This is a genomic window from Clostridium sp. DFI.5.61 (assembly GCF_024462915.1).
GTDB classification, from domain to species: domain Bacteria; phylum Bacillota; class Clostridia; order Oscillospirales; family Oscillospiraceae; genus Lawsonibacter; species Lawsonibacter asaccharolyticus.
In genome coordinates this window covers 1-57,358 of record NZ_JANGBZ010000018.1, presented here as the reverse complement: position 1 = coordinate 57,358, position 57,358 = coordinate 1, and the positions used below count along the sequence as shown (strand labels likewise).

52 protein-coding genes, 1 tRNA gene and 1 pseudogene are annotated in these 57,358 nt (G+C 60.8%); 16 read left to right on the top strand and 38 right to left on the bottom strand.

The window, feature by feature from the left end; all coding sequences use genetic code 11:
• The 6 genes from NE584_RS10520 to NE584_RS10495 all read right to left on the bottom strand — a co-directional run.
• Positions 1-1,530, bottom strand: a 1,530-nt coding sequence (locus tag NE584_RS10520; protein ID WP_256182748.1) for a putative manganese-dependent inorganic diphosphatase, incomplete at its 3' end; no start/stop codon positions are given.
• A 215-nt stretch (positions 1,531-1,745) separates the two neighbouring features.
• Positions 1,746-3,524 (bottom strand): NADH-dependent [FeFe] hydrogenase, group A6, encoded by a 1,779-nt coding sequence (locus tag NE584_RS10515; protein WP_256182747.1) that lies wholly within the window; start codon positions 3,522-3,524, stop codon positions 1,746-1,748.
• 14 nt (positions 3,525-3,538) lie between these two features.
• Positions 3,539-5,335, bottom strand: a complete 1,797-nt coding sequence (gene nuoF, locus NE584_RS10510) for an NADH-quinone oxidoreductase subunit NuoF (protein ID WP_108980917.1) — start codon at positions 5,333-5,335, stop codon at positions 3,539-3,541.
• A 5-nt stretch (positions 5,336-5,340) separates the two neighbouring features.
• Positions 5,341-5,736 (bottom strand): ferredoxin, encoded by a 396-nt coding sequence (locus tag NE584_RS10505; RefSeq protein ID WP_256182746.1) that lies wholly within the window; start codon positions 5,734-5,736, stop codon positions 5,341-5,343.
• A gap of 13 nt (positions 5,737-5,749) precedes the next feature.
• A complete protein-coding gene (locus tag NE584_RS10500) occupies positions 5,750-6,241 on the bottom strand; it encodes an NAD(P)H-dependent oxidoreductase subunit E (RefSeq protein ID WP_050623957.1) in 492 nt (163 codons plus the stop codon).
• A 581-nt stretch (positions 6,242-6,822) separates the two neighbouring features.
• Positions 6,823-7,008: a hypothetical protein gene (locus NE584_RS10495; protein ID WP_256182745.1), complete on the bottom strand. Its 186-nt coding sequence runs from the start codon at positions 7,006-7,008 to the stop codon at positions 6,823-6,825.
• Between the two features lie 346 nt (positions 7,009-7,354).
• Here NE584_RS10495 and kdpF point away from each other — a divergent pair, with 346 nt between their 5' ends.
• The 6 genes from kdpF (at position 7,355) to NE584_RS10470 (ending at position 15,080) form a co-directional block, all read left to right on the top strand.
• Complete coding sequence (gene kdpF, locus NE584_RS19885; RefSeq protein ID WP_077138735.1) at positions 7,355-7,438, top strand: K(+)-transporting ATPase subunit F; 84 nt, start codon at positions 7,355-7,357, stop codon at positions 7,436-7,438.
• A 51-nt stretch (positions 7,439-7,489) separates the two neighbouring features.
• The gene (locus NE584_RS10490) at positions 7,490-9,274 is read left to right on the top strand and encodes a potassium-transporting ATPase subunit KdpA (RefSeq protein ID WP_050623955.1); all 1,785 of its coding nucleotides are present in this window, start codon (positions 7,490-7,492) and stop codon (positions 9,272-9,274) included.
• Between the two features lie 16 nt (positions 9,275-9,290).
• Positions 9,291-11,354: a potassium-transporting ATPase subunit KdpB gene (gene kdpB / locus NE584_RS10485; RefSeq protein WP_050623954.1), complete on the top strand. Its 2,064-nt coding sequence runs from the start codon at positions 9,291-9,293 to the stop codon at positions 11,352-11,354.
• 14 nt (positions 11,355-11,368) lie between these two features.
• Positions 11,369-12,037: a potassium-transporting ATPase subunit KdpC gene (gene kdpC / locus NE584_RS10480; RefSeq protein ID WP_256182744.1), complete on the top strand. Its 669-nt coding sequence runs from the start codon at positions 11,369-11,371 to the stop codon at positions 12,035-12,037.
• Positions 12,038-12,166: 129 nt separating this feature from the next.
• The gene (locus NE584_RS10475; protein WP_256182743.1) at positions 12,167-13,063 is read left to right on the top strand and encodes a hypothetical protein; all 897 of its coding nucleotides are present in this window, start codon (positions 12,167-12,169) and stop codon (positions 13,061-13,063) included.
• 7 nt (positions 13,064-13,070) lie between these two features.
• The gene (locus NE584_RS10470) at positions 13,071-15,080 is read left to right on the top strand and encodes a sensor histidine kinase KdpD (protein ID WP_256182742.1); all 2,010 of its coding nucleotides are present in this window, start codon (positions 13,071-13,073) and stop codon (positions 15,078-15,080) included.
• 241 nt (positions 15,081-15,321) lie between these two features.
• On the opposite strand, the gene NE584_RS10465 is transcribed toward NE584_RS10470, so the two are convergent.
• Positions 15,322-15,969: a TrkA family potassium uptake protein gene (locus NE584_RS10465; RefSeq protein ID WP_050623950.1), complete on the bottom strand. Its 648-nt coding sequence runs from the start codon at positions 15,967-15,969 to the stop codon at positions 15,322-15,324.
• A gap of 19 nt (positions 15,970-15,988) precedes the next feature.
• A complete protein-coding gene (locus tag NE584_RS10460) occupies positions 15,989-17,353 on the bottom strand; it encodes a TrkH family potassium uptake protein (RefSeq protein ID WP_256182741.1) in 1,365 nt (454 codons plus the stop codon).
• Positions 17,354-17,641: 288 nt separating this feature from the next.
• Here NE584_RS10460 and NE584_RS10455 point away from each other — a divergent pair, with 288 nt between their 5' ends.
• The 8 genes from NE584_RS10455 (at position 17,642) to NE584_RS10420 (ending at position 25,822) form a co-directional block, all read left to right on the top strand.
• On the top strand, positions 17,642-20,308 hold the full coding sequence (locus NE584_RS10455) for a sensor histidine kinase KdpD (RefSeq protein ID WP_256182740.1): 2,667 nt from the start codon (positions 17,642-17,644) through the stop codon (positions 20,306-20,308).
• Positions 20,301-21,017 (top strand): response regulator, encoded by a 717-nt coding sequence (locus NE584_RS10450; protein ID WP_050623947.1) that lies wholly within the window; start codon positions 20,301-20,303, stop codon positions 21,015-21,017. Before NE584_RS10455 ends, NE584_RS10450 begins: the two co-directional genes overlap by 8 nt.
• A 194-nt stretch (positions 21,018-21,211) precedes the next feature.
• Positions 21,212-22,375 carry a betaine/proline/choline family ABC transporter ATP-binding protein gene (locus tag NE584_RS10445; protein WP_256182739.1) on the top strand — a complete coding sequence of 388 codons (1,164 nt, stop codon included), beginning with the start codon at positions 21,212-21,214 and terminating at the stop codon, positions 22,373-22,375.
• The gene (locus NE584_RS10440; RefSeq protein WP_082203552.1) at positions 22,354-23,172 is read left to right on the top strand and encodes an ABC transporter permease; all 819 of its coding nucleotides are present in this window, start codon (positions 22,354-22,356) and stop codon (positions 23,170-23,172) included. The genes NE584_RS10445 and NE584_RS10440 overlap by 22 nt, the downstream gene beginning before the upstream one ends.
• 62 nt (positions 23,173-23,234) lie before the next feature.
• Positions 23,235-24,182 carry a glycine betaine ABC transporter substrate-binding protein gene (locus NE584_RS10435; protein WP_050623945.1) on the top strand — a complete coding sequence of 316 codons (948 nt, stop codon included), beginning with the start codon at positions 23,235-23,237 and terminating at the stop codon, positions 24,180-24,182.
• A 91-nt stretch (positions 24,183-24,273) separates the two neighbouring features.
• Positions 24,274-25,173: a YitT family protein gene (locus NE584_RS10430; protein WP_050623944.1), complete on the top strand. Its 900-nt coding sequence runs from the start codon at positions 24,274-24,276 to the stop codon at positions 25,171-25,173.
• 39 nt (positions 25,174-25,212) lie between these two features.
• Positions 25,213-25,566, top strand: a complete 354-nt coding sequence (locus NE584_RS10425) for a cyclic-di-AMP receptor (RefSeq protein ID WP_256182738.1) — start codon at positions 25,213-25,215, stop codon at positions 25,564-25,566.
• 82 nt (positions 25,567-25,648) lie between these two features.
• Positions 25,649-25,822, top strand: a complete 174-nt coding sequence (locus tag NE584_RS10420) for a hypothetical protein (protein ID WP_170116224.1) — start codon at positions 25,649-25,651, stop codon at positions 25,820-25,822.
• A 425-nt stretch (positions 25,823-26,247) separates the two neighbouring features.
• Here NE584_RS10420 and NE584_RS10415 read toward each other — a convergent pair.
• From NE584_RS10415 to NE584_RS10365, 12 genes and pseudogenes are all read right to left on the bottom strand, one after another.
• A tRNA-Arg gene (locus NE584_RS10415) sits at positions 26,248-26,324 on the bottom strand.
• Positions 26,325-26,587: 263 nt separating this feature from the next.
• Positions 26,588-27,745, bottom strand: a complete 1,158-nt coding sequence (locus NE584_RS10410; protein WP_108980910.1) for a sodium ion-translocating decarboxylase subunit beta — start codon at positions 27,743-27,745, stop codon at positions 26,588-26,590.
• 15 nt (positions 27,746-27,760) lie between these two features.
• The gene (locus tag NE584_RS19880; protein ID WP_337541538.1) at positions 27,761-28,123 is read right to left on the bottom strand and encodes a biotin/lipoyl-containing protein; all 363 of its coding nucleotides are present in this window, start codon (positions 28,121-28,123) and stop codon (positions 27,761-27,763) included.
• A 12-nt stretch (positions 28,124-28,135) separates the two neighbouring features.
• Positions 28,136-28,423, bottom strand: a pseudogene (locus tag NE584_RS19875) (OadG family protein); the annotation flags it as partial.
• 19 nt (positions 28,424-28,442) lie between these two features.
• On the bottom strand, positions 28,443-28,853 hold the full coding sequence (locus NE584_RS10400) for a biotin/lipoyl-containing protein (protein WP_256182736.1): 411 nt from the start codon (positions 28,851-28,853) through the stop codon (positions 28,443-28,445).
• A gap of 209 nt (positions 28,854-29,062) precedes the next feature.
• On the bottom strand, positions 29,063-30,199 hold the full coding sequence (gene hgdB / locus NE584_RS10395; protein ID WP_108980907.1) for a (R)-2-hydroxyglutaryl-CoA dehydratase subunit beta: 1,137 nt from the start codon (positions 30,197-30,199) through the stop codon (positions 29,063-29,065).
• Complete coding sequence (gene hgdA, locus NE584_RS10390; RefSeq protein ID WP_050623940.1) at positions 30,196-31,644, bottom strand: (R)-2-hydroxyglutaryl-CoA dehydratase subunit alpha; 1,449 nt, start codon at positions 31,642-31,644, stop codon at positions 30,196-30,198. Before hgdA ends, hgdB begins: the two co-directional genes overlap by 4 nt.
• Before the next feature lie 83 nt (positions 31,645-31,727).
• Positions 31,728-31,901: a hypothetical protein gene (locus tag NE584_RS10385; protein WP_187120338.1), complete on the bottom strand. Its 174-nt coding sequence runs from the start codon at positions 31,899-31,901 to the stop codon at positions 31,728-31,730.
• Positions 31,898-32,695, bottom strand: coding sequence for a (R)-2-hydroxyglutaryl-CoA dehydratase activase HgdC (gene hgdC, locus NE584_RS10380; RefSeq protein ID WP_050623939.1), 798 nt, complete (start codon positions 32,693-32,695; stop codon positions 31,898-31,900). Before hgdC ends, NE584_RS10385 begins: the two co-directional genes overlap by 4 nt.
• 157 nt (positions 32,696-32,852) lie before the next feature.
• Positions 32,853-34,601: a carboxyl transferase domain-containing protein gene (locus NE584_RS10375; RefSeq protein WP_336454718.1), complete on the bottom strand. Its 1,749-nt coding sequence runs from the start codon at positions 34,599-34,601 to the stop codon at positions 32,853-32,855.
• A gap of 63 nt (positions 34,602-34,664) precedes the next feature.
• Positions 34,665-35,468, bottom strand: coding sequence for a glutaconate CoA-transferase subunit B (gctB, locus tag NE584_RS10370; protein ID WP_050623937.1), 804 nt, complete (start codon positions 35,466-35,468; stop codon positions 34,665-34,667).
• A 20-nt stretch (positions 35,469-35,488) separates the two neighbouring features.
• Entirely contained in the window at positions 35,489-36,586 is a 1,098-nt protein-coding gene (locus NE584_RS10365; protein WP_108980906.1) for a CoA transferase subunit A, read from the bottom strand.
• A gap of 269 nt (positions 36,587-36,855) precedes the next feature.
• Between NE584_RS10365 and NE584_RS10360 the strand changes: the two genes are divergently transcribed.
• Entirely contained in the window at positions 36,856-37,704 is an 849-nt protein-coding gene (locus tag NE584_RS10360; RefSeq protein ID WP_050623936.1) for an AraC family transcriptional regulator, read from the top strand.
• A 165-nt stretch (positions 37,705-37,869) separates the two neighbouring features.
• Here NE584_RS10360 and pap read toward each other — a convergent pair whose 3' ends face one another.
• The 17 genes from pap to NE584_RS10275 all read right to left on the bottom strand — a co-directional run bounded on the left by pap (position 37,870) and on the right by NE584_RS10275 (position 55,221).
• The gene (pap, locus tag NE584_RS10355; protein ID WP_256182735.1) at positions 37,870-39,342 is read right to left on the bottom strand and encodes a polyphosphate:AMP phosphotransferase; all 1,473 of its coding nucleotides are present in this window, start codon (positions 39,340-39,342) and stop codon (positions 37,870-37,872) included.
• 303 nt (positions 39,343-39,645) lie between these two features.
• Complete coding sequence (pgsA, locus tag NE584_RS10350) at positions 39,646-40,173, bottom strand: CDP-diacylglycerol--glycerol-3-phosphate 3-phosphatidyltransferase (RefSeq protein ID WP_050623934.1); 528 nt, start codon at positions 40,171-40,173, stop codon at positions 39,646-39,648.
• Positions 40,170-40,406, bottom strand: coding sequence for a helix-turn-helix transcriptional regulator (locus NE584_RS10345; protein WP_256182734.1), 237 nt, complete (start codon positions 40,404-40,406; stop codon positions 40,170-40,172). Before NE584_RS10345 ends, pgsA begins: the two co-directional genes overlap by 4 nt.
• 57 nt (positions 40,407-40,463) lie before the next feature.
• On the bottom strand, positions 40,464-41,789 hold the full coding sequence (gene rimO, locus NE584_RS10340) for a 30S ribosomal protein S12 methylthiotransferase RimO (RefSeq protein WP_108980900.1): 1,326 nt from the start codon (positions 41,787-41,789) through the stop codon (positions 40,464-40,466).
• Positions 41,790-42,206: 417 nt separating this feature from the next.
• Positions 42,207-42,833 carry a RecX family transcriptional regulator gene (locus NE584_RS10335; protein ID WP_256182733.1) on the bottom strand — a complete coding sequence of 209 codons (627 nt, stop codon included), beginning with the start codon at positions 42,831-42,833 and terminating at the stop codon, positions 42,207-42,209.
• A gap of 3 nt (positions 42,834-42,836) precedes the next feature.
• Entirely contained in the window at positions 42,837-43,952 is a 1,116-nt protein-coding gene (gene recA / locus NE584_RS10330; RefSeq protein ID WP_050623930.1) for a recombinase RecA, read from the bottom strand.
• 66 nt (positions 43,953-44,018) lie between these two features.
• Positions 44,019-44,861: a metallophosphoesterase gene (locus NE584_RS10325; protein ID WP_256182732.1), complete on the bottom strand. Its 843-nt coding sequence runs from the start codon at positions 44,859-44,861 to the stop codon at positions 44,019-44,021.
• A complete protein-coding gene (gene prmC / locus NE584_RS10320; protein ID WP_256182731.1) occupies positions 44,861-45,724 on the bottom strand; it encodes a peptide chain release factor N(5)-glutamine methyltransferase in 864 nt (287 codons plus the stop codon). The genes NE584_RS10325 and prmC overlap by 1 nt, the downstream gene beginning before the upstream one ends.
• Positions 45,725-45,905: 181 nt before the next feature.
• On the bottom strand, positions 45,906-46,910 hold the full coding sequence (locus NE584_RS10315) for a DUF1385 domain-containing protein (RefSeq protein WP_242850307.1): 1,005 nt from the start codon (positions 46,908-46,910) through the stop codon (positions 45,906-45,908).
• A gap of 84 nt (positions 46,911-46,994) precedes the next feature.
• A complete protein-coding gene (locus NE584_RS10310; RefSeq protein ID WP_050623928.1) occupies positions 46,995-48,425 on the bottom strand; it encodes a cell wall metabolism sensor histidine kinase WalK in 1,431 nt (476 codons plus the stop codon).
• Positions 48,426-48,692: 267 nt separating this feature from the next.
• On the bottom strand, positions 48,693-49,382 hold the full coding sequence (locus NE584_RS10305) for a response regulator transcription factor (RefSeq protein ID WP_050623927.1): 690 nt from the start codon (positions 49,380-49,382) through the stop codon (positions 48,693-48,695).
• Positions 49,383-49,409: 27 nt separating this feature from the next.
• A complete protein-coding gene (locus tag NE584_RS10300) occupies positions 49,410-50,795 on the bottom strand; it encodes a hypothetical protein (RefSeq protein ID WP_050623926.1) in 1,386 nt (461 codons plus the stop codon).
• A gap of 265 nt (positions 50,796-51,060) precedes the next feature.
• Positions 51,061-52,206, bottom strand: coding sequence for an AI-2E family transporter (locus NE584_RS10295; RefSeq protein WP_256182730.1), 1,146 nt, complete (start codon positions 52,204-52,206; stop codon positions 51,061-51,063).
• A gap of 613 nt (positions 52,207-52,819) precedes the next feature.
• On the bottom strand, positions 52,820-53,491 hold the full coding sequence (gene rnc, locus NE584_RS10290; protein WP_050623925.1) for a ribonuclease III: 672 nt from the start codon (positions 53,489-53,491) through the stop codon (positions 52,820-52,822).
• A 108-nt stretch (positions 53,492-53,599) separates the two neighbouring features.
• Positions 53,600-53,833 carry an acyl carrier protein gene (acpP, locus tag NE584_RS10285; RefSeq protein ID WP_050623924.1) on the bottom strand — a complete coding sequence of 78 codons (234 nt, stop codon included), beginning with the start codon at positions 53,831-53,833 and terminating at the stop codon, positions 53,600-53,602.
• Positions 53,834-53,936: 103 nt separating this feature from the next.
• On the bottom strand, positions 53,937-54,968 hold the full coding sequence (gene plsX, locus NE584_RS10280) for a phosphate acyltransferase PlsX (protein ID WP_050623923.1): 1,032 nt from the start codon (positions 54,966-54,968) through the stop codon (positions 53,937-53,939).
• A 4-nt stretch (positions 54,969-54,972) separates the two neighbouring features.
• Positions 54,973-55,221, bottom strand: coding sequence for a helix-turn-helix domain-containing protein (locus tag NE584_RS10275; protein ID WP_050623922.1), 249 nt, complete (start codon positions 55,219-55,221; stop codon positions 54,973-54,975).
• A 69-nt stretch (positions 55,222-55,290) separates the two neighbouring features.
• On the opposite strand from NE584_RS10275, the gene NE584_RS10270 reads away from it, so the two are divergent.
• Positions 55,291-55,548, top strand: a complete 258-nt coding sequence (locus NE584_RS10270) for a hypothetical protein (protein ID WP_256182729.1) — start codon at positions 55,291-55,293, stop codon at positions 55,546-55,548.
• Between the two features lie 51 nt (positions 55,549-55,599).
• On the opposite strand, the gene trmFO is transcribed toward NE584_RS10270, so the two are convergent.
• Entirely contained in the window at positions 55,600-56,904 is a 1,305-nt protein-coding gene (gene trmFO / locus NE584_RS10265) for a methylenetetrahydrofolate--tRNA-(uracil(54)-C(5))-methyltransferase (FADH(2)-oxidizing) TrmFO (protein WP_256182728.1), read from the bottom strand.
• Between the last annotated feature and the right edge of the window lie 454 nt (positions 56,905-57,358).

The following is a 57,358-nucleotide window of genomic DNA, read 5'->3' as shown; positions in this document are numbered from 1 at the left end:
CGCCATCAGCAGCTCAGTACTGGAGTTGCGCACATCGGTGAACATGTAGAAAATGTAGTCCAGCCCCTGCTTTTCCAGTGCGGTCTGGAGGTAGGGACCGATCAGGGCCTCGCTGGCCTTCCGGTTCTTCTCGGTCAAGTAGCTGCCCTGGCCCACGCCGAAGCGGACCTCCCCGCTGTTGAAGATCTTGTAGTCGGTGTTGAATACCTCCTCTGCGGTCCGGCCGGTGACGTCGCCTCCCGCCTCAAACATAGCATTGGCGTACTGTTCCAGGTCCACCCCGGTCAGTTTGGCCAGCTCCCGGCCCGCCTGCTCATCCAGGGGGGTGCAGGTGGGACTACGGAACATGAGGGTGTCCGAAAGGATGGCGGAGAGCAGCAGCCCGGCAGTGGACCGGTCCAGCTCCACCCCGTTCTCCCGGTACATCTGATAGATGATGGTGCAGGTGCACCCAACCGGCACATTGCGGAAATAGACCGGGCCGTCTGTCTCCATGGAGCCGATGCGGTGGTGGTCGATGATCTCCAGGATCTCCGCCTGGTCGATCCCCTCCACCGCCTGGCCCTTCTCGTTGTGGTCCACCAGGATCAGCTGCTTTTTATGCAGGTTCATCATGTTTCTGCGGGAGACTACGCCGATGTAGTGCCCGTCGTCATCCAGCACCGGGAAGTAGCGGAATCGGACGGAGGCCATCACCTTGGTGGCGGACTCCACGGAGCTGTTCAGATTGAAGGTGAGCAGATCGTCCCGCACCATGTAGTGGCGGATGGGGGCGGCCTGGCTGATCATCTGTCCGGAGACATAGGTGCTGTTAGGGGTGCTGATGATCATACACCCCTGCTCCTCAGCCAGCATGCAGATGGTCCGGGACACCTTGCAACCCGCGCACACTACCACGCAGCCCGCCCCCATCTCGATGGCGGTGAGCTGGCTCTCACTGCGGTTGGCCACGATGACGATGTCCCCTTTGGAGATGGACCGCTCCATCTGTTCCGCGCTTCCCGAGCCGATGACGATGCGCCCCTCCACCTTCTTGCCGGTGATGTCTCCCACCAGCACCTTGGCGTCCAGGATGTCCACGATGTTCTGATAGCTGGTCTCTGACTCCGCCAGGATGTAGGTGTCCAACACGTCCATGTTCGCCGTGGCCACGTCCTTCACGGTGATCAGGCCCTTCAGGTTCCGCTCCTTGTCCACCACGCACAGGGTGTCGATCTGCTGGTCCCGCATGGTGATCCAAGCCCGGCGCAGGCTCATCTCCCCATCCACGCCCTCCATCCGCCGGATGTCCACATCCCGGATCTGAGGGCTCACGTCCGTGTAGAGCTGGGGGTCCGGGACCTGAAAATAGTTCAGCACAAACTCCGTCTCCCGGTTCAGCAGTCCCGCCCGGCAGGGCTTGCAGGGGTGCTCTGGGTCCAGGGTGTTCTTCAGGCGGCTGTATGCAATGGCGGAACAGACCGAGTCCGTGTCCGGGTTCCGGTGTCCGATGACCTTGATAAAATGGGTATTCAGCTCTTGGTTATCCACAACTTACCTCACTTTCCTCCGCTCCGCTCCTCACGGATGTGGGCGGCTCTTGTCGTCTCTGGTCCCCATTATACCATATCCTGTCTCTGGGTGACAGGGGAAATTGTGATTTTTCTGCCGCTCTCCCACCGGCATCTCCTGAATCTTCTAACAGCAAGGGCCGCGGAACCTCAGTTCCGCGGCCCTGCGCCTTTGTTATAGGGTGCCTCCTCCCCTCAGCGGTGCTGTCCGCTTCTGTCTGTGTAGCAGGTATGGAGCAGCTGGTGGGCCCGCTGACTGCCGGGCTGGTCCAGATAGTGCTCATAGACCTCCTGGATCAGCGGGCTCTTGTGGCTCTTCCGCAGGGGCATCTCCTGGTCCTCCTGGTACAGGGCGCCGGCCCTCATAGCGGACACACTGCGGAAATTGCGGATCACAGAGGGCTGGAGGGGCTGGCCGCCGCCGTTCACGCACCCGCCTGGGCAGGCCATGATCTCGATGAAGTCATAGGCCCGCTTTCCGCTTCGGATGTCCTCCAGCACCTGGCCCGCGTTGGCCGTTCCGCTGAGGACGCACACCCGGACAGTCCTGCCTGCGATCTCATAGGCCGCCTCCTTGATGCCGTGGGCGCCCCGCACCTCCTGGAACTCCACCTTCTCCAGCTCCTTGCCGGTGAGCAGCTCGCTGGCCGTGCGCAGTGCCGCTTCCATCACGCCGCCGGAGGCGCCGAAGATATGCCCCGCTCCGGTTGCGATGCCCAGGGTCGGGTCGAACTCCTCCTCCGGCAGCTCCGCGAACAGCAGTCCGGCCCGCTGGATCATCTGTCCCAGCTCCCGGGTGGTCAGGGCAACATCCACGTCCGGGATGCCCGCGCCGGCGCCGCACTCCCCCTCCCGGGTGATCTCGAACTTTTTCGCTGTGCAGGGCATCACCGACACCACAAAGATATCCTCCGGCCGCAGTCCCATCTTTTCGGCGTAATAGCTCTTGGCCATAGCGCCGAACATCTGCTGAGGGCTTTTGCAGGTGGACAGGTTGGGGATGAAGTCCGGGTGGAAGGTCTCACAGTACTTTACCCAGCCGGGGCAGCAGCTGGTGATCAGGGGCAGCGTACCCCCGGACTGGACCCTGCGCAGGAATTCGGTGGCCTCCTCCATGATGGTCAGGTCGGCCGCGAAATCAGTGTCAAACACGCCGTCGAAACCCAGCCGCCGGAGGGCCGCCGCCAGCTTCCCCTCCACATTGGTCCCGATGGGCAGGCTGAACATCTCTCCCAGCCCCGCCCGGACACTGGGGGCCGTCTGTACCACCACATGCTTCTGGGGGTCACCCAGGGCGTTCCACACCAGGCCCGTGTTGTCCTTCTCATAGAGGGCACCGGTGGGGCAGGCGATGATGCACTGTCCGCAGTGGATGCACGCGGTCTCGCTCAGCGGGCTGTCAAAGCTGGGGCCGATGTGGGTGGCGAAGCCCCGGCCCGATGTGCCGATGCAGGCCACCCCCTGAGCCAGGCTGCACACAGCCTCGCACCGGCGGCACATGATGCATTTGGAGTTGTCTCGGACCATATGCACCGCGCTCGTGTCCGGCTCGTAGCAGATTTTCTCCCCCTCGAAGGCCATCTGGTTGTCCACCCCGTATTCCCGGCACAGGCGCTGGAGCTCACAGAGTCCGCTTCGGCTGCACGTCAGGCAGGTCTGATTGTGGATGGACAGGATCAGCTTCAGGTTGGTCCGCCGTGCCGCCTGGACCCGCTCGGTATTGGTGTACACCTCCATCCCATCGGCAATGGGATAGACGCAGGCAGGCACCAGGTTCTTGGCCCCCTTCACCTCCACCACGCAGATCCGGCAGGCGCCGATGGCGTTCAGCTCCTTCAGATAACACAGCGTAGGGATGGCGATCCCCGCTCCGTGGGCCGCCTCCAGGACGGTGGCGCCGGCGGGGGCGCGGCAGGCGATCCCGTTGATCTTGAGGTTCACCACATCCACTGTATTCACACTCACATGTTCCATTTTCACACTCCCCCTCATCCCCGGATCACCGCGCCGAACCGGCATTTTTCATAGCAGCTGCCGCACTTGATGCACTTGCTGGTGTCAATCTTGTGGGGATTCTTCACGCTCCCCTTGATGGCGTCGGCCGGACAGTTCTGAGCACAGATGGTGCAGCCCCGGCACTTGACAGGATCAATGGAGTAGGTCAGCAGGTCCTTGCACACCCCGGCGGGGCAGCGCTTCTCCAGGATATGCTCCCGGTACTCCTCCCGGAAGTAGCGCAGGGTGGACAGCACTGGGTTGGGCGCCGTCTGCCCCAGGCCGCACAGGCTGTTGCTCTTAATGAAGGCCGCCAGCTCCTCGATCCGGTCCAGATCCTCCATGGTGCCCCGCCCCTCAGTGATCTTAGTCAGCAGCTCCAACAGGCGCTTGGTTCCCACCCGGCAGGGGGTGCACTTTCCGCAGCTCTCGTCCACCGTGAATTCCAGGAAGAATTTCGCGATGTCCACCATGCAGGTGTCCTCATCCATCACGATCAGGCCCCCGGAGCCCATCATGGTCCCGATGGCGGCCAGATTGTCGTAGTCGATAGGGGTGTCGATGTGCTCCGCGGGGATGCATCCGCCGGAGGGGCCGCCGGTCTGGGCGGCCTTGAATTTCTTCCCGTGGGGGATGCCGCCCCCGATCTCCTCCACGATAGTGCGCAGGGTGGTGCCCATGGGCACCTCCACCAGGCCGGTGTTCTGGATACGCCCGCCCAGGGCAAATACCTTGGTCCCCTTGCTCTTCTCGCTGCCGATGGAGGAGAACCACTCCGCCCCCCGCAGAATGATGGGGCAGATGTTGGCGTAGGTCTCCACGTTGTTTAGGATGGTGGGCCGCTGGAACAAGCCCTTCACCGCCGGGAAGGGCGGCCGGGGCCGGGGCTCTCCCCGTTTCCCTTCGATGGAGGTCATCAGGGCGGTCTCTTCCCCGCATACGAAAGCCCCCGCCCCCAGCTTGATCTCCAGGTCGAAGGAGAAGCCCGTCCCGAAGATATCCTCCCCCAGCAGTCCGTAGCTCCTGGCCTGCTCCAGAGCGATCTGGAGGTGCTTCACCGCGATGGGGTACTCCGCCCGGACGTAGATATAGCCCTGGCTGGCCCCGATGGCATAGCCCGCGATGGCCATGGCCTCGATGATACTGTGGGGGTCGCCCTCCAGCACGCTCCGGTCCATGAAGGCCCCGGGGTCGCCCTCGTCCGCGTTGCAGCAGACATATTTCTGTACCTGGCCCCGTTCCCCGCTGGCAAAGCGCCACTTCAGTCCGGTGGGGAAGCCTGCTCCGCCCCGGCCCCGCAGGCCGGAGTCCAGCACGATCTGGATCACCTCGTCCGGCGTCAGTTCGGTCAGGCACTTCTCCAGTGCCGCATAGCCGTCCCGGGCAATGTACTCGTCAATGTTCTGGGGGTCGATGACGCCGCAGTTGCGCAGGGCAATGCGCAGCTGCTTCTTGTAGAACTCTGTCTCCTCCAGGCTGCGGACTGTGCTGGTGGCCTCGTTCTCGTTGTAGAGCAGGCGGTCCACCCGGCCGCCCTTGAGCAGATGCTCACTGACGATCTCCGCCACGTCCTCCACATGGACATGGCTGTAGATCGTGCCCTCCGGGAACACTGCCACGTTGGGCCCGCTGGAGCACAGCCCCAGACAGCCGCCCCGCATCACCTGGACCTCTTTACGCAGACCGGCCAGCTTCAGCTGGACCTCGAATTCCTCCGCCAGCTTCTCCTGCCTGCCCGCCAGCAGGGTGCAGTTGGGCCCCCCGCATATCATCACATAGCTGCGATACATTCCCTTCACCTCCCGCTTCTCACGGCCCCGATGGTGTACTCCGCCAGCGGGTTGCCGCCCCGGATGTGCTGCTGCACCACCCGCACGCCCTGCTCCGGCGTCATGTGCACATAGGTGGTGCGCACGCCTCCGGGCTGGTACACCTCCACCACAGGCTCAAACTGACAGATCCCTACACAGCCTACCGGCTCCAGGGTCACGTCCTCCAGCCCCAGTCGGCGGATCTCCTCCGCCATGGCTTCATAGACCTGCCTGGCCCCCGCGGCTAGGCCGCAGGTGCCCATGCCCACCACGATCCGGGCTCCCCGCTCCACCTCCAGGAGGGGCCTGGTCCGTTCCCGGATGGCCTCCAGGTCCTTCCGGCTGCGGATCTTAATGTTTTTGTGTTCCGTCTGCCCCACGCTCAGTCCCTCCTTACTCATATTTCGCCAGAATGGCGTCCAGCTCGTCGCCGGTCAGGCTGCCGTACACGTCCTCGTTCACCATCATCACCGGCGCCATCCCGCAGCAGCCCAGGCAGCGGCAGGCATCCAGGCTGAAGCGGCCGTCCTCGGTGCATCCCCCGTCTCCAATGCCCAGTTTCTCCTGGAGCAGCTGATAGATCCGCCCGCCGCCTTTGATGTAGCACGCGGTCCCCAGACACACGCTGATCCGGTTGCGCCCCTTGGGTTCCAGATTGAACTGGGAGTAAAAGGTGGACACCCCATAGATCTCCGTCAGCGGCTTGTGCAGGGCGTCCGCGATCAGCTGCTGGACCTCCCGGGGGACATAGCCGTATATCTCCTGCGCCTTCTGGAGGGCAGGCAGCGCCGCCCCCGGCTTCTCCCCGTTCTCCTTCAGCCATGCCTTCAGCTGCCTGGCCTGCGCCGCCGTCCCGGGCAGCGCCCCCTGTTTTGTCTCCTTCATCCGTTTGCTCCTCCTGTCTTGTCCCGCGGCAGTCCGCGTTTTTGCAAGTTTCCCTGCTTTTTTGAAGTGACGCATTTCCTGCATCCTCTGTTAAAAAATCTACACTTCCCCAAATAACACAGAAAGCGGTCCTGGTCCCTTTTCTGAACCAGCCCGCTTTCTGTATTTTCACCAATCCAGGCGAAATACGACACAGTTTATATGTTGATATTACCATATTCCATTGTCGATTGCAATCTCTTTTTTGTCCACTCCCGGCCCCCCTTTTCCTCCAGGAAAAACAGCATCAGACTCAGGCAGAGCAGATCCGCGCACCCGCCCGGCTTCCGCGTGGCGGACATCTCATAGAGCAGGTCCTGCACCCCCAGGGCACCGCAAAGTGGGCGTTTAAGCTGCCCACACCGCTGCCAGTCAGCAACGGGGGCAGTGCGAATTGAAGCCGCTGGAGCGGCCCGGCCCATCTTCCGCGGAAAATCGATACAGCAAGGCCAGACTTTTTTGTTTCTGCGGTCGTAGACCTGTTTCGAATACAGGAGGGGCCCAGACTATGTAAAAACACAGTCTGGGCCCCTCCCCTTGTCTTACCTCTGTCCCTCCGCTTTTCCCGCGTTCCGGCACAGAACTTTTCTTTTTCTGCGGGTCTGCCCCTCCCGCTCCCTCCGGCAGGGAGCGTTTTTCTCCTTGAAAAAGCGGTCCAGCTGGCCCACCGCCCAGAATCCGACGGTCCAGACAAACAGCGTCCCGCCCACCAGTACCAGAGCTTCCACAAGATCACTTCCTTAAAAGTGATTCTACTACAAGCCCTGTTTGTGTGAGATTTGCAAATCATCCGCCGTATTAAAATTGTATTAGGAGCCAATTGTCCTTCTTTCTTTTTATCTTTTTTATTTCTTTTTCTTAATGCAAGTTTAATTCTCCTGTGAATACGTTAACCGCCTGCTAATCCCCTGCGTGCTATAATACGTCCGTTCCGGAAACAGAACTTTGGAAAGGATGGTTTCTATGAAAGACGTCATCATGATCGCGGTCTTATTGGTCTGCTTCGGATCAGTAAAGCTGCTGGCTGACTGGTGTGAGCATCAGTTCCACGAGGAATGAGAGAAGGTATTGAGTATGGGTATGATTTTATTAGGTGCGATCATCGTGCTGATGGGCGGCTATCTGGTTTACGCCCTGGTACACCCTGAACGTTTCTGACCCCAAATGTGTCATTTGTAAAGCGAGTTTCGCACAGGAGGAACAACACATATGTTACAGCTTGTCCTAACAGTGATCATCTTCATGATCATTGTCATCCCGATCGGGAACTATCTGTATCATATTGCTTCCGGCCAGCGCACCTTCGCCGATCCGGTGTTCGACCGGGTGGACGGCGGGATCTTCAAAGTGTGCGGCATTCATCCCGACAAGGGCATGAACTGGAAGCAGTATGCGCTGGCTCTTCTGCTGACCAACGCCGTGATGGTGTTTGTCGGCTATCTGGTCCTGAGAATTCAGTTTCTTCCCATCTTCAACCCCAACGGCATCGGCGCGATGGAGGAGACCCTGTCCTTCAACACGATCATCTCCTTCATGACCAACACCAACTTACAGCACTACTCCGGTGAGTCCGGCCTGTCCTATCTCAGCCAGATGCTGGTCATCACTTACATGATGTTCGTGTCCGCCGCCACTGGCTACGCCGCCTGCATCGCCTTTGTCCGCGGACTGGCTGGCAAGAGCAAGGACAACGTGGGCAACTTCTATGCTGATTTGGTCAAGGTGACCACCCGCGTTCTGATCCCTCTTTCCATCATCGGCGGCATGCTCCTGATCTGGCAGGGCGTCCCCCAGAATTTCGATCCCAACGTGACGGTGACCACCATTGAGGGGACTCAGCAGGATATCGCAATGGGCCCCGTGGCCGCGCTGGAGATCATCAAGCACATCGGCACCAACGGCGGCGGCTTCCTGGGTGCCAACTCCTCTACTCCCATTGAGAACCCCACCATCATCAGCGATCTGGTGGAGCTCTACTCCATGATGATCCTGCCCGGCGCCTGCGTGATCATGTTCGGCAAGATGGTCAAAGACCGCCGCCGTAAGACCGCCAGCTCCAGTGAGCACAGCGCCACCACCCAGGATCTGGTCAAGACCAGCGAACTGGTGAGCAAGCCCAGCTTCACCGCGAAGCTCTACGGCTCCGAGGGCCGCACCATCTTCTTCGCCATGGGCATCATCTTCCTCATCGGCCTGAGTGTCTGCTACTGGTCTGAGAGCCAGGGCAACCCGGCCTTGGCCAAACTGGGGCTGGATCAGTCCATGGGCAGCATGGAGGGCAAGGAAGTCCGCTTCGGTATTGCCCAGTCCGCCATGTTCACCACCACTACCACCTCTTTTACTACTGGCACGGTCAACAACATGCATGATACTCTGACTCCCCTGGGCGGCATGATTCCCCTGCTGCACATGATGCTCAATGTGGTGTTCGGCGGCAAGGGCGTGGGCCTGATGAACATGATCATGTATGCTATTCTCGGCGTGTTCATCTTTGGCCTGATGATCGGCCGTACCCCGGAGTACCTGGGCAAGAAGATCGAGGGCCGGGAGATGAAGCTCACCGCTCTGTGCATCATTATCCACCCCTTCCTGATCCTGGCCTTCTCTGCCTTGGCGGTCTCTACCGAAGGCGGTCTGGCCGGCATCACCAACCCCGGCTTCCATGGCCTGTCCCAGGTCCTGTATGAGTACGCCTCTTCCGCTGCCAACAACGGTTCCGGCTTCGAGGGTCTGGCGGACAACTCCTACTTCTGGAACATCACCGCCGGTCTGGCCATGTTCTTCGGCCGCTATCTGTCCATCGTGATCCAGCTGGCCATTGCCGGTTCCCTGATGCGCAAGCAGTTCGTCAACGATTCCATTGGCACTCTGCGGACCGACAGCGCCACCTTCACCATCGGCCTGGTGTGCGTTGTTTACATCTTCGCTGCGCTGACCTTCTTCCCGGCGCTGGCGCTGGGCCCCATTGCAGAGCATCTGACTCTGTGGGCTTAAGGAGGGCTTTTGAACCATGAGTAAAAAGCAGAATACAAAATTTATCACCCCTGATATCCTGAAGGGTGCGGTGAAGGGTGCGTTTATCAAGCTGAACCCCCGCTACATGATGAAAAACCCGGTCATGTTCGTAGTGGAGATCGGATTCTTCATCACCCTGCTGCTCTCCTTCGTACCAGGTTTGTTCGGCGATGCCAATGCCGAGCAGCTGCGGATCTATGATATCATTGTCTGTGCGATCCTATTTGTCACTGTTCTGTTTGCCAACTTCGCGGAGGCCGTGGCTGAAGGCCGGGGCAAGGCCCAGGCGGCCTCTCTGAAAAAGACCCAGAAGGATACCCAGGCACACCTGCTCCACGAGGATGGCACTCAGACCATCGTCTCCTCCAGCGAGCTGAAGAAGGGCGATGTGGTCCTGGTCAGCGCCGGCGAGATCATTCCCAACGACGGCGAGGTCATTGAGGGCATTGCCTCGGTGGATGAGTCCGCCATCACCGGCGAGTCCGCCCCCGTGGTCCGGGAGAGCGGCGGCGACTTCTGCTCCGTCACCGGCGGCACCACCGTTGTGTCTGACTGGCTGAAGATCCGCATCACCTCTGAGCCGGGCAACAGCTTTCTGGACCGCATGATCGCTCTGGTAGAGGGTGCCTCCCGGAAGAAAACCCCCAACGAGATCGCTCTGAACACCCTTCTGGTGTCCCTGACCATCATCTTCCTGATCGTGGTGGTCACCATGTATCCCTTTGCGGTGTACAACAATGTTCAGATCCCCATCTCCACTTTGATTGCCCTGCTGGTCTGCCTGATCCCTACTACCATCGGCGGCCTGCTGTCCGCCATCGGTATCGCCGGCATGGACCGTGTCACCCGCTTCAATGTCATCGCCATGTCCGGTAAGGCGGTGGAAGCCTGCGGCGACGTGGACACTATGATCCTGGACAAGACGGGCACGATCACTTACGGCAACCGCCTGGCTGCTGATTTTTACCCCGTGGGCGGCGCCAGCAAGGAGGAGCTGATCCGCTGCGCGGTCCTCACCTCCCTGCGGGACGGCACTCCCGAGGGCAAGTCCACTGTAGAGCTGGGCCGTAAGCTGGGCTGCCAGGTGGAGGACGATCCCAAGTCCAGCTTCATTGAGTTCTCGGCGCAGACCCGCATGAGCGGTGTGGATCTCCCCGACGGCACCATCATCCGCAAAGGCGCGGCCGACGCCATCGAGAAGTACGTCACCGCCCAGGGCGGCAAAATTCCTGCCGAACTGCGCAAACGGGTGGACGAAGTCTCCTCTCTGGGCGGCACCCCCCTGACTGTTTGTGAAGGCAGCCGCATTCTGGGTGTCATCTATCTGAAGGATACCGTAAAGCCCGGCATGGTGGAACGCTTTGAGCGCCTGCGCGCCATCGGGATCAAGACCATCATGTGCACCGGCGACAACCCCCTGACTGCTGCCACCATCGCCAAGGAGGCCGGCGTGGACGGCTTCATTGCGGAGTGTAAGCCTGAGGACAAGATCACCGTCATCAAGCAGGAACAGGCCGAGGGCAAGATCGTCGCTATGACCGGCGACGGCACCAACGACGCCCCCGCTCTGGCCCAGGCCAACGTAGGTCTGGCGATGAACTCCGGCACCACCGCCGCCAAGGAAGCTGCCAATATGGTGGATCTGGATTCCGACCCCACCAAGATCCTGGAGGTGGTGGAGATCGGCAAACAGCTGCTGATCACCCGCGGATCTCTGACCACATTCTCCATTGCCAACGACATCGCCAAGTACTTCGCCATCATCCCGGCCATGTTCATGCTGGCCATTCCTGAGATGGGCGTGTTGAACATCATGGGACTGGCCTCGCCCACCAGCGCGATCCTGTCCGCTCTGATCTTCAACGCCATCATCATCCCCTGCCTGATCCCTCTGGCCATGAAAGGCGTCAAGTACCGTCCCATGTCCTCCAGCAAAATGCTGGTCCGTAACCTGATGATCTACGGCGTCGGCGGTATCATCACTCCCTTTGTCGGCATCAAGATCATCGACCTGATCATCAGTCCTCTGCTGGAAATGATCGGCTTCATCGGCTTCTAAGGAGGTTCTTCAATATGAGTACAAGCAAAGGCTCTGCGGCGGGCAGCATCCGCCAGGCAGTAGTGACCACTCTGGTCCTGCTGCTGATCTGCGGATTCCTCTTTCCCGTCCTGATGACCGGCCTGGGCAGCCTTATCTTCCCCTCACAGGCAGGAGGCAACTTGATCTATGTGGACGGTCAGCCGGTAGGCTCCCGCTTTGTGGGTCAGGAGTTCACCGATCCCCGGTTTATGAGGGGACGTCCCTCCCAGTACCACTACAATACCTACTATGTGGGTGAGGATGGCGTGAGCTACTACAATGACGGCAGCGAGTACGCCGGCCTGAGCTCTGGCTCCGCTAACTATGCCAACAGCAATCCCGCCCTGGCGGAGCGCGTGGAGGGCGACATCAACAATTTCCTGTCCGGCCACCCCAGCCTGACCGTAGGGGACATCCCCGGCGATCTGCTGACCGCCTCCGGCTCCGGCCTGGACCCCCACATCAGCCCCGCCTCTGCGGCGGTCCAGATCCCCGCGCTCGCTGAGAATACCGGTCTGAGCGAGGATCGCCTGGAAGAGATCGTGGAAGCCAACACCACCCACAAGGTGCTGGGCATCTTCGGCGAGGAGGCTGTCAATGTTCTAGGCGTCAACCTGGCCATCGCCCAGGAGCTGGGCCTCATCGGTGAGGTCAGCAAATAACGAAGTACTCTGAGACAGGCGAGCTCTGCCGGCATCCACCCGGCCGGGGCTCGCCTGCCCGGGTATCAAAAGCTTGACAGCCTGCCTCTGCATACGCTGCAAATAGGAAGGAAAAAGGAGGAACATGACATGCTGTACCCCTATCAGACTGCGGAAGAACACCGCGCCCCGCTGCGGGAGCGCGCTCTGCTCCGTCAGCCGGCGGGACTTTTGGCACTGGAGCTGGTCTGCACCATCAACGATCTTTTTACTGCGGCCCCCTCTCTGCTGTATCAGGAGGGGACAAAAGGTCTCCTCCTGCTCTACCGGGACTCTGCATGTGATACCAGCTACCTGGAGGAGGAGTGCCGTGAGCTGATGGCCTGTCTCTCCTCCCATTGGGAGACCGCTCTGTATGGCACCGCCCCCGGCGGCGAGACCGGGGAGCTCACCTTCCATCTGGAGGAGGGGAACAGAATCCTCTGCCGTACCCGCTGTGTGTCGGGCAGGCCCTTTGACCAGCTCTCCGGCCTCTGTGTAAAGCTGGAGGCGGATTCGTCAGAACATGCAGCCCGCCTCAGAGATGTGCTCGGCCAGATCCGCTATAACGCCCGCTGCTGTGCTGTGGACCGCCGTGCCGGAGCTTTTCTGGACGAAAATGAGATTCTGGAGGATCAGGACGGCAGTCTGTACCGCTACCTCACCCTGGAGGGAGACCCCAGCCCCATCGACTATCTCCAGGCCCTCTCTTTAGAGCAGAAGCAGCATCTCTGGCGCATTTTTCTTCGGGACGGCGAACAGCCCATGGAGTTTGCCTGGCTCCACGAGTTTGCCCAGGAGGGAGCGGGATTCTGCATGATGGAGTGGGAGCTCACCCTTCAGCAGGTGCTGGATGAGCTGGAATTCCAAATCATCAACCAGCCGGGGCAGTTTTATATCCTGGACCCCTCCGGAAAACAGATCACTTTTGACTTTATCCGGGGCGGCCCTGCGGAAAAGGTATTTCTGAAGATCCTGTTTCCTGTTGTGATCCCCCACGGGAGGTGAGATGGTCTTGGAAGAACATCGACCAACTCCGGAAGAAATTCTGAAAAAAATTCGAATGATCGACCCCGACGAAACGCGGGTCCGGCAGGGCAGGCTCAAGATCTTTTTCGGCTATGCGGCCGGCGTGGGGAAAACCTATGCCATGCTGGAGATGGCCCACCAGATGAAAGATATGGGCGTGGACGTAGTGGCCGGGTATATTGAGCCCCATATCAGACCCGCCACCATGAAACTGGTGGAAGGTCTGGAGTGCCTTCCTCCCCTGGTCGTATCCTACAAGGGCATCACCCTGCGGGAATTCGATCTGGACGCCGCTCTGGCCCGCAAGCCCCAGCTCATCCTGGTAGATGAGCTGGCCCATTCCAATGCACAGGGCTGCCGCCATGTCAAGCGCTATCAGGACATTGAAGAGCTGCTGCGCGCCGGGATCGATGTGTACACCACCGTCAATGTTCAGCATCTGGAGAGCCTAAACGACCTCGTTTCCAGCTTGACCGGTGTAACGGTCAACGAGCGGATCCCAGACTGGGTATTTGACTCCGCCGACCAAGTCGAGGTGGTGGATGTGGAGCCGGACGACCTGATTGCCCGGCTCGAGGAGGGCAAGGTCTACCGGGCCGCCCAGGCTCAGCAAGCCCTGGGCCACTTCTTTTCCAAGCAGAACCTTGCCGCTTTGCGGGAGATCGCTCTGCGCCGGACCGCTGACCGCCTCAACCGCACCGCCCGAAAGCAACATCCGGAGGGCTTTCTCAACCCCAGCGACCATATCCTGGTCTGTCTGTCCAGCGCCCCCTCCAATGCAAAAGTCATCCGTACCGCCGCCCGAATGGCCGAGGCCTTTCAAGGAGATTTTACCGCTCTCTTCGTGGAGACTCCGGATACCAGGGAGCTCAGCGGTGAAAATCGGAAGCGCCTGAGGGCCAATCTGAAGCTGGCGGAAGATCTGGGGGCACGGATCGCCACAGTATATGGTGATGACCCCGCCGCCCAGATCGCAGACTACAGCAGGACCAGCGGCGTGACCAAAATCGTGCTCGGCCGCACCAACCACCGCCGGCGGCGCGGCTGGTGGAACAAGAAAGCCCTGGTAGACCGGCTCACCGAGCTGGCACCAAATCTGGATGTCTACATTATCCCGGACCGACAGCCTGCCTACCGCCCCAAATGGAAGATAGCCCCCTCGGAGCTCTCCTTCTCCTGGAAAGACACCGGAAAAATGCTGGGCATTTTGGCCGCAGCCACCCTTCTGGGGGAGCTGTTTTCCCGTCTGGGCTTCGGAGAGACCAATATTGTCACCGTCTATATTCTGGGGGTGCTTCTCACCGCCACCTGGACGGAGGGCCGCCTCTATGGCATTCTCTCCTCGCTGCTCAGTGTGCTTACCTTCAACTTTTTCTTTACGGAGCCCTATTTCAGCTTGGATGCTCATCCCAGCTATGTGATCACCTTTTTTATCATGTTCCTCTCCAGCTTTCTTACCAGCTCTCTGACCATCCGGATCAAGACGCAGGCCAGGATGGCGGTACAGAAAAACTACAGCACCGAGGTCCTTTTGGAGGCCACCCAGCTGCTCCAGCAGGCATCTGGCGAACATGAGGTGCTCGCCATCGCGGTCTCTCAGCTTGGAAAGCTGCTCGACAGGCCGATCCTCTACTACCCCATGGACCCGGACGGCCAGCTGATGCAGGCCCGCATTTATCCGGAAACAGAGTCCGATCTCCTCTCCCGCTATACGGGTGGGCAGGAGAAGGCGGTGGCCGACTGGGTGTGTAAAAACAACAAGCACGCCGGGGCAGGGACCCACACCCTGCCCAATTCCAGATGCCTTTACCTGGCAGTACGAAGCCATGGCGGGCCTCAGGCTGTTGTAGGCATCCCCTGCGATGACTATCCTCTCCCCGAGGCATTTGAGCAGAATCTGATCCGCGGGATCCTGAATCAGGCCGGCATCGTCCTGGAACAGCGCCTGTCTGACCTCCGGCGAGCGGATACACCGTCCCAGGGGGACAGCCTCTAGACAAGCGTCAGCATCATCAGAATACGACCGCATGACGCCGTGGCGCCATGCGGTCGTATTCTGCCGTCCCGCTCTCTACCTCATCCCCGGACAGGGACACACGCAGAGGGAGAAGTTTTTTATTTTGTCACAGTTCCGAAAACACTGTAAGCAGGGAGCTTTTGGGGGAACTCCCCCTCCGCTGCGGACCAACAGAACTCCGGGGCCGGACCGGCCTCCCTGCCGCATTCGGTATCGCTTGTCAGACATGCAGGAATCTCTGGATGTCCCGGTCATCCCCCAGGATCAGCAGGGTCTCATCCGACTGGAAGGTGTGATTGGGGCCTGGGAGGGGCTCCAGTGTGCCGCTGCGCTTGATGGCCAGAATGTTGATGCGGTACTTCTGCCTCACCGCCAGCTGGACCACAGTCCTTCCTACCCAGGATTCCGGCACCGCCGTCTCATAGATGGAATGGTCCGGTGTCAGCTTGATGTAGTCAAACACATGGTCAGAGCTGTACCGGACCGCGGCCCAAGAGGCCGTCTGCTTCTCCGGATAGATCACGTCGTCCGCACCGTTGCGCAGCAGGAATTTGGCGTGGACGTCCCGGGCAGCCCGGGAGAGCACAAAAGGAGCGCCGTATTCCTTGAGCAGAGCGGTGGTCTCCAGGGAGCTCTGAAAGTCATCTCCAATCGCTACCACGCACAGGTCAAAGTTACTGACCCCCAGCGATGCAATGAACTGCTCACTGGTGCTGTCCCCGATCTGTGCGTTGGTCACAAAGGGCAGGGCGTCGTTGATCCGCTCTTCATTCCGGTCCACCGCCATTACCTCATGGTGCAGTTCCCGGAGCTTCTGGGCCATATGGCGGCCGAACCGCCCCAGCCCGATCAAAAGCACTGACTTCATGATTTGTTCCTCTCCGATCTCATCCTATGGTGACCCGCTCCTGGGGGAATTGGGACAGCTCCGGTGCGCCTTTGGCCGTGACCGCATAGATCATGGTCAGGCCGCCCACACGCCCGAAATACATCAAAAAAATCAGGATCAGCCTGGACGCCCCGGAGAGCTCCGGCGTGATCCCAAGCGACAGGCCAACGGTACCAATGGCGGACGCCGCCTCAAACAGCGCCGCCATCAGGGGTACGCCATCTATGCAGCAGATCAGGATGCCCCCTGTCAGGAACAGGAGCAGATAAAGCAGGAAGATGGCAGAGGCGTTTCGGATCGACTCATCTGCGATGCGCCTTCCAAAGCACTGGGGCCGCTCCTTATGGCGGAAAACTGCCCGGATCCCCAGCAGCATCACCGCCAGCGTAGTGGTTTTGAAGCCGCCTGCTGTGGAACCCGGTGAACCGCCCACCAGCATCAGCAGGATGATCAGCAGCTGGGCGGGCTGGCTCAGGCCAGTCAGATCCACTGTGTTGAAGCCTGCGGTGCGCGGTGTCACGGACTGAAAAAACGCGGCGTTGATCCGCTCCCACAGGGACATGTCCACCCACTGCCCCTGTTCGAACTCATACAGCAGAAAGAACAGGAGCCCTGTCAGGATCAGGGCCAGCGTGGTGGTCAGGATCAGCTTGCTCTGCAGCCGGTAGCGTCGAAAGTGGAGCTTGTGCTCCCTGATGTCATTCCAGGTGAGGAAGCCGACGCCGCCAATTATGATCAGAAAAGCGATCACATTGCTCACCAAAGGATCGCCTACGTAGTCTGTGAGGGAAGAAAACGGGGAGTTTACTCCCATAAGATCAAAGCCCGCATTGCAGAACGCGGACACTGAGTGAAACACCGCGTACCAAAGTCCTCTTCCAAGACCAAATTGCGGGCAGAACCGCAGGGCCAGAAGCAGGGCCCCGACCCCTTCGATCAAAAAGGCGGTTTTTAGGATAAACCCCGTCATCCGCACGATGCCGCCCACCTGAGGGGCGGAAATGGACTCCTGCATCACCCACCGCTGCTTCAACCCGATCCGTTTGCCCGCAAACATGAAAATCGCCACCGCGATGGTGACCACTCCCATTCCGCCCACCTGGATCAGCAGAAGAATGACCAGCTGCCCAAAGGGTGACCAGTAAAGCGCCGTATCGTGGAGCACCAGTCCGGTCACACAGGTGGCGGAAGTGGCGGTGAACAGCGCATCCCCAAATGAGGCCCCTCCGGGCTCCTGGGTGGAAAAGGGCAGCATCAGCAGCACTGCCCCAGTAAAGATCAGCAGCAGGAATCCTAAAATAATGATTTGTGCCGGTGTGACACGGTCATGTTTGAAAGACGGCACAGAATCCCCCCGCAGCATGCATCATGCTCCTGTTCCCTTCTGATATGTTCCTATGCGGCTGTTCATCCAGGGCCCGGCTGTCCGCAGGGCGGGCAGCCGGGCCACGCGCTGTCCCGCATTTATTTCTTATTATATCACATCGGACATTAGCGCCAGATTAAGAGAATTTTCCGTGCATAAATACTGTATTAATAAAGATTCCTTAATGTAATCTTTACACCCCGTCAAAAATGCCAATGTTATGCTGATACCACCTGTGTTATACTATAATATATAAACGACCCAAGCAAGAGACGAGGTGATACCTTGCGTTCTGATCCTCAGCCCCGCCCTGACGGGCTGACTCCCGGGGACCACACTTTGGAACAGGAGTCCTCCGGCCGACTGAAGATCTTTTTTGGCTACGCCGCCGGAGTGGGGAAGACCTACGCTATGCTGGACGCCGCCCTCCGCGCAAAAGAGGCGGGCACGGACGTTGTGCTGGGCTTTCTGGCACCCGCCGCCTATCCTGATACCCTGGCACTGGCCGGAGGACTGGAACGGCTCCCGCCCCTCATCCCTCCCGGTGGAGGGCAGGGCGAATTTGACCTGGACGGCGCCCTCCGCCGCCGTCCCCAGCTGATCCTAGTGGATGAGCTGGCCCACTCCAACAATAAGGGAGCCCGCCACGCCAAGCGCTACCAGGATATTGCCGAGCTGCTTCGCGCGGGCATTGACGTCTATTCCACCATGGATGTGCAGCAGCTGGAAAGCCTGAGCGATGTGGTCTCCTCCATCACCGGCTTCTCCGCCCCGGAGCGCGTCCCGGACCAGGTCTTTGACTCTGCTGACCAGGTGGAGATCGTCGATCTGGAGCCCTCCGACCTTCTGGCGCGCCTGCGGGCCGGGACCATCGGCGGAGGGGAAGGGCACCTTTTGACCGAGCAGACCTTGGCCGCCCTGCGGGAGCTCTCCCTGCGCAGGACCGCTGACCGCCTGGAGCGGAAGCCCTCCGGTGGGGACAGATATCCCCCCAGGGCCCGGGAACACATTCTCATCTGCCTGTCCGGCTCTCCCTCCAACGAGAAGGTCATCCGCACTGCTGCCAGGATGGCAGAGGCATTTCACGGCGCCTTTACCGCGCTTTTCGTGGAGACTCCTTCCTTTCAGGGCCAGAGCGACAAGGAACGCCGGCAGCTGCGGAACAATCTGCATCTTGCAGAGGAGCTGGGCGCCCGGATCAGCACGGTCTACGGGGATGACCCCGCCATTCAGATCGCGGAATACGCTAAAGTCAGCGGGATCTCCAAGATCGTGCTGGGCCGCAGTCCCCAGAAACGCGGCCCCCTCCTGGGCGCCAAGAGTCTGATGGACCGTCTGGGAGAGCTGGCTCCTGACCTGGATATCTACATCATCCCGGACCAGGTCCAGCGGCCCGCCCGCCACTCCTGGCAGCCCTATCTTCTCCAGGAGCGCTTCTCCGTCCGAGATCTTTTCAAGGCCCTCCTGATCCTGGCTGCCTGCACCGCCGTGGGCTTTCTCTTCCAGCGAGCGGGCTTTTCCACTGAAAATGTGATCATGGTCTATATCTTGGGCGTCCTCACCATCTCCATGGCCACCACGGGGCACAGCTACAGCCTGCTGGCATCCCTGTGCTCCGTCTTCATCTTCAATTACTTTTTTACCTACCCCTATTTTACTTTGATGAGCGACCCCAGCTATATCGCCACCTTTGCCGTCATGCTGACCGTAGCGCTGCTGGGCAGCTCTCTTACCACCCGTGTCAAACGGCAGGCCATCCAGAGCGCCCAAAAGGCATACCGCACTGAGATCCTGCTGGAGACCAGCCAGAAGCTCCAGAAGGCGGAGGGGAGCCGGGAGATCCTGGCGGTCACGGCCACCCAGTTGAAAAAGCTGCTGGAGCGGGACGTCCTGATCTATTCCGCCGACGAGGACAGATTGGAGCAGGAGGCCATGCTGTTCCCCGTTTCCAAAGGCGGGGATATGTCTGCATATCTCACTTCCTCAGAGCGGGCGGTGGCGGAGTGGGTCTGGAACAACAACAAGCACGCCGGCGCTACCACCCACACCCTTCCCAGCTCTAAATGCCTCTACATTGCGGTCCGCGGCTCTGACAAGGTGCTGGCGGTGGTTGGCATTGCCATCCCCAATGCTCAGAAGGTGGACTCCTTTGAAAAAAATCTGACAGTAGCCATCCTGGACGAGTGCGGACTGGCGCTGGAAAAGGAGCTGACGGCGCGCGCCAAGCAGCAGATCGAGGAGCTGGCCCATCAGGAGACCCTGCGCGCCAATCTGCTGCGGGCCATCTCCCACGACCTGCGCACCCCACTGACCAGTATATCTGGGAACGCCGGCATCCTGATGGAGAACGGGGCCGTGCTGGATGAGGAGAAGCGGCGCTACCTGTACCGCTCCATCTACGATGACTCCATGTGGCTCATCAACCTGGTGGAAAATCTGCTCTCCCTCACCCGGATGGGCAACGGCTCTGTTTCTCTGAACATCCGCCCGGAGCTTCTGGATGAGGTCTTTCATGAAGCCCTGTCCCATCTGGACCGCAATGCGGAGCAGCACCATATCTCTGTAGAACTGGAGGACGATTTGTTGATGGCGGATATGGACGCCCGGCTCATCGTCCAGGTGGTCATCAATCTGGTCAACAACGCTATCAAGTACACCCCTGCCGGTTCCCATATCTCCTTGTCCGCTGTCCGGGCCGGTCCTTTTGTGCAGGTCGAGGTCTCCGATGACGGTCCAGGTATTGCGGACAGCGCCAAGCAGAAAATATTTGATATGTTTTATACCGCGGACAACTCCCGCGGAGATGGCCGGCGGGGGCTGGGCCTGGGGCTCTCCCTGTGCAGGTCCATCATCACCGCTCACGGCGGTGAGATATCAGTTCAGGATCATCAGCCCCACGGGTCAGTATTTCGTTTCACCCTGAGGGCCTCGGAGGTAAAAATGTATGAATAAGCCGCACATTCTTATGGTAGAAGACGACGCAGCGGTGGGAAACCTCATCGCCACCACTCTGGAGACCCAGAACTATCAGTTCCATCGGGCCAAGACAGGGGCCAGTGCTCTGGTGGACGCCCTCTCTTACCGCCCGGACGTCATGCTGCTGGACCTGGGCCTGCCCGACATGGACGGGGTAGACATCATCAAAAAGGTCCGCACCTGGAGCAACCTGCCCATCATCGTCATCTCCGCCCGGAGCGAGGACAGCGACAAGGTGGCCGCGCTGGACGCCGGCGCCGATGACTATCTGACTAAACCTTTCTCCGTGGACGAGCTCCTGGCCCGGCTCCGGGTCGCCCTGCGCCGGGTCCGCTATGACAGCCAGAAGGTAAGTGAGGAAGCCAGCCTCTACGAGAACGGGAACCTGAAGATCGACTATGCTGCCGGCTGTGCCTATCGAGATGGGGTGGAGATCCATCTCACCCCCATCGAGTACAAGCTGCTCTGCCTTTTGGCTCGAAATACCGGGAAGGTCCTCACCCACAATTTTATCCTCAACGAGATTTGGGGCAGCTCCGCCTTTTCGGATACCCCCTCTCTCCGCGTCTTCATGGCCACTCTGCGCAAAAAGCTGGAGGTGGACCCCAGCCACCCCCAGTATATCCAGACCCACATCGGCGTGGGCTACCGCATGATCCGCCAGAAGCAGGAGGACGAGGCCTGACCTCTGCACCTGCGTCCCTGACTGTCCGTTCCCTGCGTCTTGCAGGGGGCGGGCAGTCTTTTTCTTCCCAGCGGGCGGTGGGTCCCTGCCTGAACTAACACACTCTTAATTCCAGAGGCAGAATCCTAGGGTCACATTAACTGAAATTCTGTTACGATACCGCCATAACAAAGAAGGGATCGTGAGACACGCTTATGATTGAGTTTCAAAATGTGTCCATGGCGTACAAAGATAGGCCCGTTCTGAACCACGTGGATCTTACCATTCAGGACAGTGAATTTTTTGTTCTCATCGGCTCCAGCGGCTGTGGAAAAACCACTCTTCTCAAGAGCATCAACAAGCTGCTCAATGTGCAGAAGGGCAAGCTGCTCATCAATGGGACGCCGGTGGACCGCATCAAAACAAATCAGCTGCCCAACCTGGTGGGCTATGTCGTTCAGGCCGGCGGCCTCTTCCCCCATCTGACCGTGGAGGAAAATATTGCGCTGGTCATGCGCATCGCCGGCTACCCCAGCGAGCGGATCTCTGAGCGGGTGACTGAGATGCTCCGGATGGTCGATCTGGACCCGGACGCCTACCGCAACCAATACCCCTCTCAGCTGTCCGGCGGGCAGCAGCAGCGCGTGGGAGTAGCCCGGGCCTTTGCGGTGGACCCCCCCATCGTTCTGATGGATGAGCCCTTCTCCGCTCTGGATCCCATGACCCGGGCCGAGCTGCAGGACGAGATCCATACGCTCCAGAAAAAAACAAAAAAGACTGTCGTATTCGTCACCCACGACATGGACGAGGCCATCAAGCTGGCCGACCGCATCTGCATTATCCAGGAAGGGCACATCGTCCAGTGCGACACCCCGGAGCGGATCCTGAAAGCTCCCGCCAATCAGTATGTCACGGACTTTATTGGTGCCAACCGTCTGTGGGCCAACCCCGAGTATATCCGGGCCCGGGACATTATGCGCCGCCGTCCCATCACCATCTCCAGGGGGCGGACTGTGCTCCAGGCTCTGCAGATCATGCGCCAGAGCGGCGTGGACAGCCTGCTGGTGGTAGACGGCCGGGACCGTCTGCTGGGGGTCCTCTGGCTGGAGGAGCTGATGTCGGAGAAAGACGGCTCTGGCTCCGCCGAGACCTACCTCTCCGATGACTACGTCGCGGTGGAGGGGGATACCACTCTCAAAGAGATCATCTCCACCATCGACTACGATGTGTCCGGCATTATCCCCGTGATCGAGCACGACCGGACTCTTGTGGGATTTTTGACCAAGAGCAGTCTGCTGGCCACTATGAGCAGGCAGTTCGTCCCTGAGCATACTGCGGGAGAAAGGAGCGGAGTTATATGGGCAGCAGCAGCGCATTGATAGAGTCCCCCGCATCGTGGTGGGACAGTCTGGCGGAGAATTTCCTTCCCTATCTGACGATCTATGCAGAGGAGTGGGACAGTCTGGTGGAGGAATTCCTGCGCCACCTGGCCATGACCTGCTTCGCCGTGGTTCTGGCCCTCATCATTGCCGTCCCCCTGGGTATCTTCATCACCAGAAGCAAAAAGGTCTCCAGCGTGGTCATCGGCATCGCCAATGTGATGCAGTCCATCCCCTGTATGGCCCTGCTTGCCATGGGGATCCCCTTTCTGGGCGTCGGTGAGACACTGGCCATCTTCATGGTGTTTGTCTATGCGTTCCTCCCCATTCTGAAAAACACCTACACCGGGATCTCCAGCATCTCTCCTGTCTCCCTCGAGGTGGCACGGGGCATCGGACTGACCCGCATGCAGCAGCTGGGCCGAGTGGAGCTGCCCATGGCCACGCCCTATATCATGTCCGGCATCCGTATCGCTGCCGTGGGTGCGGTAGGCACCATGACCATCGCCGCTTTCGCCGGAGCCAACGGACTGGGCTGGTTCATTATGCTGGGTATGAACTCCCTCAATTATCCTATGACTGTCATGGGGGCGGTCGCCTCCGCTGTGATGGCCCTCACTCTGGATTACCTCCTGGGCCGTGTGGAACGGGCCCTCACCAGCGAGGGGCTGCTGCCTCAGGACCAGATCAAAAACCTCAGCAAAGCTGTCCGGACCCGCCGCAAGGCAGTGGCAGGCGGGCTGTGCTTTGCCCTGGTCGCTGTCTCCGCGGCATCCTATGCCGCCATCATTGCCTGAGCCTATCTGGGCTGATCTCTTGATTTTAAAATCCAAAATAAGAAAAAGGAGTTTCTTGCGTCATGAAAAACCTGAAAAAAATCACCTGCGCTCTCACAGCGGCTGCGCTGTCCCTCTCCCTTGCCGCCTGTGGCTCTTCCGGCAGCGGAAGCGGGTCTGTTTCTTCTGCCCCCTCCAGTACCGGAAGCGGCGACAAGACCATCGTGGTAGGCACCTCCAACTTTACTGAGGTCAATATTCTGGGTGAGCTCTATACCGAGCTGATCGAGGCCAACACCGATTACACGGTGGATCAGCGCTTCGGTCTGGCCGGGGCCGCCGTCTGCTTTGACGCCTTGGAACAGGGAAGCATCGATATGTTCGTGGAGTATACCGGGACCGCCCTGATGAATCTGCTGGCCCAGCCCATGAATACCGATAAAGACGTAGTTTGGCAGACTGTCAGCGATATGATGATGAAAGACCACAACATCTATACCTCCGCTCCTCTGGGCTTCAATAACACCTATGTGATGAGCGTCAAGCCCGAGACCGCCGAGGCCTATGGCCTGACCACTCTGTCTGATCTGATCGAGAAGTCCCCTGAGCTTCGGCTGGGATGCACCGTAGAGTTTATCCAGCGCGAGGACTGTCTGCCTCTTCTGGAAAGCCAGTACAACGCCGAGTTCAAGGATGTCACCGGACTGGATGCCAGCCTGCGCTACACTGCCATTGAAAACGACGAGGTGGACGTGGTGGACGCCTTTGCCACAGATGCTCTGCTCTCCAAGCTGGGGCTGACCACTCTGGAGGACGACCTGGGCTTCTTCCCCCCCTACTACGCTGTAAACTTCGTAAATGCCGATCTGATCCAGTCTGATCCCGCTCTGGCCGAGGTCCTCTCCAAGCTGGACGGTGCCATTGACGAGGCTACCATGGCTGCCATGAACGCTCAGGTAGATGTGGACGGCATGAGCGCCAAGGAGGTCGCCCATCAGTTCCTGGTGGACAACGGCCTGATTCCCGCCTGATCGTCCGCTTTCCTACAGATTTGCTCCCGGAATATCCCTTTGGGGTATTCCGGGACCATTTCATAAATTGGATTGATAAGGGTGGGACTGTATGGTACAATATAAGCAGGCGATGGGACTTCGGCGGCACAGCGGCCAGATTGTCAAAGATATGTCCCTCATTGTTGTCGGCTCCCTGCTGTTTTCCGTATCCATGAACTGTATTATTCTGCCTTCCGGAATGTACAGCGGCGGATTTTTAGGGATCGCACAGCTTCTGCGCATGGTTTTGCTCTCTGTTTTCCCGTCTCTCCAGTCTGTGGGGGACGTGGCCGGCATCATTTACTTTCTGCTCAATGTCCCCCTGCTCATTCTGGCCTGGTCCAGATTTGGACATCTTTTTTTTGCAAAGACCGCCCTGTGTGTGGCCTGTTACAGTATTTTTCTGGCCCTGATCCCTATTCCTCAGTCTGGTCTGTTCGATGAGCATCTCACCGCCTGTGTCATCGGCGGCCTCGCCTGCGGCGCTGGCGCCGGCCTGACCCTCACCTCTGGCTGCTCTGGAGGCGGAGAAGAGATCCTGGGGCTGCTCTGCCTTCAGAAGCACCCCCTTCTGAGCGTTGGCCGTATCTCCATGGCCCTGAACTTTGCAGTTTATGGGGTCGGTTTTCTGTTTTTTGACCGGCAGGTGGTGGTGTACAGCATTCTGTTCACCTGCGTTACTTTTCTCTGCTTGGACCGGGCGCACCTGCAAAATGTGATGGTCACTATGCTTATCATCACCAAAAAGCCGGAGATGGAGCAGCTGGTCTTTGAATATGTGGGCCGCGGCGTTACAAAATGGGAGGGAGAAGGGGCGTACAGCGGAGAGCAGACGGAGATGCTTCTCACAGTGGTCTCCAAAAAGGAAGCTCTTCAGCTTCGTAAGGCGCTGCAGAAGCAGGACCCAAACATCTTTGTCATTCTGGATGACAACATCTCAGTGGTAGGGAATTTTCAAAAGCGGGTCTGACCTGGTCTGGCCCTGCGGGAACAAACAAGGAGGTCTTACATGGAACGGCACAGTGGGAAATTGGTTTTGGCTATCCTCCAGGGGGAAGATTACGAGGATACGGTCTACGAGCTGAATCAAAACGGCTTTTTTGTTACGATGCTCAGCTCGACCGGAGGATTTCTAAAAAAGCACAGCACCACCATCATGATCGGCGTTGAAGAGCCCCGTCTGGATGAGGTGCTGGACATTCTGAAGCGCCGGGCGGGTCAACGGAAAGCCACGGTCTACCAAAGCTTTTCTATCCCCATGGGGCACCCCTACCCTCCTCTCATGCCCGCCACCCCTGTTGTGCAGGATGTGGGCGGTGTGGTCGTCTTTGTAATGGATCTTCAGCATATGGAAAAGTTTTGACTCTCCCTGCTCCCAGCGCAGCGGCCGTCTTCCCTGCAACATCGGTCGGATTTTAGGGCATACTGTGCCAGGGGTGATCTTTATGGCAAAGCGCAGAGCACGCAGGCCGTCCCATATGGAGGACCTGCGCCTCAATCCTCAGCTCCGCCTGTGTGCCAAATTCGACGAGACCAGCATTGCCAAATTTCCCGTTGCCGCACCCAAGGAGATGGGGATGCGTGTGCTGGACAACTGCGCCGAAGAGCATATCATGTGACCTTGCCGCGCCCTGAGGCGCAGTCTGCCCGCCGTTTCCCCCCCGCGCCAGGCGCCGGGGCGGAGCGGCGGGCAGTTCTCTTTCCCCCGATTGCGTCCCGCTTCTCCAAGTGATATTCTCAGGCATAACAAAGCCTCCATGTTTTCTACTCATGTGCTCATGAGCGGTATAACATGGAGGTTTCTTCGACAAATTGATAAAAAGAAAAGCTACATTTCGGCCTCGTTTATAAGATCAAAATATAGCTTTTAACTTGGAATATGTGGACAAAAAAGATGTAGTGGCTACAGGTCTGTGCCAAAAACCAAACCGAACCCGCTACGCTGGGCTTCGGTTTGGAAGCGAGGAGCAGCAAAGTGAGTGCGCGATAAGTTTTGTAATGAAACGAAAAAACTCGTCGCAAGCGATACGACGCTTGCGACGAGTGGTACGGCTGAAGGGATTCGAACCCCCGACCTTTTGGTTCGTAGCCAAACACTCTATCCAACTGAGCTACAGCCGCATACCGCAGGAGAAGTATCTCTCGCTGACAGCTTATAAATAATAGCACATATTTTTCGATTTGGCAAGTACTATTTTTATTTTTTTCAAATTTTTTCTTCCTTCCTCCTCTCCCCTGTTCTGCCCAGCTTTTTTCCGCCTTTTCCCCCTCGATGCCCCCTCTTTTCTCTCCGCCGCATCTCTTTTCCTGCACGGAAAAAGCACTCGGCACACCGGTCTGCACCGGTGTGCCGAGCACCTGTTTGAAACTGTAATCGCTTTAAATCAGCCGCCGAAGACCTTGATCATAAATCCAGCGGCACAAGCGGAACCGATGACGCCGGCCACATTGGGTCCCATAGCGTGCATCAGCAGGAAGTTGGAGGGGTTCTCCTTCTGTCCCACCACCTGTGACACACGGGCCGCCATAGGCACGGCGGACACGCCGGCAGAGCCAATCAGCGGATTGACCTTGCCACCAGTCAGAACATACATCAAATCGCCCAGCAGCAGGCCGCCAGCAGTGGACAGCAGGAAAGCCGTCAGACCCAGAGCGATAATGGACAGGGTCTCAACAGTCAGGAAGCTGCTGGCCGTAGCCTTAAAGCCCACGGACAGGCCCAGCGGAATCGTCACGATATTGATCAGAGCGTTCTGAGCGGTATCAGACAGACGCTCCGTGACACCACACTCACGGAACAGGTTGCCCAGCATGAGCATACCAATCAGAGGTGCAGTATCGGGGATCAGCAGCACTACGAAGATGGTCACGGCAATGGGGAAGATGATCTTCTCAGTTTTGGAGACCACACGCAGCTGACTCATCTTGACCTGACGCATTTTCTTAGTGGTCATCAGCTTCATCAGCGGGGGCTGGATCATGGGGATCAGGGCCATGTAAGAGTATGCCGCGATGGCAATAGCCGGCAACAGCTCTACCGCCAATTTTGATGCCGTCAGGATAGCAGTGGGGCCGTCTGCGCCGCCGATGACGCCGATGGCGGCAGCCTCAGCGGGAGTAAAGCCCAGGACCAGCGCCATCAGGAACGCTGCGAAGATGCCCAGCTGCGCAGCAGCGCCCAGCAGCAGGGACATGGGGTTAGCCAGCAGAGGACCAAAGTCGGTCATGGCACCGATGCCCATAAAGATGATGGACGGGTAAATGGCGTATTGGACACCCTGATAGAGTACCCACATAAAGCCTACTGTTCCACTATGGGTAGCGGCATCATAGACGGGCTCGGCAAACAAGCCGGTAATGGGCAGGTTGGCCAGCAGCATACCGAATGCGATGGGGACCAGCAGCAGGGGCTCAAAGCCCTTGCCGATACCCATGTACAGCAGGACACAGGCAATGACGAGCATGACCACGGTCTTCCAGTCCAGAGCGGCAAAGCCAGAACCGCCAGCAATCGCAAAAATGACTTCTTTCAGAAATTCCATACTTCACCCCTCCTCTCAACCGATGGTGACCAGCAGGTCATCGGTGTTCACAGCAGTACCCACAACGGCAGAGACGGCCTTCACAGTTCCGTCCACGGGAGCGGAGACCTCGATTTCCATCTTCATGGCCTCCAGCACCACCAGCACATCGCCGGCCTTTACAGCCTGGCCCACAGAGCACTCCACCTTGAAGATGTTTCCGGGCATGGGGCTGTTGACGGCCGTCTCTCCGGCGGCCACAGCGGCAGGAGCCGCAGCAGGCGCGGGGGCGGCAGCAGGAGCAGGTGCGGGGGCCGCAGCAGGAGCAGCAACAGGGGCAGGGGCAGCGGCGGCAGGAGCCGCACTGATGTTGGTGATCTGGAAGGAGTTGGGGGACATCCCGGACTCCTCAGCCACAGCGGCCATCATCACCGCAACCAGCTCACCCTCATCCACCGCAGGGGCGGCGGGGGCTGCTGCCGGTTTGGCGGCAGGGGCAGCGGACTTGGGAGCGGGTGCGGCAGGAGCCTTTCCCTTGCCCTCGATAGCGGCCACGATCTTGGAGATCACCAAAATGACCGCCATCAGCATGGCAAGCATCACAAAGACGATCAGCAGACCGGACACAGCTACCAGCAGGGCCTCACCAACACCCAGAGGTTCAAACGGGTTAATAATTGCTTTATCAACACTAGGCATGTATCTGTACCCCCTACTTTTAACCCAGGGTGACCAGCAGATCGTCAGTGTTGACAGCGGTGCCCACAGTGGCGGCCACGGCCTTGACGGTGCCGTCCACGGGGGCGGAGACCTCGATCTCCATCTTCATGGCCTCCAGCACCACCAGCACGTCGCCAGCCTTCACGGCCTGGCCCACGGAGCACTCCACCTTGAAGATATTGCCGGGCATGGGGCTGTTGACAGCCGTCTCACCGGCGGCCACAGCGGCGGGAGCAGCAGCGGGCGCCGGAGCGGCGGCGGGGGCGGGAGCAGTAGCGGGCGCGGGGGCGGCGACAGGAGCGGCAGCCACAGGGGCGGCCACGGGAGCGACAGCGGCAGGAGCGGCGGCTCCAGTCTTTTCCACAGTCACGCTGTAAACTTTTCCATTTACAGTTACGTTGTAGTTCATAGTCTATCTTTCCCCTTCTTTGATTATTTTATGGTCACCGGCTTGGGCCGGGCGCAGGCCCCTCCCAATCGGACGTCCATTTTCCCGGACTCCCCCTGTTCCCGTGACGGGACACAGGGGGAGAAACCCGAAATTGGTGGCATTATATCACTTCAGCGGGAATTTTTCAAGGGTTTCGGCCCAGAAGACCGATTTTCTGCATGGGATCTTTACAGCACGTCGGCAAATGCCTGGATGGCGGTGCTGGCCTGCCCGAAGTCCCGCATCTGCTGGTCCACACCCAGCTTGATGTGGGGCACGCCGGCCTCGTCCAGCGCCTTCTTCAGATAGGGGTACTCCATCTCTTCGGGGTCGCAGAACTGCTGCATGAACAGGACCACGCCCTGGGCACCGCTGTCCTTGGCCAGCTGGGCTACGAACTCGCCCCGGCGGTTCTGGCTGGAGTGCTCATCGTAGAGCAGGACATCATAGTCCTGATCAGCGAACTGCTGGGCCAGGGCCATCATGGGATCGCCCTCCTCGCTGGCGTCCACCCGGAAAGCGCGGCTCTCTTGGGCCACGTCGTCGGCGGCAATGGCAATGTTGTTGTCGTCAAAGATCTGGAGCAGCTTGGGGTTGTCGCAGATGATGCCGGAGGTGACGATCTTTCTGCCCTTCCAGTTGGCTGCGGGCAGCTGGGCCAGCTCGGCGTTCAGGGCCTCCAGCTTCTCGGCGTAGACGGCGGGCTCCATGAACCAAGCGGAGCGCAGCACGGCGGAGCGGCTGACGGCGGAGATGACATCACAGTGCTCGCTGGCCAGCTTGACGAAAGCCCGGCGGGCGGCGCGGCTGCGGTTCATCACCTTGATAGCGGCCCGCAGGTCGTCATCGGTGATCTCCTTGCCGGCAATCTTCTCCAGCTCAGACTTGACGTGCATGTACTGGTCCACCGTGAACTGCAGGCCGAAAGCGGGCTTGCGGTACTGGGGATGGGCCAGGAAGATGCAGGGCAGCTTGTCGCTCATGGCCACGCGGATGTTCTGGCTCATGGGCCGCAGGGTATCACAGATGGTGGGGGTGATGACGCCGTCCAGCTGATCCAGGGTGCCGTCCAGCAGCATCTCCAGCGCCAGCTGGGCGATGGTGCAGTAGAAGGTGGCGCAGTACTCCTTAGCCAGAGCAATGGTCTTCTTGTTGCTTCCCCAGATGCCCATGGGCACCATGCCGGCGGCCACCACCAGCTCGGCAGGGGCATAGTAGGGCAGCATTCCGATCACCTTTTTGCCCTGCTTCTTGTACTCGCTCAGCACACGGTAGGGGTGCTCGGAATACTCCTTGAACTTGTTCAGCAAAACCTCGGTGCTCATTTCGCCTCGGCCTCCTTCTTCGCTTGATTGGCCTCCATGGCCTCCACCAGGCCCTGGACACGGGTCTCATACTGGGCCTCGTTGAAGTTCCGGGGGTCAGCCTGGTCTCCGTCAAAACCGGCACAGGGGACACCCAGATCCTTGGTAAAGCGGCGCTGCATCTCGGCCATGTAGCCGGACCAGGGCTTGCAGGAGCGGTTGTAGTGGACCAGCACGCCGTCCACCTTGTTGTCCCGGCAGATGCCTTCGCGCCAATCCACGCCCTGCTCGATACACACGGAGTTGGGGGCCTTGTAGTAGGCGCGGACCATCTCGTCCATATTATTGTACACAAAGCCGAAAGCGGGGGCATACACCACGGCGGTGACGTTGACGCCATGCTCCTTCAGAGGCTTGAACAGATTGGGCAGCTTGGGCCAGCAGGGAATGCCCTCGAACATGACACGGTACTTCTCAGGGAAGGGGGTGGTGGAGGTGCCGTTCTTGACGGCCTCCTCCAGGTCCTTCTCCAGCAGCTCAAAGGCCTCGGCGGCGGCCACCTTGCCGCGGGCAGTCACTACGTCGGCCATGTGGTTGAACAGATCGAAGCCGCTGTAGGGGGAGGGTTTGTACTGCAGGTAATCGCACACCCGCAGCCAGGCCTGGGCGGTGCGGTTGGCATTGGCGCAGGCCTGCTCAAACTTCTTCTCGTCGAACTTCTTGCCGGTCAGCTCCTCCAGCTGCTTGATGGCGGAGTCGAACTGGGCGCGGACATAGGCCACATTGGTGTCATGGACATCAACAGTGTTGTTGTAGGGGATATCGATCATGATCAGGGGGATGTTGCGCATGCGGGCGATGTTCTCATACCACTTGGTCATGCAGTTGCAGATGTTGTTGCAGCAGAGCATGAAGTCGGGCTGAGGCATCTGCATCTGGCGGTAGGGCTTGATAGCCGCCTTCCGCAGCTCCTTCTCCCGGCCCTCAGGCAGGGCCTCGATCTCATAGATGTCGTCCAGCACCGTGTAGGGCTGCATGGTCTTGGGGTCCTTCTTGGGCTTGCCGGTCTCGGGGTCAATGACCACGTTGCCGTTCTCGTCCTTCAGGGGTTTGCCGCTGTTGGGGTTGATGACATACTCACCGGTCTCCAGGTCCACCTTGCGGGAAGCACGCTTGCCGGCGGCGTAGGCCAGGCTGATGCGGGCGTAGCCGCAGATGTCGTTGTCAAAGCCCAAGTCCTCGGCAGCCTTGCACATGATCTCGCCGTCCCGGTTGGCGGCAATGCCGGCAGCCTGGTTCTCGGGGTACATGACGTTCAGATCAAAGGCCTCGGCCAGCTCACAGGGGAACTTGGAGCTGGACCAGCCCACCAGCTTGCCCTCGGCCTTGGCCTTGCGGGCGTCGGCGTACACATCCTCGACGACCTTGCGCAGCGCCTGAACGCCGGGGCTTACAGTTTTAGCCATTGTTCTTCTCCTCCTCACTAGATTCACTAGAAAAATCAATGTTTCAATGTTGCGGGGCCGCTGGGAAAACAGCCCGAAATGGATCATTTCTCCCTGGTAAACGCGCCGATCCCGGCAATCACCAGTCCGATGGCCGCGACAAGGACGGCAAACTCCGTTCTATCCATCAGGTCACTTATGACTGGCAGCCATATCCCTGACAACAGCAGTACTACGGCGAACAGGATCAGTGCGATACCAAACAGGACTTTTTTCATCCCTTTTGCTCCTTCTGATACCTCTGATAGGCGAACAGCGCCGCCCCCAGAGCCCCGTTGTACTGGGTCAGGGGCGAGGTATAGATGATGTGGCCCAGTTCCTCCTCCAGCGCCTTGACCACGCCGGTGTTCTGTGCCACGCCGCCGGTCATGACCACCTGATCCCGGACGCCTACCCGGTGGGCAAGGCCTGCCACCCGGCTGGCCACGGAGTGGTGGATGCCGTTGATGATATCCCGTTTGTCAGTGTCCAGAGACAGCTGGCTGATGACCTCGCTCTCGGCAAAGACAGTGCAGGTAGAGCTGATGGACACGTTCTTGGTGGACTGCGCCCCCAGCGTCCCCAGGTCCTCCACCTTCACCTCCAGCACCCGGGCCATCACGTCCAGGAACCGGCCGGTGCCGGCAGCACACTTGTCGTTCATGACAAAGTTGGTCATGACCCCGTTCTCGATCTGGAGCACCTTCACATCCTGGCCCCCGATGTCGATGACGGTGTGGACTTCAGGAAAAAGGAAGCTGGCTCCTCTGGCGTGGCAGCTCAGCTCGCTCATCTGCTGGTCTGCGATCTCCAGCATGGAGTTGCGACCGTAACCTGTGGCCAGGACATAGCCCATGTCCTCCCGCTTCAGCCCGGCGTTCTCCAGTACGTCGCTGATGGCCCGCTGGGGGCCGCTGGTCCCCGCTCCCACGGGGATGAGGGACTTGCTGACCAGCTCCTTGCCATCCGCCAGGATGACGCACTTAGAGGCGGTGGAGCCGATATCGATGCCCAGCGTGTAAATTTTATCCATGGTTTCGCTCCAATGTCAGAAATTGTGTGGTCCCGCCGGAGACTGCTTTCTCCAGGACCCCCGGCGCTGTCACACCTGCGCCGGGCCGCTGCTCTCCCCCTCCGCTGGGACCGGCTGTGGCCCGGGCGGAGGGGGCGCATTTGTGTGGGAAAGGCCCTTACTTCTTCAGGTTGTCGTAGTCCCGGATGGTACGGGGCAGCAGCATCTGATGGAAGGGGCAGATGGACTCGGGGTTCTGATAGACAGCATCAGTGAAGGCCACGATGTAGTTGCGCATCATGGGCATGTCCACGATCTCGTCCACCAGGCCGGCCTGGGCGCAGAACAGAGGCTTGGACTTCACATCGTAGTCGTCGATCAGGGCGTTCATCTTATCGATGGTGGGCTGGAGATCCTTGCCCGCCTTCTGATCCTTGGCCAGACGGCCGGTGTACATGGCGTTGGCGGCGGTCTTGCCATTCATGACATTGATCTCAGTGGCGGCGGTGCCCAGGGAGAAGGCGTTGTTGTCGTTGCCCTGGGGGCCGCCCAGCACATAGTGAGCGGCGGCAGTGCCGCGGCGCAGGGTGATCTCCATCATGGGCAGCTTGCTGGTCTGGATGGAGTAGATCAGTGACTGGCCCAGACCCAGCAGCTCGGCGACCTCGGCGTCATCGCCTACGTCGATGCCAGTGGTGTCCTGGATCCAGATCATGGGGATGCGGTCGCGGGCGCACAGGGTGACGAACTCGTTCATCTTGATCAGTCCCTGGCGGTACAGCTTGCCGCCGGCGCCCATGGACTGGCCGTACTTCTCCATCTTGTACTCAGGGTAGTTGGGGAACACGCCCTGCTGGTTGGCTACCACACCCACCAACAGGCCGTCCACCTTGGCCAGACCGGTGATCATCTCGGGGCCGTAGCCCTTCTTGTACTCCATGAACTGGCTGCCGTCGAACAGGCGGGCGATGACGGAGTACATGTCATAAGGACGGTTCTTGTTGTTGAGCACCAGGTCGTACAGCTCCTCGTCGGAGACGGCGGGAGACTGGGGCGCATCCACGCGGAAGAACTCCAGGTCATAGCTGGGCAGCATATCCACATACTTCTTGATGCCGGCGATGACGCCCTCCTGGGTGTTGTACACCTCGCGGAAGAAGCCGGTCTGTCCGAAGTGGATGGAGACAGATCCGGGAGGATCGGCCCGCAGGCCCTTGGTGGCCTCGATCTGGGCCAGAGCGGCCTCCATGTCCACATGGGGCTTGGGGTTCATGCCGCCCACGATGCCGGCGCCGCCCACGGCCATGTTGGCCTTCTCATGGGCCACCAGGACGGTGGGGCTGATGGAGTGGTAGCCGCCGCCGGCGGGGTTGGTGCCGTGGATGCCCACGATGACGGGGATGCCCATCTGGTTGAGCTCGGAGTTGCGATAGAAGGGGGTGCCGCCGCCCCGGCGGTTGGGGTACACCTTCTCCTGCTGGTCCAGCTCCACGCCGGCGCACTCCAGCAGATAGATCAGGGGGATGCGCAGCCGCTTGGCGGTGTCGCTGCCCCGCAGCAGGTTGTCAGCCTGGCCGGGCACCCAGGTGCCGGCGTGCTTCTTGTTGTCGGAGGCGATGATGACGCACCACTTGCCGTTGACACGGCCCAGGCCCTTGACGATGGAGGTGGTGCCGGTCTTGTTCTTCTCGGGGTTGTACAGGCTGTTCAGGGGGCACCAGGTGCCGGGGTCCACCAGCAGGGACACCCGCTGCATGGCGGTGAGCTGGCCCTTGGCATTCATGTCCGCGTCGGCCTTGCCGTTCTCCAGGCCCTTCACGATCTGGGCGTGGATCTCCTCCTCGATGGCCTTCAGCTCAGCCACGTTTTCCGCGTTGGCGCGGACGGGCTTGCCCACCACGGGCATGTTCTGGAAGTATCGGGGCATAGAATAGTTACCCAATGTCAATTCCTCCTATGTTGGTAGTATGGTGTTCCGGAGCGGGATCTCTTATTCCTTGGGGACCTTGATAAAGGCCTGGCCGGGGTCGATCTCCTCGCGGATGACCCGGATGATCTCAGGAGAGGGGCCCTCGAAGAGCTGGGCGCGGGACACGTCCACCTCGAAGCCGGTGTTCTCCTGGACCATCTCAGGGGAGGAGAAGGGATAGTAGTAAGCCAGATACATCCGCTTGGTCTCCTCGTCGAACTTCATGATGCCCAGGTCGGTGACGACCATCTGGGGACCGCGGTTGCCGGGCAGGCCGGCGCGCTCACGGCCGCCGGGGCCGTCCATCCAGCCGCAGGAGGTGATGTAGTCGATCTTCTCCATGAAGCGGCGCTTCTGGTGCTGCATCATGATGATGGTATTGCAGAAGGTGGCGATGCCGTTGGCGCCGCCGGAGCCGGTGAACCGGGTCTGGGGCTTGACATAGTCGCCCTTGCCATAGATGCAGGTGGAGTTCACGTTGCCGTAAGGATCGATCTGGGCGCCGCCGATGAAGGCGATGAGCCGGTCAGCGTCGTGCAGCCACTCGTTGGCCTCAAAGCCGATGAAGCGGATGTTGGGCCACTGAACGGCGCAGTGAGCCATGAAGCGGTTATCGCCCACAGAACGGGGGACCTCCACAGGGGAGCAGTCCATCAGGCCGCTCTCCACGATGGGGTGGCAGGAGGGGCAGACCACCCGCTTGGCCAGAGAGGCGCCGATCAGAGGAAGGCCGGTGCCCACGATGACGATCTGATTCTCCTTGATGTTCTTCGCGATGGCATAGGCCTGCATTTCCTGCTTGGTGTACTTCGTATAATCAGCCATTGTCGTAAACCTCCCAACTCTTAGTGTCTGGTGGAATAACCCAGATGGGGCTCGTTCTTCAGGCGCATCAGACGGGCGCCGCCGATCTTGTCCAGCAGCTCGTCGTGGTCCTTCACACTGTACACCCACTTGTCCAGGTAGTCCTTGAAGGTCTCGGGGACGGCCACGCCGGCGGCGGCGTCATCGGCAGCCTTCTTGGCCCGGGCAGCGGCCTCGGCCAGCTTCTCGTCCTCGGGCTTGGCCGCGGCGGCCTTCTCAGCCTTGGCGGCAGCCTTGGCCAGCTGGGCCTTGGCGTCCTCGGCGTCCTGATACTTGGAGGCCTTGTCGTACTCCTTCAGAGCGTGGGAGTCGTTGTCGTAGTAGTTGTAGCACTGGGAGGGCCAGGCACCATAGGGGCAGTGGACCACAGCGTCCACGCACTCGCCGAAGATGCGGGTCAGGGTGGGATCGCGGCGGATGTACTCGTCGCTCACCAGCTCGTCACAGGTGACGATGACCTTGCGGGCGGCCACAGCGATGTCCACGTCATGGAACTCGTCGCCCTCGATGATGCAGGTGCCGTCGGGGCTGGCCTTCTGCACGTGGATGATGGCGGTGTCCAGCTTGGGCACGGGGACGGCCACGATCTTCTCGCCGGGGTTGAAGGGGTTGTCCATCTCCACATACTTCAGGTCGTCCACCTTGTCCAGGGTCTTGCGCTGCTCCTCGCTGATGCCCCAGTACTTGGTCAGGCCGGAGCCCTGCATCAGACGGACAGGCAGGAAGGGAAGGCCCAGGGAGGCAGCATGGAGGGCCAGCATGACCACGTCCTGAGAGTAGTCCTCATAGGCCAGCTCGCCCTTCTCAATGGCGGCGCGGAAGCGGCGGGAGACATTGGTATAGCCGGAGTTGGCGGTGTAGCAGTTGATGTAGGCCTTGACGCGGCCCTCTCCGATCATCATGTCCCAGTCGCCGCCGGCAGGACCAGCCCAGACGGTGAAGTCGCCCTGCCCCTGGCGCAGAATCTCTGCCACGGCAGCATAGGGCTTGCGGTTGGTCGTGAAGCCGCCGAAGGAGATGCAGTCTCCAGTCTCGACGTATTTCGCGATCGCATCGTGCAAGGTGTACACTTTGTTCATGGTAATACCCCCATTACAAAAGATTTGGAATGTACGGTCTCGCTTGCTTTCTTTGCTCTTCTTCCTGTTGTGAAAATTGCAATCTGCCTCATTTTCATCGTAGGCCAGTTTATCACAGGCTCCGATGGATTTCCTTTGCTAATTTGGCAAAAAGTTTGCATATCTTCACTACGTATGTTATAATACCACAACAAAGGAAGTTGGGCAAGCCAAACCCTCTGCAATTTTACCAGAAACTTCACTTTTTTAAGGGTATTTGAGGTAGTTTCATGACCAATGTTGAATTTCATTTACAGCTGAATCACAATGTGACCTGGAACATGAGCCGCCTCCATTTCCACGACCACTACGAGCTCCTGCTCCCCCTGACCAGCCCGGGAAACATCTTCGTCAACGACCAGGTCTATCCCCTCCAGCGGGGCACCTTGTACCTCATCGGGGAGAACACCCTCCACCGCACCATCGCCACCGGCTTCCACGCCCGGTATATCCTCCATATCGGCCGGAAGGCCCTTGCCGAGCTGTCCACCCCCCAGACCGACCTGACCCAGCTGACCCACGACAGCTTCCGCCGTGCCGCCCTGTCCACCGACGAGATGACCGAGATCATCGAGCTGTTTCAGGCCCTGGAGCGCAACAAAAACGACGGCTCCTTCGGCAGCGACATCCACCAGACCATTGCCCTGCTCAACCTGCTGATCCGCGTCGCCCCTGTCCTCAACGCCTCCACCGCCGGCGAGGCCATCCGCAACAAGGACTTTCTGCGGGTGGCGCCCATCCTGGACTATATCCGGGACAACCTGGCTGAGCCCCTGACCCTGGATCAGATCGCCGGCAGGTTCTTCATCAGCAAGCACTATCTGTGCCGCATCTTCAAGTCGGCCACCGGCTTTTCCGTCATGGAGTATATCATTTACAGCCGCATCCTCCGGGCCCGGCAGCTGCTCCAGGAGGGGGTCAGCGTCCAGCAGGCGGGGGAGCTGTCCGGTTTCTCCGACAACTCCCATTTCATCCGCACCTTTGGTCATCTCACCGGCACCTCCCCCGGCCGCTACGCCAAGGAGTACCAGGCCGGCGACCAGGTCCTGCTCCGGGACCCCGACCACTCTCACGGCTGACTCTCCCACCAGTGCGCGGCCTGCTGTAAATATCAATATCCGCAAACCGCCCTTCGGAAAAAGAGGGGCGGTTTTTCCATTTTCCCGTCTCTTTTCCCTCCGCATCTCCTTCTGAGACGGGAAATGCCCCGGCAGGGCTTCCTCCCCGCCGGGGCCTCTCCTTGCTCACCGGTCCAGCGTCTGCCGGATGGCACCGATGACCAGCCTCATGGCCTTGATCCGGGCATACCGCTTGTCCACCGACTCCAGGATATGCCACGGCGCCCGCTCCGTACTGGTCCTGGCCAGCATCTCGTCCACCGCTTCCTCATAGGCGTCCCACTTCTCCCGGTTCCGCCAGTCCTCCTCCGTGATCTTCCACTGCTTCTCCGGGGTGTTCTGCCGCTCCCGGAACCGGGCCAGCTGGGTGTCCTTGTCGATCTGCACCCAAAATTTCACCACCACCGTCCCGGCATCGGTGAGCTCCCGCTCAAACTCGTTGATCTCGTCATAGGCCCGCTGCCACTCTGCCTCCGAACAGAAGCCCTCCAGCCGCTCCACCATCACCCGCCCGTACCAGCTGCGGTCAAAGATGGCGATGTGGCCCGTCTTTGGCAGGCGTTCCCAGAACCGCCACAGGTAATGCCTGGCCAGCTCGTCGTGGGTGGGGGCGGCGATGGGGATGACCTCATAGCCCCGAGGGTCCAGGGCGGAGGCCAGGCGCTTGATGTTGCCTCCCTTCCCTGCGGCGTCCCACCCCTCGTAGACGATGACCACCGGCACCTTTTTCCGGTAGAGCTCATTGTGAAGCTCCGCCAGCTCCTTCCGGCACTTCTTCAGCTGCTTCCGGTACTCCTTCTCCCCCAGGGCCTGATCCAATCTCACCTGGGACAGGGGTTCCATGGGCAGCAGGGGCCACTCCCTCTTCGGCTGCTCCGCTGCGGGCCGGCAGTCCAGGGCGGTGCAGATCTGGTGGTACAGCCAGTCCGCCGCTTCCAGCTGCGCCCGGACGGCATGGGAGCCGTCGATCACCTTCCAGCGGGCCCAGGGTGCGTCAGTGGCAGACATAAAATCCTGGAAAGCATCCAGCGTCCGCCCATAGTTCTTGTTCTGCCGCCAGTCATTTTCCCCTGCCCTCCAGGCCGTGTCCTTGTGGCTGGCTAACTTCTTCAGCCGTTTCCGCTGGCGCTCCCTGTCGATGTGGAGGAACAGCTTCACCAGCAGATAGCCGCCTGCCGCCAGCTGCCGCTCCATCATCCTCACGCTCTCCAGCCTCCGGGCATACTCCCGCTCGGACAGGCCACCCTGCAGCCGTTCCCGCACCGTCTCATCCATCCATCCCGAGTCCAGGAAGAGGACCTTTCCCGCCTCCGGGATGCTCTGAACGTAGCGCTTCAGGAAGGGCCAGCGGCGTTCCTCCTCTGTGGGCATGGAGACACTGATCACCTTGAAAAACCGGGGGTCCAGCTCCCGGATCAGGGAGCGGATCACGCTCCCCTTTCCGGCCGCTCCCCACCCCTCCACCAATACGATCACCGGCAGCCCCGCCTGCTTCAGCCGCTGCTGGAGGCCCGCCAGATTTGCTCTTCTCTGTTTCAGCTCTGCCTTGTGCACCTCTTCTGGCTCTGTTGTCCGTTCAAATCTCCACTCACGCAGCATTTTATGCCCTCCCCACCCTATTTCTGGCCCTAGTTTACGCCGTATTCCCTGGAAATACAAGTCAGAGGGGTGAACTCCCCGTGTCATTTTAGCTGTTGTGCCCAGCGTTTCCGGCCTGCGGGGCCGTTTTCCGCTTCCTCCCACTCCTGTGCGGGGGCGTGTTGCCCCGTGCCCGGATGCTCTGTGATCGCAGCGCCTCATTCTCAAATTCCCTTTCTTTGAGGGGGTCTGGTAAAAAAGCCCCGTCTGTTTGAGACAGACGGGGCTCTCTGATTTGAATACAGGCTATTATGGAAAATGCACTCATTTTGTTCCGGACAGCACATCCAGATTCTTGATGAAATACTCCACCCCGGAGTAGATGGTGGTCAGCACGATGACCGCCACGCACAGGGAGCTGATCTCCCGAGCCACGGGGGGGATGAGCATGAGCACGATGCACACCATGGTAGAGGCAGTCTTCACCTTCCCCGACCAGCCGGCGGCGATGACCCGCCCCTTGTCGGCGGCCACCATCCGCAGGCCGCTGACGGCAAACTCCCGGATGACTACAATGAGCACCGCCCAGGCCGGCATCTGGCCGATCTCCACGAACCACAGCATGGCAGCCACCACCAGGCACTTGTCCGCCAGGGGGTCCATGAACTTACCGAAGTCCGTCACCTGGTTGTAATGCCGGGCGATATAGCCGTCCAGGGTGTCGGTAAGGCTGGCTGCCACGAAGATGGCCAGGGCCCAGTAGCTGGCGCCGGGCACGTCCAGATAGAGCACCAGCAGAAACGCGGGGATCATGACCACCCGTAGCAGGGTCAGCTTGTTGGCGGTATTCATCCGTTACTATCTCCTTTATCCGTTTCCCCTTCGGGAAAATACTCTATGATGTCGCCCGGCTGGCAGTGGGGATATTCACACAGCGCCTCAATCGTCCGGGTGTCTATATGTCCCTCATTTTTACGCAATTTTCCCAGTGCAGACATGCCAATGATCTTGTCCTTTCGCAGATCATACTTCCGTAATCCCTGCTCCTTCAGCCGGATAGACAGTTTATCACAAACCAAAGGCATCGTCTACCCTCCCATGTCTTTTTCGGTAAAACACACCTCACGCCGTGTAAAATCGCATCATTCCTCGATCTCGCCCGTCAAGTCTCCGTCGGACATGCCGGTGATGCGCACGTTGACGAAGGTGCCCGCCGGGATCACTCCGGCGGCGGTGAAGAGCACCCTCCCGTCAATGTCCGGGGAGTCGGCGTAGGTCCGGCCCGTGTAGCACCCCTCCGCGCTGTCGAAGCCCTCGCACAGCACCTCCATCACGGTGCCCAGCCGCTCCTCATTGTACTCGTCCATGACCCGGGATTGGAGGTCCACCACCAGTTCCACCCGCCGGGCGGCGGTGTCCGGGTCCACCTGGCCCTCCATGGCGGCAGCCAGGGTCCCCTCCTCAGGGGAGAACTGGAAGACGCCGGCCCGCTGGATGCGCTGCTCCCGCAGGAAGTGGCACAGCTCCTCAAACTCCGCCTCCCCCTCGCCGGGCAGTCCGCAGATCAGGGAGGTGCGCAGCACCACGTCAGGCATGGCCTTCCGCAGCTTGGCGAACAGCGCCTCGATCTCCGCCCTGGTGTTCCGGCGGCGCATAGCCTTCAGGATGGCGTCGTTGCAGTGCTGGATGGGGATATCCAGATAGTGGAGGATCTTGGGCTGGCGGGCGATGGTCTCGATCAGCTCGTCCGTCACCGCCTCGGGGTAGAGGTAGTGAAGCCTGATCCAGTGGAAGTCCAGCTCACACAGCCTGTCCAGCAGCTTGGCCAGGGTGGAGCCGTCCTTCCGGTCCAGCCCATACCGGGTGATGTCCTGAGCAATGACGATGAGCTCCTTCACGCCGGAGGCGGCCAATCCCCGTGCCTCCTCCACCAGGGCCTCCATAGAGCGGCTGCGGTAGCGCCCCCGGAGCTTGGGGATGATGCAGAAAGCGCAGCCGTTGCTGCACCCCTCCGCGATTTTCAAAAAGGCGGTGTAGGGTGGGGTGGTGACCATCCGCTCCCCGTCCTCATAGGTGCGGTGGATATCGCCAAAGTGCTCCGGCCGCTCCCCCTCCATCAGCTCCGCCACGGCGGAGGCCACATCGGTATAGCTGCCGGTGCCCAGCATCCCGTCCACCTCGGGCAGCTCCGTGCGGATCTCCTCACGGTAGCGCTGGGTCAGGCAACCCGCCACCAGCAGCTTCTTCAGCTTACCTGCCTTTTTCAGCTCCGCCAGCTCCAGGATGCTGTTGATGGCCTCGCTCTTGGCCGACTCGATGAAGCCGCAGGTGTTCAGCACTGCCACGTCGGCCCCCTCCGTTTCACCCGTGACGTCGTACCCCGCTCTCCGGCACAGGGCCATCATCTGCTCGGTGTTCACCAGATTTTTGGCGCAGCCCAAGGATACAAAGGCTACTTTGTATGGCATGATGTATCGCTCCAATATTTCTTAATTTTATATCAGAAATTCTGCCACCTTTTGGGCGGTAAGATGTCTCATTGTCTCTTTGGCCCCTTCGAGTGACATTATTCGGCCCGCCCATTGGATGCCTTATTTCCCCCGCCAGGAGGGATCGTCTGTAATTCCCAATAGGTAATCAGACGATACTTTGGTGCTGATTGCCTTGGTGAAACAGCCCGACTACATCTCCCAGCTGTTTTTGACTCAGGCCATCCTTTCGCCACATCTGAAAGATCCGTTCCCCAAATATTTTTGTGCCACACATAATATTCTCCTTGACATTTACCTTTGAGCAGGCCCATTTTCTGGCCTTTGCATGGCAGGAACAAACCGCTTTTCTGGCAGGGCTGCGGCTGGGCGTGCAAGTGATGACGGCCGCTCTGCCTATTCATCTGATTCTGCCTCAGCCCCGTAGCGGCGCAGGCCCTCGACGATGTCGGACCAGGAGTAGCCCCGGCGGGCCAGGGCGTCAGAGGCCTTTTTCAGCTCCCGTGGATCATCGGGGAGCGTGCCCCTCCACTTTTTCCGCAGAAACTCCTCAATGGCGGCGGAGGGGTCCGCGGCCCCCTCCAGGGCCTCGTCCCACAGCTCCCGGGGAATCCCCCGGCGGTACAGTTCGTCCCGCAGCTTCCGCTCCCCGTATCCCTTCGCGGAGTAATAGCGGACCACCTGGGCGGCATAGGCGGCGTCGTTGAGGAAGCCCAGCTCCTTCATCCGGTCAGCGATGGCGGCTGCCTCCTCCTCCCCCGCCTCCCAGCTTCGGAGCTTCTGCTCCAGCTCCCGGCGGGACATGGGTTTGGAGGTCAGCAGGTTGAGGGCTTTCTGGCGCAGTCCGCTCCGGCGTGCCGCCTGGGTAAGGGCCTCGGCCTCCCCCTCCGACAGCTCCTTGCCGGCATAGAGGGCGAAGTCCACCACCTCGCCCTCCCCCAGCCGGAGGATGGAGCCGTCCTCCAGCACCGCCAGCCAGCGGCCCTCCACACGCCGGGAGGGCTTCAGATCCTGGATGACCACGGCTTACTGCCCGTCCGCCCCGTCCTCAAAGTCGTCGGCGGACACGTCCACCGCCCGGCCTGCGGCCCTGGCGGCGATCTGGGACTGTTTACTCATCAGCTTGAAGGAGTTGGCCCGCACCTCGGCCTCGATGCGGTCGGCCAGCTCCGGGTTATTTTTCAGGTACTCCTTCACCGCATCTCGGCCCTGGCCCAGGCGGGTCTCCCCCATGGAGAACCATGAGCCGGACTTCTGAAGAATGTCCAGCTTGACGGCCAGATCCACCAGCTCGCCCCACTTGGAGATGCCCTCGCCGTACATGATGTCGAACTCCGCCTCCCGGAAGGGGGGGGACACCTTGTTCTTCACGATCTTGGCCCGGGTGCGGTTGCCGATGACCTCGCCGCCGTTCTTCAGTGCCTCCACCCGGCGCACGTCGATGCGCACCGAGGCGTAGAACTTCAGCGCCCGGCCGCCGGTGGTCACCTCCGGATTGCCGTACATGACCCCTACCTTTTCCCGCAGCTGGTTGATGAAGATGACGATGCAGTTGGTCTTGGCGATGGAGCCGGCCAGCTTCCGCAGGGCCTGGCTCATCAGCCGGGCCAGCAGGCCTACATGGCTGTCCCCCATGTCCCCCTCGATCTCCGCCCGGGGCACCAGGGCGGCTACCGAGTCCACCACCACCACGTCGATGGCACCGGACCGGACCAGGGCCTCACAGATCTCCAGACCCTGCTCGCCGGTGTCTGGCTGGGAGATGAGCATGGAGTCGATGTCCACCCCCAGGGCGCGGGCATAGGAGGGGTCCAGGGCGTGCTCCGCGTCGATGAAGGCCACCTCGCCCCCGCGCTTCTGGGCCTCCGCCACGATGTGCAGGGCCAGGGTGGTCTTACCGGAGGACTCCGGCCCGTAGATCTCAATGATGCGCCCCTTGGGCACGCCGCCGATCCCCAGGGCGATGTCCAGGGACAGGGAGCCGGTGGGGATGGCGTCCACCACCACCCCTGCGTTCTCTCCCAGGCGCATGATGGAGCCCTTGCCATAGGCCCGCTCGATCTGGGCCATGGCGGTCTCCAGAGCCTTCTTCTTATCAGAGGCGGGGGAGGCAGACTCCACGCTCTTTTTCTTTTCAGCCATTCTGATCGATCCTTTCCATCCCCGGGGGCGGCGCAGCCGTCTCCGGGCCCACTTTTCTCTTAAGGTTCACAGCGCCTTGTCCTCTGCGGGCAGCAGATCCAGCGCCACCAGCTCAGGGGGATTGAACACCCGGGGCAGCAGGTTCCGGCAGAGCCCCCGGCTCACCACCAGGGTGGTGCTCCCCAGGGCGTAGAGCCCGCCGGCGTAGTCCGGGAAGGCCCCCTGGTGCGGGGCGAACAGGCCGTTGATCATCCCCGGCAGGCGGACCTGCCCGCCATGGGCATGGCCCGACACCACCAGATCGAATCCACTGTCCCGGTAACATTCCGTCCGCTCCGGCCGGTGGGAGAGCAGCACTGTGTACCGGCTGTCCCCCGTCAGCGCCTGGCAGGCCCGGAACTGCTCCAGCCACCCCGACTCGCCGGCAAAGGCGGAGGGGTCGTCCACCCCGCAGATCCGGAGTGTGCCCCCCGGCGTCGCCAACAGAGTGCCGCTGCCCTCCAGCACGGTGATCCCCCAGCTCCGGAAGCGCCTCTTCAGCGCCTCCAAACAGCCGGTGCGCACCTCATGGTTGCCCGACACATAGCAGCAGGGACATGCCCCACCCAGGGCGGACATCAGGGCATCCACCCCGGCGTCGCCCCGGGAGTCGTCTGCCATGTCCCCCGCCAGGAGGACGGCGTCGGGCGTCTGGGCCTGGATGGCGGAGAGCAGCCCCCGCTGCGCCCGTCCATAAAATGTGCTGTGCAGGTCGGTGAGCAGCAGCAGGCGCACTGGGGCGGAAAGCTTGTCCGTATGCAAGGCGTAGCGGCGCAGAGTCAGTCCCTGCCACAGGGCGGCCGTCAGGACCGCGGTCCCCGCCAGCGCCGCCCCGCCTATCATCCATTTCTTCGTCTTTCCATATGCCATTAACGGTTCACGGTCCCCTCTACCACCCGCCAGATCCCCTGGGTGTCTGCGGTGGTCTGTATGCCTTCAAAGCCGTTTCGGGCCAGGATGTCCTCCACGCTGGGGGCCTGTCCGATGCCCACCTCAAAGATCAGGCTGCCCCCCAGCCGCAGGGCGCTTTTCCACTTCTGGGTCACGGCCCGGTAAAAATCCAGGCCGTCCGCCCCGCCGTCCAGGGCCATATGGGGCTCATAGTCCCGCACGGAGACATCCAGGCCCGGGATGTCTCCAGTGGGGATATAGGGTGGGTTGCAGGCGATGATGTCAAAGTCCCACAGGGCAGAGGCCGGGGGCTCCAGGGCATTGACGCTGACACAGGTGACCCGGGCGTTCAGGCTGTTGCGGCGGACGTTCTGCTTGCACACCCGCAAGGCTCCTTCCGACAGCTCCCCCAGCACCACCCGGCAGGCGGGCACATTGGCGGCCACCGCCAGCCCCACGCAGCCGCTGCCGGCGCACAGGTCCAGCACCCGGGCTCCCTCGCCTGCCGCTCTGGCACGGAGGATAGCCCGTTCGGCCAGCACCTCTGTGTCACTTCTGGGGATGAGCACGTCGCTGGAGATATCCAGAGGGAGGCCATAGAACTCCCACTCCCCCACGATATAGGCTACCGGCTCCCCCGCCAGGCGGCGCTGGACCAGCTCCTCCACCCGCCGCTCCAGCTCCGCCGAAACATAGAGGGACATGTCCCGGTACAGCTGTTCCCGGCTCTTGTCAGAGGCATAGCACAGCAGTTCCCGGGCCTCCAGCTGGGCGGCGTCGATGCCTGCCTTTCTCAGCCGCGCCCGGGTGTCCAGGTATAGGTTGTTATAGGTCGTCGCCATTCAGCTCCCCCCATTTTTTCAATTAGGAATGAGGAATTATTTTGTCCAGCTCCGCCGCACACGGTCCGGTCCTGATTCCCCGCCACGCTCTCCAAGGCTCCCGCAGCAGGAACCCCCCCTCCAACTGGAAGGCTCCCCACAACAGCTAAAATTCCTAATTCAACCAAGCGCCTCCGGTGCTTTACCAGGCGTCCTCGCCCTGCTTCTCCGGCAGGACCAGCTCCAGCGCTTTGATGCCCACTTCCATCATGGAGTCGTCCGGCTCAAAGGTAGTGAAGTTCTGCAGCCACAGGCCCGGGGCCACCAGAATGCGGGTGATGGGGCCGTCGTGCCGTCCGGCCCAGCGGTTGAACTCGTAGCTGATGCCCACGATCAGGGGCAGCATGGCCAGATGGGCCAGGAAGCGCAGGATCGGGTTGTGCACCGGCCAGATGGCGAACACCACGGTGGACACCAGGATGGAGATGGCGATCACCATGAACAGGAAGCTGGTGCCGCATCGGGGATGGTGCCTGGGCTGCCTGCGCACGTTCTCCACCGTCAGGGGCAGGCCCGCCTCATAGCAGAAGATAGTCTTGTGTTCCGCCCCGTGGTACTGGAACACCCGGTGGATGTCTTTCATCCGGGAGCAGAGTACCAGATAGCCCACAAAAATCACGATCTTCAGCAGGCTCTCCGCCACGTTGCGCACCAGCATGGAGTCTGTGAACAGGGTCACGGCGGTGCCCAGCAGGGTGGGCAGGAGGAAAAACAAGCCGATGGACATGCCCACGCCCAAGATGACCGCCAGAGTCAGGAAAAAGGAGGCCGCCTTCTCGCTGCCCAGCCTGCTCTCCAGCCATACCTCGAACTTGGAGGGCTCCTCCTCTTCCGCCTCCCCGTCCTCGGGGAAAAATTCCGCGGAGTACATCAGCGCCTTGACGCCGCTGTACATAGAGCCGCCGAAGTTGACTACTCCCCGGATCAGGGGCCAGCCCAGCACCGGATAGCGGTCCCGGATGAATCTGAGCTCCCTCTCCTGGATCTCCAGTCCGCCGTCAGGGCGGCGGACCACTACGGACTCCTTTTTCGGGCCCCGCATCATGATGCCCTCGATGAGGGCCTGGCCGCCGCACATGGTCTTGAAGCCCTTGGAGCAGCTGCCCCGGGCACAGTTCTGCTGTGTTTCTTCTTGCTTTTCTTGCATGGATCTTGGTTCTCCTTTTCATTGAAGGACAGGCTCAGCGCTATTCTACCAAATCAGGGCCGGAATAGCAAGGGGGAATAGAACTTATGTTTCAATTGGCAGCCGGATGGTCACCAGGCAGCCGCCGCCCTCCGCGTTTCCGATGTCCAGGGTGCCCTCGTGCCGGGTGATGATCTCCTCACACACCGCCAGGCCAATGCCGGAACCCCGGGCTTTTGAGCTGCCCTTATAGAATTTGTACTTTACATGGGGGAGCTCCTCCGGCGGGATGCCGGGGCCGTAGTCCCGGATGCGGATGACGCCCTCTCCCCCCTCCTGGGCGATGGACACGTCGATACGCTTTCCGCTGCCGCCGTGCTTGGCCGCATTGTCCAGCAGATTGCAGAACACCTGACGCAGCCGCCCTGGGTCTCCGGAGATGGGGATCATCTCCTCCGGGCACTCGGTGTACTCCAGAGCGATGCCCTCCTTGCGGAAGAACTCCCTGTAGGTGTACACCGCGTCCTCCAGTTCCGCTTTCAGGTCCAGCGGCTCCACCGACAGGGTGAAGCGGCCGTCCTCAATGCGGGAGAACTCCAGCAGCTCCTCCACCATGTTGGTCAGCCGGTGGGCCTCCGACACGATGATGTCCATCCCTTTGCGCACGTCGCCCGGGTCCTTCAGCTCACCGCTCTGAATCGTCTCCGCCCAGCCGGTGATGGCGGTGAGAGGGGTGCGCAGCTCGTGGGAGACGGAAGAAATAAACTCCGATTGGGTCTTTTCCGACTGCTTGATCTTCAGTGACATGTCATTGATGGTGTCTGTGAGCTCTCCGATCTCGTCATCGAACTTCTTCTCGATCTGGATGCCGTAGCTGCCGTCCGCAATGAGGCGGGCCGTCTCGTTGATGCTGGCCAGCGGCTCCACGATGGAACGCACGAAATACAGGTTAGAGAAATACACCATAGTCAAAATGGCGATCCCGATCAGGGTGCATACACCGATGGACAGGAACAGCTGCCGGTCCACCGCCGCCATAGAGGTGACGAACCGGATCACGCCCACTGTGGTCCCCTGGTAGATGATCGGGGCGGACACGGCCATGATCCGCTCCCCTGTCTGGGGGTCCTGTCCCGTCCAGGGCTTCACATCGCCGCTCTCCATGGCGCCGGTGATGTCCGGCGTCCCCGGCATCGTGCCCGAGGTGGTCAGGCCGTAGCTGGTACACAGCAGCGAACCGTCTGTCTCGATGAACTGCACCTCCAGCTTCTGCTTATCGGGAAATTTTGCTACATAGTCCTGGGCTGCCGTCCGGTACTCCCGCCGGGTGTAGACGCTGAAGCTCCGGGCCGTGTCAGAGGCCCGGGAGGAGAGGTTGTCCCGCATGGACCCCTCATAGTACGCCCACAGGGACAAGGTGAGCGTTCCCATGGCCAGTAGCAGGATCAGGGTCACCACGCCCATGCTGTTCACCAGCCAGCGCTTCCGGATGCCCCGGATCTTCACCCGGTCCTGGATCACTGTCTTCTTCGCCACCGTATCCCTCCTCTCCGTTCAGGGGCCTATCCCCGCTGTTTTCTTCGCTTTATCCGCCCCACTTGTACCCATATCCCCACACGGTGGTGATATAGACTGGGTTCGTGGCGTCCCTCCCCAAAGAGCCCGCTCTTTGGGGACCCCTCTTTTTTCCGATGCTCGGGGCAAATGAATTGCCCCTCCGCCAATGCTTCGCACTGCGAAGCATTGACGCGCTGCCGCGCGCCCCGCTCTGCGGGGCCCCGGACGACGCCCCTGGGAGCCTGCTTATCCGCCCCACTTGTACCCATATCCCCACACGGTGGTGATATAAACCGGGTTCGTGGCGTCGTCCTCTATCTTGATGCGGAGGCGGCGGATGTTCACATCCACGATCTTCAGCTCTCCAAAGTAGTCCCGCCCCCACACCGCGTCCAGGATCTCTTCCCGGGACAGTGCCTTGCCCGGGTTCTCCATGAACAGCTTCACGATGCCGTACTCCACCTGAGTCAGCTTCACCCGCTGTCCGTTTTTCTCCAGGGTCCGGTTGCGGGTATTCAGCCGGAAGGGGGGCTGGACCACCTCGTCATCTGCCTCCAGCTCCTCATCCCCTCCAGTGCGGCGGAACAGGGCATCCACCCGGGCGGTGAGCTCCGCCGGGGAGAAAGGCTTAGTCACATAGTCGTCCGCCCCGGTCATCAGGCCGGTCACCTTGTCCATCTCCTGGGTCCGGGCCGTCAGCATGATAATCCCGATCTTATTGTCCATGGCCCGGATGCGCCGGCACACCTCAAAGCCGTCGATATCGGGCAGCATGATGTCCAGCAGGGCCACCCTGATGCCAGGGTTCTGCTTCAGCTGGGCCAGGGCCTCCTCTCCGGTGCCCGCCTCCACAGTCTCGTAGCCCGCCCGCTTCAGGTTGATGACCACAAAGCTGCGGATATTCTCTTCGTCCTCCAACACCAGGATCTTTTTCATTTCCGTTCCTCCTGTGGATCGCTCCGGTCAGTCTCCGGCCCAGTTGCTCAGGATCAGGCGGAAGCTGTCCCGCACGCCGGCCTCATCCAATCCGCAGTTCCAGCCGCTCTCAAAAAATTCTGCCGCGTAGATGGCGTCGCCGTCCTCCGCCAGAATAAAGCGCCCCTCCTTGGCGGCCTGACTGCTGCTGTTGATGCCGGTCAGCTTGTAGATGGCCAAAAACGGGGTGGGAGCCTTCTTCTGCCCGTTCCAGAGGGAGAAGATGACCGCACGTATGCCGCTGCTGTCGCTTCGGGAGATGGTAATCTGGTCCACCCACTCCTCTGGGATGATCAGATACCACTGATCGGACATATTGTGATAAGTGGTAAAGACTGGGGCCGCCCTCCCCCCCACGTCGTACTGGCTCCAGTCGATGAGCCAGAAGTCGCTGGACAAGTTCTCCCCGTAGGTGGGCAGCAGGTGGGGGCGGGGCATCTCCAGGATGGTGTCGCTGTTCACATCCATAGGGCGGATATCACCATAGCCCCGGATGGTCTCCACGCTCACGCCTGTCTCCTGGTTCATGGTCAGGTTGACCAGCGAGCCGTCCCGCATGGCCACGATGTCAGTGGCCTGTCCTCCGTCCGTCAGGGTGCTGGTGATATAGAGGGCGGGGATCACCCCGGTGAGGTAGTTGATCCGCACGCCGTTGGAGGCCAGGGCCGTGATGCCGGCGGAGAGCCGGGCGGTCCCCAGCCGATCCAGCATCCCATTCTGCCAGCCGTAGACCTCCACCGTGCTGTCCACGCCCGCCGGGTCCAGGCGGATCACCGCCAGCTCCGTCCGGGTATCCCGGTCGATGTCCAGCAGGCTGTATCCGCTGTATCCGGTCATCAGGAGCTGGGAGGCCACCGGAACGGTCTCATTGCTCTCCAGCTCGTCCAGGGAGTAGACGCCCAGCTGGTTGACGCCCTCGATGGTGCGCCAGCTGACCACCACTTCCTTTTTGCCGCTGCCGCTGAGCTCCACATAATCGATGGCGTTGATTCCGGTGCCGTCCCCCTCCACCACCGCGCTGATCTCATAGCGCTCGGTGTCTCCCTGGGTGGTGAGGAAATAGACCCGCAGGGAGCGCTCCGCCCCCGGGATGCGGAAGGAGATGACCGCAGTCTCCTGGGAGCCGTCGCCGTCCATATCCTGAAACTGGATCACAGAGGTGTTGTCGCCGGAGTAGATGACCGCAGTCTCCACCGTGGTCCCATACTCCATCTCCAGGCCGGCCTGGATCTCACTGCGCTTGCCGGTCAGGTCCTCATAGCCTGGAAAGCGCTCCGGAAGGGCGTACAGATCCTCTGTGGAGCGGAACAGGCAGCCGGTCAGCAGGACAGACAGCGCCGCCGTCAGCAGCGCCAGCCCGATATGTCTTCTCATGTGCCGTTCCCTCCTCTCGGCCGGCTCTGCCGGCTGGAAAATCACCCTTTTGTCATCATACCATAAATCTTTGCGCTTGGGTATTCTTTTTTCAAAATCTGAAAGAACTTTTCGGCCTGCGTCCCTGTGGCTCGATTTCTCGCTCAGGGGGACCCATGTCCCATCGGACCGCATCCCGGCACCGGGCCGGGAGGGGAGGACCACCCCGGAGGCCGGGCAGCCGCAAGTCAGAAGGGGCCGGCGGAGATCCCGCCGGCCCCTGTGCCTATTCTGTTCCCTCTTCTGCCTGCTCCGGGGCGGGCATTTTCTCCTCCAGCCGGCGGTGCACATCCCGCTTCAACAGGGTGTACAGCACCGACGCCGCCGGCACGCTGAGCAGCACGCCCAGCAGGCCGAACAGGCCGCCGCCCACCGTCACCGCAGCCAGCACCCAGATACCGGGCAGGCCGATGGAGGTGCCCACCACTCTGGGATAGATCACATTGCCCTCGATCTGCTGGAGGATGCCCAGGAATACCAGAAACGCCAATGCACGCCATGGGTCCACCATCAGCAGCAGAAAGGCGGGCAGAACCGCCCCGATATAAGCCCCCATCACCGGGATCAGGGCCGTGGTGCCCACGATCACCCCCACCAAGGCGGCGTAGTCGGACTGGATGAACAGCATCCCCAGGGCGCACAGCACCCCCAGGATGCAGGCCTCGGTGAGCTGGCCCGAGACAAAATTGGTGAAGGTGTCCGCGGAGAGCTGGACCACGCTCTGCACCCGGTCCGCCCAGGAGCCGGGCAGGTAGGCCCGCATCACCCGGCGGCACTGCGAGAGCAGCTTCTCCCGCCCGGAGAGCATGTAGACGGAGAACACGATGGCCAGCACCAGCGTCACCCCCATGGAGATGACCCCGCTGGTGATGACCAGCACATGGGAGGCCGCGTTGGTGGCTGTGTTCAGCACCCCCTCCAGCACCCGCCGCAGATATTCGTTCAGGCTGGAGAAATCCACGCCCTCCCGGTCGAACAGGGCGAACACCTCGTCCGCCAGGGCCTGGAGGTTGGCCATATAGCCGGACAGACTGCTGACGAACAGACGGATGCTGTCCGCCACCTGGGGGAGCACAAAGGAGAACAGGGCGGTGACCACCACCACCAGAGCCACATAGGCGGACAGCACTGCCAGCGGACGGCTGAAGCGGTCCAGCTTCCGCCCCGCCAGCCCCCCGTGGTACAGTCGGAAAAAGAAGGTGCAGGGCCGGTTGAGCACGAATGCGATGGCGAACCCGAGGAACAGGGGCTTCAGCGCCCCCAGGATCTGAGCCGCCACGGCCCATATCAGGTCGATCTTCACCAGTACCAGCACCAGCACCACCGAGTAGGTGATGATCAAAAGGATGCTTCTCAGCAGATTTTTGTTCAAAGGTGCCCCTCCCTGCGGAACAGGATCTGTTCCATGGCAAAGATCCCGCCTGTTTTTTTCCACTATATCATGCCCAGGCGCCCCCGTCAACATCCCAGTTGCCCCTCCCCCCAAAAAGGAGGAGGCCCACAGCCGCGCGTGTGATCGCGGCTGTGGGCTGTTTCCCAAACGGGATGCCTGTCCATTCGGGGATTCTGGTGGCTGGAGGATTCAGGCCGAAACAAGTGTGGGGAAGAAAGCAGGGAGGTGTGAGGAGAATCCCGGCCAGTTAGTTTCCTCTAACCGTGTTTATATTAGCATATGCTAACCACGTTTGTCAATGGTTTTTGAAAAAATTTTTATTTCCCCCGTCGAGAGCGGGACAGGATATATTTCCGTGCCCTTCCCAGGGGACTCCGCCCCGGAGTCCGGAGTAAGAAGATCATGCCCCGCCTATCCTGTGGATTTTTGCCGTACGGAAGGACGCCCCCTCATCCGTCACGGCCTGCGCCGTGACACCTTCCCCTCAGTGGGAAGGCGTTGGGGAGCACGTAAAAACCGCCCCGGCCTGCGGCCGGGGCGGTCCCTGACGCCCGAGCCGGGCGGGGCTTCACTTTTCCGGGGAGCGGCCGCTTCAGCCGCCCAGCTTCCCGATAGCCGCCTTGGCGGCCATCTGCTCGGCCTCCTTTTTGCTGCGGCCCTGCCCGCTGCCCACCGGGGTGCCGTTCAGGTCCACCTCCACAAAAAAGCGCTTGTCGTGGTCCGGACCCTCCTCGCCCACCAGCTGGTAGGCCAGCACCTGCCCGCTCTCCCGCTGGACCAGCTCCTGGAGGGCGGTCTTATAGTCCCGGGGCTTGGTCAGGCCGGCCACCTCCCGGCTGAGGATGAATTTCTGTATGATCTTCCGGGCCGAGCCGATGCCGCCGTCCAGATAGACCGCAGCCAGCACCGCCTCTACGGCGTCTGCCTGGATGGAGGGCCGGTGGCGGCCGCCGCCGGCCTCCTCCCCCTTGCCCAGCTTCAGATACTCTCCCAGCCCCAGGGCCTGGGCCACCTCCACCAGGCTCTCCTCGCACACCAGGGCGGAGCGGGTGCGGGTCAGCTCCCCCTCCGGCAGGTCCGGGTGGTTCCGGTACAGGTGGTCTGCCACCACCATCCCCAGAATGGAGTCGCCCAGAAATTCCAGCCGTTCGTTGCTCTGCAGCTTTCCCCGGCTCTCGTTGGCGCAGGAGCTGTGGGTCAGCGCGTTTTCCAGCAGTTCCGGGCTCTGAAAGGTGTAGCCCAGCTTTTCCTCTAATGTGGTCATGTTCCTGTGTCTCCTCCCGGGGCGCGGGGCTGGCCCGCGCCGGTCTTGGTCCCGCTAAGGCAAAGCTCCGCCTCTCCGGCGGAGCTTTGAATCTTGTCTTTTGTGCCTTTAGTCGATCTTGCTCTGGATCAGGCGGACCAGGTCGCCCACGGTGGTGATGGAGGTAGCCTCCGCCTCCCCCAGCTCCTCAATGCCGAATTCCTCCTCCAGGGCCATGGAGAGATCCACGATGTCCACGGAATCCGCGTTCAGGTCGTCCTCAAAGGAGGTGTCCATGGTGATGGTGTCGGGGTCCACGTTGAACTGCTCGGCGATCAGTGCACTCAGCTTTTCAAAAATCATAACTAGCCTGCTCCTTTTGCTGTGCTCCAGCACTTTTTCTGTCCCTACTATATGCACAAACAGGGTGGCTGTCAATAGGGAGTTTCCATTTTTTCGAAAAACGTCATTCCTTTTCCGGCGCGTCCAGACGCATCAGGTCGATGTTGGCGGTGATGTTCTCGATCAGACCGGAGGAGACGGACTGGCTGGCCTGGCGGATGGCGTTCTGGAAGGCGTAGGCGTTGGAGGAGCCGTGGGCCTTGATGACGGTCTTGGAGATGCCCACCAGAGCGGTGCCGCCCACCTCGCTGGAATCCATCAGCTTCTTGAACCGCTTGAGCCCGCCGGAGACCATCACCGCCGCCAGCTTGGTCAGCAGGTTCTGCTTGAATATCTTCTTGATCTCCCGGGCCAGGAAGAGACCGGTGCCCTCCATGGTCTTGAGGAAGATATTTCCGGAGTAGCCGTCGGCCACGATGACGTCCACGCTGCCCTCCACGGCCTCCCGGGCCTCGATGTTGCCCACAAAGCGGATGCGGCCCTCCTGGTCAGCCTTCTGGAGCATGGGGTAGACGGTGCGCTGCAGCTCAGTGCCCTTGGAGGGCTCCACGCCGATGTTCAGCAGGCCCACCCGGGGCTCCGGGCGGCCCAGCACGTGCTCGGCGTAGTAGGAGCCCATATAGGCGAACTGCATCAGATACTCAGGGGGACACTCGGCGTTGGCGCCGCAGTCGATGAGCACCGCGCCGCCGTTCCCCGTGGGCACCACAGGGGCCAGGGCGGCCCGGCGGATGCCCCGGATGCGCTTGACCAGCAGGGTGGCGGCGGCCAGCAGGGCGCCGGTGGAGCCGGCGGAGACAAAGGCGTCTCCGCTGCCGTCCTTGAGCAGGTTGAGCCCCACCGTCAGGGAGGAGTCCTTCTTCTCCCGGAAGGCGGTGGCCGGGTTGTCGCACATCTCCACCACCTCGCTGGCGTGGGCGATCTCCACGCCGGCGGGCAGCTCCTGGATGCCGTTTTCCTCCAGCACCTTCAGGATGGCCTCCCCCCGCCCCACCAGGATGATATCCACACCATACTCCCGGTTGGCCTGGACGGCCCCCATCACCGGAGCCTGGGGCGCGTTGTCTCCTCCCATGGCGTCCACTATGATCTTCATTCCATTAACCTTCTTTCTCTTGCTGTACCAGCGGCCTGGGCTCGTCGGTCAGCCCCAGCAGATAGTCCGCCGAGACGTTGTAATGCCGACAAATCAGAGCCAGCTTTTCCAATGTGGTGGTCTTTCGCCCGTTCTCCATTTCCATGATCTGATTGGGCTTCACGCCCAAAACTGCCGCCAAATCTGCCTGTCTCTCCCCAGACAGATTTCTCAATTTTTTCAAGCGGAGCCCATATAGATCTTTATGAAACATATTTCCCCCTTGACAACCACACTAAAAGAATATATATTAAATACATCCTTTTAGTGTGGTGATGTTGCAATGGAAGTCCAGCTCCAAGAACTCTATTTTTCCGAGGTAGACTCTGGGCGGCTGATGTATGAGGACGACCCAGAGTATGAGCGCCGCCGTCAGGCCCTCTCCAGCTGTCTGGACCGCCTGGAGGTCATCCGTGACCCAGAGGCCCGGGACCTTCTCTGGGACGCCGTCCTACGTTTCACTGACCAGAGCGATTTGGTCTCCTTCGCCCACGGCCTCCGTCTGGGACTTCGGCTGGCCCTAGGGGACGGAAGGGTCTGAACCGGCCTCTTCCTCAGCTCCGGTCCCGTCCCGAGGTCTCAAGCGGTCCCGTCAGGAGAGCTCCAGCTCCCCCAGCGCCTCCAGCGCCCGCTTGGACAGCTCGGCGTTCTTGTTGCGCTTGCCCTTGACCCGGTAGCCCAGGGGCGGGATCAGGCCGAAATTCACATTCATCGGTTGAAAGTTTACCACACTCTGGTCGCTGATGTAAAGGGCCATTGCGCCCATGGCGGTCTCCCGGGGGAAATTGATGGGCTCCTTCCCCTCCAGCCGCCGGGCCAGCTCCATAGCCGCCAGCGCGCCGGAGGCGGTGGACTCCACATATCCCTCCACGCCGGTGATCTGTCCCGCGAACATGATCCGCTCCTGCCCCCGCACCCGGTAGTACCGGTCCAGCAGGCGGGGGGAGTCCAGATAGGTGTTCCGGTGCATCACCCCATAGCGGACGAACTCCGCCCGCTCCAGCCCGGGGATCATGGAGAACACCCGCTTCTGCTCCGGCCATTTCAGGTGGGTCTGGAAGCCCACGATATTATAGATGGAGCCCTGAGCGTTGTCCCGGCGGAGCTGGACCACCGCAAAGGGCTCCCGCCCCGTCCTGGGGTCCTTCAGGCCCACCGGCTTCAGCGGGCCGTAACACAGGGTGTGCCGCCCCCGGCGGGCCATTACCTCCACAGGCATGCACCCCTCAAAGACGCCGGAGTCCTCAAAGCCGTGGACCTCCGCCTCCTGGGCGGTGGTGAGGGCCTCCCAGAAGGCCTGGTACTCCTCCTCCTCCATGGGACAGTTGATGTAATCCGGTGTCCCCCGGTCGTACCGGGAGGCAAACCAGGCCCGCTCCATGTTCACGCTCTCAAAGGTGACCAGGGGGGCCGCCGCGTCGAAGAAATTCAGGTAGCGGCTGTCCGGGAACAGGCGGGAGATCTCCTCCGTCAGGGCGTCGGAGGCCAGCGGGCCGGCGGCGACGATGACCTGCCCCTCCTCCGGAATGCGCTCCACCTCCCCCTCCACCACCGTGACGGCGGGGTGGGAGCGGATGGCCTGGGTCACTGCCTGTGAGAAGGCGCGGCGGTCCACCGCCAGGGCGCCCCCCGCCTCCACCCGGTGGGCATCCGCACAGGACATGATGAGAGAGCCGCAGCGGCGCAGCTCCTCCTTCAGCAGTCCCACCGCGTTCTCCAGCTGGTCGGAGCGCAGGGAGTTGGAGCACACCAGCTCCGCAAACTCCGGGCTGTGGTGGGCGGGGGTCATCTTCTCCGGCTTCATCTCGTGCAGCTCCACCGGGATGCCCCGCTGGGCCAGCTGCCAGGCCGCCTCGCAGCCCGCCAGACCGGCGCCGATGATCTTCACTGGTTCCATAGCTCTCCTCCTCGAGATCCGCCCGCCCTGCCGGAGGGCGGCGATGAAGTGTTTTGGGGGTTCCGCCCTGCGGCCAGAGGCGGGCGGAGGACCGCCCTCTCATCCGTCGCGGCATACGCCGCGACACCTTCCCCCCAGGAGGGGGAAGGCTTTTCGGGCGGCTGGAAGCCGCCCCTGCGGGTTCCCTTCGGCCTTTGCGCGCCCGCCGTCCCCATGAGCGGTCCTCGTCTCTGTGCAGGGACGGGTCCTAGACCTGCCCGCCCTATAGATGCGGGACGTGGGACGGAAGCCCCCTCATCCGTCGCGGCATACGCCGTGACACCTTCCCCCCAGGAGGGGGGGAGGCTTTTCGGGCGGCTGGAAGCCGCCCCTGCGGGTTCCCTTCGGCCTTTGCGTAGAGACGGGTCCTAGACCTGCCCGCCCTATAGATGCGGGACGTGGGACGGAAGCCCCC

Coding starts and splice junctions, on each gene's coding strand:
- NE584_RS10460 (WP_256182741.1), bottom strand. CDS start 17,353: ATGCTGCGGGGGGATTCTGTGCCGTCTTTCAAACATGACCGTGTCACA.
- recA (WP_050623930.1), bottom strand. CDS start 43,952: ATGGCTGAAAAGAAAAAGAGCGTGGAGTCTGCCTCCCCCGCCTCTGAT.
- hgdB (WP_108980907.1), bottom strand. CDS start 30,199: ATGAGCACCGAGGTTTTGCTGAACAAGTTCAAGGAGTATTCCGAGCAC.
- NE584_RS10450 (WP_050623947.1), top strand. CDS start 20,301: ATGAATAAGCCGCACATTCTTATGGTAGAAGACGACGCAGCGGTGGGA.
- pgsA (WP_050623934.1), bottom strand. CDS start 40,173: ATGAATACCGCCAACAAGCTGACCCTGCTACGGGTGGTCATGATCCCC.
- NE584_RS10325 (WP_256182732.1), bottom strand. CDS start 44,861: ATGGCATATGGAAAGACGAAGAAATGGATGATAGGCGGGGCGGCGCTG.
- prmC (WP_256182731.1), bottom strand. CDS start 45,724: ATGGCGACGACCTATAACAACCTATACCTGGACACCCGGGCGCGGCTG.
- pap (WP_256182735.1), bottom strand. CDS start 39,342: ATGCTGCGTGAGTGGAGATTTGAACGGACAACAGAGCCAGAAGAGGTG.
- acpP (WP_050623924.1), bottom strand. CDS start 53,833: ATGATTTTTGAAAAGCTGAGTGCACTGATCGCCGAGCAGTTCAACGTG.
- rnc (WP_050623925.1), bottom strand. CDS start 53,491: ATGACCACATTAGAGGAAAAGCTGGGCTACACCTTTCAGAGCCCGGAA.
- hgdA (WP_050623940.1), bottom strand. CDS start 31,644: ATGGCTAAAACTGTAAGCCCCGGCGTTCAGGCGCTGCGCAAGGTCGTC.
- NE584_RS10410 (WP_108980910.1), bottom strand. CDS start 27,745: ATGGAATTTCTGAAAGAAGTCATTTTTGCGATTGCTGGCGGTTCTGGC.
- hgdC (WP_050623939.1), bottom strand. CDS start 32,695: ATGGATAAAATTTACACGCTGGGCATCGATATCGGCTCCACCGCCTCT.
- NE584_RS10475 (WP_256182743.1), top strand. CDS start 12,167: ATGCTGTACCCCTATCAGACTGCGGAAGAACACCGCGCCCCGCTGCGG.
- NE584_RS10385 (WP_187120338.1), bottom strand. CDS start 31,901: ATGAAAAAAGTCCTGTTTGGTATCGCACTGATCCTGTTCGCCGTAGTA.
- plsX (WP_050623923.1), bottom strand. CDS start 54,968: ATGAAGATCATAGTGGACGCCATGGGAGGAGACAACGCGCCCCAGGCT.
- kdpB (WP_050623954.1), top strand. CDS start 9,291: ATGAGTAAAAAGCAGAATACAAAATTTATCACCCCTGATATCCTGAAG.
- NE584_RS10430 (WP_050623944.1), top strand. CDS start 24,274: ATGGTACAATATAAGCAGGCGATGGGACTTCGGCGGCACAGCGGCCAG.
- NE584_RS10360 (WP_050623936.1), top strand. CDS start 36,856: ATGACCAATGTTGAATTTCATTTACAGCTGAATCACAATGTGACCTGG.
- NE584_RS10270 (WP_256182729.1), top strand. CDS start 55,291: ATGGAAGTCCAGCTCCAAGAACTCTATTTTTCCGAGGTAGACTCTGGG.
- NE584_RS10445 (WP_256182739.1), top strand. CDS start 21,212: ATGATTGAGTTTCAAAATGTGTCCATGGCGTACAAAGATAGGCCCGTT.
- NE584_RS10500 (WP_050623957.1), bottom strand. CDS start 6,241: ATGAAGGAGACAAAACAGGGGGCGCTGCCCGGGACGGCGGCGCAGGCC.
- gctB (WP_050623937.1), bottom strand. CDS start 35,468: ATGGCTGATTATACGAAGTACACCAAGCAGGAAATGCAGGCCTATGCC.
- kdpF (WP_077138735.1), top strand. CDS start 7,355: ATGGGTATGATTTTATTAGGTGCGATCATCGTGCTGATGGGCGGCTAT.
- NE584_RS10420 (WP_170116224.1), top strand. CDS start 25,649: ATGGCAAAGCGCAGAGCACGCAGGCCGTCCCATATGGAGGACCTGCGC.
- NE584_RS10365 (WP_108980906.1), bottom strand. CDS start 36,586: ATGAACAAAGTGTACACCTTGCACGATGCGATCGCGAAATACGTCGAG.
- NE584_RS10375 (WP_336454718.1), bottom strand. CDS start 34,601: ATGCCCCGATACTTCCAGAACATGCCCGTGGTGGGCAAGCCCGTCCGC.
- NE584_RS10400 (WP_256182736.1), bottom strand. CDS start 28,853: ATGAACTACAACGTAACTGTAAATGGAAAAGTTTACAGCGTGACTGTG.
- trmFO (WP_256182728.1), bottom strand. CDS start 56,904: ATGGAACCAGTGAAGATCATCGGCGCCGGTCTGGCGGGCTGCGAGGCG.
- kdpC (WP_256182744.1), top strand. CDS start 11,369: ATGAGTACAAGCAAAGGCTCTGCGGCGGGCAGCATCCGCCAGGCAGTA.
- NE584_RS10465 (WP_050623950.1), bottom strand. CDS start 15,969: ATGAAGTCAGTGCTTTTGATCGGGCTGGGGCGGTTCGGCCGCCATATG.
- NE584_RS10490 (WP_050623955.1), top strand. CDS start 7,490: ATGTTACAGCTTGTCCTAACAGTGATCATCTTCATGATCATTGTCATC.
- NE584_RS10305 (WP_050623927.1), bottom strand. CDS start 49,382: ATGAAAAAGATCCTGGTGTTGGAGGACGAAGAGAATATCCGCAGCTTT.
- NE584_RS10345 (WP_256182734.1), bottom strand. CDS start 40,406: ATGCCTTTGGTTTGTGATAAACTGTCTATCCGGCTGAAGGAGCAGGGA.
- NE584_RS10515 (WP_256182747.1), bottom strand. CDS start 3,524: ATGGAACATGTGAGTGTGAATACAGTGGATGTGGTGAACCTCAAGATC.
- NE584_RS10435 (WP_050623945.1), top strand. CDS start 23,235: ATGAAAAACCTGAAAAAAATCACCTGCGCTCTCACAGCGGCTGCGCTG.
- NE584_RS10440 (WP_082203552.1), top strand. CDS start 22,354: ATGGGCAGCAGCAGCGCATTGATAGAGTCCCCCGCATCGTGGTGGGAC.
- NE584_RS19880 (WP_337541538.1), bottom strand. CDS start 28,123: ATGTCCCCCAACTCCTTCCAGATCACCAACATCAGTGCGGCTCCTGCC.
- NE584_RS10300 (WP_050623926.1), bottom strand. CDS start 50,795: ATGAGAAGACATATCGGGCTGGCGCTGCTGACGGCGGCGCTGTCTGTC.
- NE584_RS10275 (WP_050623922.1), bottom strand. CDS start 55,221: ATGTTTCATAAAGATCTATATGGGCTCCGCTTGAAAAAATTGAGAAAT.
- NE584_RS10315 (WP_242850307.1), bottom strand. CDS start 46,910: ATGCAAGAAAAGCAAGAAGAAACACAGCAGAACTGTGCCCGGGGCAGC.
- rimO (WP_108980900.1), bottom strand. CDS start 41,789: ATGCCATACAAAGTAGCCTTTGTATCCTTGGGCTGCGCCAAAAATCTG.
- NE584_RS10425 (WP_256182738.1), top strand. CDS start 25,213: ATGGAACGGCACAGTGGGAAATTGGTTTTGGCTATCCTCCAGGGGGAA.
- nuoF (WP_108980917.1), bottom strand. CDS start 5,335: ATGTATCGCAGCTATGTGATGATATGCGGGGGGCCCAACTGCACCCTG.